The organism is Zongyangia hominis (assembly GCF_014385095.1).
GTDB classification, from domain to species: Bacteria; Bacillota; Clostridia; order Oscillospirales; family Ruminococcaceae; genus Zongyangia; species Zongyangia hominis.
In genome coordinates, this window is the sequence record NZ_JACRTC010000001.1 from 288,358 (window position 1) to 346,028 (window position 57,671).

At 54.6% G+C, this 57,671-nt stretch carries 45 protein-coding genes, 1 tRNA gene and 1 riboswitch (2 of these 47 only partly in view); of the genes, 27 read left to right on the forward strand and 19 right to left on the reverse strand.

All coding sequences use genetic code 11. The features are described 5' to 3' along the window. A protein-coding gene (locus tag H8709_RS01245; RefSeq protein WP_262396556.1) for an aspartate kinase crosses the window boundary here: on the forward strand, nt 1–603 show its 3' end. Its footprint begins 606 nt before the window's first position; only the last 603 of its 1,209 coding nucleotides appear in the window; its start codon lies off the left edge, out of view; the stop codon is at nt 601–603. Here the strand turns inward: H8709_RS01245 and H8709_RS01250 are convergent. Beyond that, nucleotides 590–847: a hypothetical protein gene (locus H8709_RS01250; protein WP_262396557.1), complete on the reverse strand. Its 258-nt coding sequence runs from the start codon at nt 845–847 to the stop codon at nt 590–592. The two genes, H8709_RS01245 and H8709_RS01250, sit on opposite strands and share 14 nt — an antisense overlap. Nucleotides 848–867: 20 nt before the next feature. On the opposite strand from H8709_RS01250, the gene H8709_RS01255 reads away from it, so the two are divergent. The 5 genes from H8709_RS01255 to H8709_RS01275 all read left to right on the forward strand — a co-directional run bounded on the left by H8709_RS01255 (nt 868) and on the right by H8709_RS01275 (nt 7,497). Further along, nucleotides 868–2,376 (forward strand): FGGY-family carbohydrate kinase, encoded by a 1,509-nt coding sequence (locus H8709_RS01255; protein ID WP_262396558.1) that lies wholly within the window; start codon nt 868–870, stop codon nt 2,374–2,376. Nucleotides 2,377–2,401: 25 nt separating this feature from the next. Beyond that, entirely contained in the window at nt 2,402–3,895 is a 1,494-nt protein-coding gene (locus H8709_RS01260; protein WP_262396559.1) for an FGGY-family carbohydrate kinase, read from the forward strand. Nucleotides 3,896–3,921: 26 nt separating this feature from the next. After that, entirely contained in the window at nt 3,922–5,418 is a 1,497-nt protein-coding gene (locus H8709_RS01265; RefSeq protein ID WP_262396560.1) for an FGGY-family carbohydrate kinase, read from the forward strand. A gap of 231 nt (nt 5,419–5,649) precedes the next feature. Further along, the gene (locus H8709_RS01270; protein WP_262396561.1) at nt 5,650–6,531 is read left to right on the forward strand and encodes a class II fructose-bisphosphate aldolase; all 882 of its coding nucleotides are present in this window, start codon (nt 5,650–5,652) and stop codon (nt 6,529–6,531) included. A 96-nt stretch (nt 6,532–6,627) separates the two neighbouring features. After that, on the forward strand, nt 6,628–7,497 hold the full coding sequence (locus H8709_RS01275; protein WP_262396562.1) for a class II fructose-bisphosphate aldolase: 870 nt from the start codon (nt 6,628–6,630) through the stop codon (nt 7,495–7,497). Between the two features lie 53 nt (nt 7,498–7,550). On the opposite strand, the gene H8709_RS01280 is transcribed toward H8709_RS01275, so the two are convergent. Beyond that, nucleotides 7,551–8,603 (reverse strand): aldose 1-epimerase family protein, encoded by a 1,053-nt coding sequence (locus H8709_RS01280; protein WP_262396563.1) that lies wholly within the window; start codon nt 8,601–8,603, stop codon nt 7,551–7,553. Nucleotides 8,604–9,240: 637 nt separating this feature from the next. Between H8709_RS01280 and H8709_RS01285 the strand changes: the two genes are divergently transcribed. The 11 genes from H8709_RS01285 to H8709_RS01335 all read left to right on the forward strand — a co-directional run bounded on the left by H8709_RS01285 (nt 9,241) and on the right by H8709_RS01335 (nt 21,999). After that, nucleotides 9,241–11,130, forward strand: coding sequence for a polysaccharide biosynthesis protein (locus H8709_RS01285; protein ID WP_262396564.1), 1,890 nt, complete (start codon nt 9,241–9,243; stop codon nt 11,128–11,130). 39 nt (nt 11,131–11,169) lie between these two features. Continuing rightward, nucleotides 11,170–12,474 (forward strand): nucleotide sugar dehydrogenase, encoded by a 1,305-nt coding sequence (locus H8709_RS01290; RefSeq protein WP_262396565.1) that lies wholly within the window; start codon nt 11,170–11,172, stop codon nt 12,472–12,474. 24 nt (nt 12,475–12,498) lie between these two features. Continuing rightward, nucleotides 12,499–13,233, forward strand: coding sequence for an acyltransferase (locus tag H8709_RS01295; protein ID WP_262396566.1), 735 nt, complete (start codon nt 12,499–12,501; stop codon nt 13,231–13,233). Nucleotides 13,234–13,373: 140 nt separating this feature from the next. Beyond that, entirely contained in the window at nt 13,374–14,462 is a 1,089-nt protein-coding gene (locus H8709_RS01300; RefSeq protein ID WP_262396567.1) for a Gfo/Idh/MocA family protein, read from the forward strand. Between the two features lie 5 nt (nt 14,463–14,467). Next, nucleotides 14,468–15,745 carry a lipopolysaccharide biosynthesis protein gene (locus H8709_RS01305; RefSeq protein WP_262396568.1) on the forward strand — a complete coding sequence of 426 codons (1,278 nt, stop codon included), beginning with the start codon at nt 14,468–14,470 and terminating at the stop codon, nt 15,743–15,745. 21 nt (nt 15,746–15,766) lie between these two features. Continuing rightward, entirely contained in the window at nt 15,767–16,852 is a 1,086-nt protein-coding gene (locus tag H8709_RS01310; RefSeq protein ID WP_262396569.1) for a glycosyltransferase, read from the forward strand. Between the two features lie 31 nt (nt 16,853–16,883). Further along, nucleotides 16,884–18,104, forward strand: coding sequence for a glycosyltransferase family 4 protein (locus H8709_RS01315; RefSeq protein WP_262396570.1), 1,221 nt, complete (start codon nt 16,884–16,886; stop codon nt 18,102–18,104). A gap of 100 nt (nt 18,105–18,204) precedes the next feature. Further along, nucleotides 18,205–19,377 carry a DegT/DnrJ/EryC1/StrS family aminotransferase gene (locus H8709_RS01320; protein ID WP_262396571.1) on the forward strand — a complete coding sequence of 391 codons (1,173 nt, stop codon included), beginning with the start codon at nt 18,205–18,207 and terminating at the stop codon, nt 19,375–19,377. Further along, nucleotides 19,367–20,026: a sugar transferase gene (locus H8709_RS01325; protein WP_262396572.1), complete on the forward strand. Its 660-nt coding sequence runs from the start codon at nt 19,367–19,369 to the stop codon at nt 20,024–20,026. The genes H8709_RS01320 and H8709_RS01325 overlap by 11 nt, the downstream gene beginning before the upstream one ends. A 13-nt stretch (nt 20,027–20,039) precedes the next feature. After that, complete coding sequence (locus H8709_RS01330; protein WP_262396573.1) at nt 20,040–21,161, forward strand: DegT/DnrJ/EryC1/StrS family aminotransferase; 1,122 nt, start codon at nt 20,040–20,042, stop codon at nt 21,159–21,161. A gap of 28 nt (nt 21,162–21,189) precedes the next feature. Further along, complete coding sequence (locus H8709_RS01335) at nt 21,190–21,999, forward strand: type III pantothenate kinase (RefSeq protein ID WP_262396574.1); 810 nt, start codon at nt 21,190–21,192, stop codon at nt 21,997–21,999. A gap of 201 nt (nt 22,000–22,200) precedes the next feature. On the opposite strand, the gene H8709_RS01340 is transcribed toward H8709_RS01335, so the two are convergent. After that, nucleotides 22,201–22,554, reverse strand: a complete 354-nt coding sequence (locus H8709_RS01340; protein WP_262396575.1) for a sodium ion-translocating decarboxylase subunit beta — start codon at nt 22,552–22,554, stop codon at nt 22,201–22,203. Here H8709_RS01340 and H8709_RS01345 point away from each other — a divergent pair. From H8709_RS01345 to H8709_RS01355, 3 genes are all read left to right on the forward strand, one after another. After that, nucleotides 22,553–22,768, forward strand: a complete 216-nt coding sequence (locus H8709_RS01345) for a hypothetical protein (protein WP_262396576.1) — start codon at nt 22,553–22,555, stop codon at nt 22,766–22,768. The genes H8709_RS01340 and H8709_RS01345 overlap by 2 nt on opposite strands. Continuing rightward, a riboswitch (THF riboswitch) is annotated at nt 22,733–22,829 on the forward strand. Its footprint overlaps the gene before it by 36 nt. Nucleotides 22,830–22,894: 65 nt before the next feature. After that, nucleotides 22,895–23,476 carry a folate family ECF transporter S component gene (locus H8709_RS01350; protein WP_262396577.1) on the forward strand — a complete coding sequence of 194 codons (582 nt, stop codon included), beginning with the start codon at nt 22,895–22,897 and terminating at the stop codon, nt 23,474–23,476. 329 nt (nt 23,477–23,805) lie between these two features. Continuing rightward, entirely contained in the window at nt 23,806–24,462 is a 657-nt protein-coding gene (locus H8709_RS01355; RefSeq protein ID WP_262396578.1) for an HAD hydrolase-like protein, read from the forward strand. Nucleotides 24,463–24,523: 61 nt separating this feature from the next. Here H8709_RS01355 and H8709_RS01360 read toward each other — a convergent pair whose 3' ends face one another. Beyond that, nucleotides 24,524–24,706, reverse strand: a complete 183-nt coding sequence (locus H8709_RS01360; RefSeq protein ID WP_262396579.1) for a hypothetical protein — start codon at nt 24,704–24,706, stop codon at nt 24,524–24,526. Nucleotides 24,707–24,920: 214 nt separating this feature from the next. Between H8709_RS01360 and H8709_RS01365 the strand changes: the two genes are divergently transcribed. The 5 genes from H8709_RS01365 to H8709_RS01385 all read left to right on the forward strand — a co-directional run bounded on the left by H8709_RS01365 (nt 24,921) and on the right by H8709_RS01385 (nt 35,584). Further along, nucleotides 24,921–25,466 (forward strand): NADH peroxidase, encoded by a 546-nt coding sequence (locus H8709_RS01365; protein ID WP_262396580.1) that lies wholly within the window; start codon nt 24,921–24,923, stop codon nt 25,464–25,466. A 334-nt stretch (nt 25,467–25,800) separates the two neighbouring features. Beyond that, complete coding sequence (locus tag H8709_RS01370; RefSeq protein ID WP_262396581.1) at nt 25,801–30,048, forward strand: PAS domain-containing hybrid sensor histidine kinase/response regulator; 4,248 nt, start codon at nt 25,801–25,803, stop codon at nt 30,046–30,048. 30 nt (nt 30,049–30,078) lie between these two features. Next, nucleotides 30,079–30,444 (forward strand): Hpt domain-containing protein, encoded by a 366-nt coding sequence (locus H8709_RS01375; protein ID WP_262396582.1) that lies wholly within the window; start codon nt 30,079–30,081, stop codon nt 30,442–30,444. Between the two features lie 14 nt (nt 30,445–30,458). Further along, the gene (locus H8709_RS01380) at nt 30,459–34,487 is read left to right on the forward strand and encodes a response regulator (protein ID WP_262396583.1); all 4,029 of its coding nucleotides are present in this window, start codon (nt 30,459–30,461) and stop codon (nt 34,485–34,487) included. After that, nucleotides 34,484–35,584 (forward strand): HD-GYP domain-containing protein, encoded by a 1,101-nt coding sequence (locus tag H8709_RS01385; protein WP_262396584.1) that lies wholly within the window; start codon nt 34,484–34,486, stop codon nt 35,582–35,584. Before H8709_RS01380 ends, H8709_RS01385 begins: the two co-directional genes overlap by 4 nt. 75 nt (nt 35,585–35,659) lie before the next feature. Here the strand turns inward: H8709_RS01385 and H8709_RS01390 are convergent, their stop codons facing one another. From H8709_RS01390 to H8709_RS01435, 10 genes are all read right to left on the reverse strand, one after another. Further along, the gene (locus tag H8709_RS01390; protein ID WP_262396585.1) at nt 35,660–38,743 is read right to left on the reverse strand and encodes an efflux RND transporter permease subunit; all 3,084 of its coding nucleotides are present in this window, start codon (nt 38,741–38,743) and stop codon (nt 35,660–35,662) included. Then, complete coding sequence (locus H8709_RS01395) at nt 38,740–40,347, reverse strand: efflux RND transporter periplasmic adaptor subunit (RefSeq protein ID WP_262396586.1); 1,608 nt, start codon at nt 40,345–40,347, stop codon at nt 38,740–38,742. The genes H8709_RS01390 and H8709_RS01395 overlap by 4 nt, the downstream gene beginning before the upstream one ends. A gap of 19 nt (nt 40,348–40,366) precedes the next feature. Then, complete coding sequence (locus tag H8709_RS01400; protein ID WP_262396587.1) at nt 40,367–40,783, reverse strand: MarR family winged helix-turn-helix transcriptional regulator; 417 nt, start codon at nt 40,781–40,783, stop codon at nt 40,367–40,369. Between the two features lie 258 nt (nt 40,784–41,041). Continuing rightward, nucleotides 41,042–42,169 carry an FtsX-like permease family protein gene (locus H8709_RS01405; RefSeq protein WP_262396588.1) on the reverse strand — a complete coding sequence of 376 codons (1,128 nt, stop codon included), beginning with the start codon at nt 42,167–42,169 and terminating at the stop codon, nt 41,042–41,044. After that, on the reverse strand, nt 42,136–42,504 hold the full coding sequence (locus H8709_RS01410; RefSeq protein ID WP_262396589.1) for a hypothetical protein: 369 nt from the start codon (nt 42,502–42,504) through the stop codon (nt 42,136–42,138). The genes H8709_RS01405 and H8709_RS01410 overlap by 34 nt, the downstream gene beginning before the upstream one ends. A 15-nt stretch (nt 42,505–42,519) precedes the next feature. Then, nucleotides 42,520–42,771, reverse strand: coding sequence for a hypothetical protein (locus H8709_RS01415; RefSeq protein WP_262396590.1), 252 nt, complete (start codon nt 42,769–42,771; stop codon nt 42,520–42,522). A 13-nt stretch (nt 42,772–42,784) separates the two neighbouring features. After that, complete coding sequence (locus H8709_RS01420) at nt 42,785–43,834, reverse strand: hypothetical protein (RefSeq protein ID WP_262396591.1); 1,050 nt, start codon at nt 43,832–43,834, stop codon at nt 42,785–42,787. A gap of 15 nt (nt 43,835–43,849) precedes the next feature. Further along, a complete protein-coding gene (locus H8709_RS01425; protein WP_262396592.1) occupies nt 43,850–44,230 on the reverse strand; it encodes a hypothetical protein in 381 nt (126 codons plus the stop codon). Continuing rightward, entirely contained in the window at nt 44,184–45,818 is a 1,635-nt protein-coding gene (locus H8709_RS01430; RefSeq protein ID WP_262396593.1) for an ABC transporter ATP-binding protein, read from the reverse strand. The genes H8709_RS01425 and H8709_RS01430 overlap by 47 nt, the downstream gene beginning before the upstream one ends. 346 nt (nt 45,819–46,164) lie before the next feature. Then, nucleotides 46,165–46,257: transfer RNA gene (locus tag H8709_RS01435), tRNA-Ser, on the reverse strand. A 290-nt stretch (nt 46,258–46,547) separates the two neighbouring features. Between H8709_RS01435 and H8709_RS01440 the strand changes: the two genes are divergently transcribed. After that, nucleotides 46,548–47,300 (forward strand): SDR family NAD(P)-dependent oxidoreductase, encoded by a 753-nt coding sequence (locus H8709_RS01440; protein WP_262396594.1) that lies wholly within the window; start codon nt 46,548–46,550, stop codon nt 47,298–47,300. 112 nt (nt 47,301–47,412) lie between these two features. On the opposite strand, the gene H8709_RS01445 is transcribed toward H8709_RS01440, so the two are convergent. The 3 genes from H8709_RS01445 to H8709_RS01455 form a co-directional block, all read right to left on the reverse strand. After that, on the reverse strand, nt 47,413–48,423 hold the full coding sequence (locus tag H8709_RS01445) for an aldo/keto reductase (protein WP_262396595.1): 1,011 nt from the start codon (nt 48,421–48,423) through the stop codon (nt 47,413–47,415). A gap of 29 nt (nt 48,424–48,452) precedes the next feature. After that, nucleotides 48,453–50,645, reverse strand: coding sequence for a bifunctional diguanylate cyclase/phosphodiesterase (locus H8709_RS01450; protein ID WP_262396596.1), 2,193 nt, complete (start codon nt 50,643–50,645; stop codon nt 48,453–48,455). Between the two features lie 239 nt (nt 50,646–50,884). Continuing rightward, nucleotides 50,885–52,261 carry a citrate/2-methylcitrate synthase gene (locus H8709_RS01455; protein ID WP_262396597.1) on the reverse strand — a complete coding sequence of 459 codons (1,377 nt, stop codon included), beginning with the start codon at nt 52,259–52,261 and terminating at the stop codon, nt 50,885–50,887. A gap of 437 nt (nt 52,262–52,698) precedes the next feature. On the opposite strand from H8709_RS01455, the gene H8709_RS01460 reads away from it, so the two are divergent. Continuing rightward, entirely contained in the window at nt 52,699–55,404 is a 2,706-nt protein-coding gene (locus H8709_RS01460) for a diguanylate cyclase domain-containing protein (protein ID WP_262396598.1), read from the forward strand. Between the two features lie 125 nt (nt 55,405–55,529). Here H8709_RS01460 and H8709_RS11855 read toward each other — a convergent pair whose 3' ends face one another. Together H8709_RS11855 and H8709_RS01470 are read right to left on the reverse strand one after the other, a co-directional pair. Continuing rightward, entirely contained in the window at nt 55,530–56,837 is a 1,308-nt protein-coding gene (locus H8709_RS11855) for a collagen-like protein (protein WP_449354259.1), read from the reverse strand. A 269-nt stretch (nt 56,838–57,106) separates the two neighbouring features. Continuing rightward, nucleotides 57,107–57,671, reverse strand: partial view of a collagen-like protein gene (locus tag H8709_RS01470; RefSeq protein WP_449354174.1) — the 3' end only. Its footprint extends 941 nt past the window's final position; 565 of the gene's 1,506 nt are visible here — the last part of the coding sequence; its start codon lies beyond the right edge, outside the window — the gene reads right to left on this strand; its stop codon occupies nt 57,107–57,109.

The following is a 57,671-nucleotide window of genomic DNA, read 5'->3' on the forward strand; positions in this document are numbered from 1 at the left end:
CTGGCCTCTTTAGGCGCACAGGTGCTCCACAACCGCTCGGTGGAAATGGCGAAAAAGTACAATGTGAATTTAGAGGTCCGTTCCAGCCTTGTGAAAAAACCGGGAACGATTGTGAAGGAGGTTGTCAGTGTGGAAAAGATGTTGATCAGAGGGGTAGCGAGGGACAACGATGTGGCCCGCATTTCGGTGGTGGGACTGCCGGATAAGCCGGGTATCGCGTTTAAGGTGTTCTCCCTGCTGGCCGGAAAGAAGATCAATGTGGACATCATCCTCCAGTCCATCGGCCGCCATGGCACCAAGGATATCAGCTTTACCACCTCTCGTTCCCACAAGCAGGCCGCCCTTGACACCCTGCACGAGCATATGCAGAGTATCGGCGCCGAGGACATCATCTGCGAGGAGAACATCTCCAAAATCTCCCTAGTGGGCGCCGGCATGCAGTCGAACCCCGGCGTGGCCTCCAAGATGTTCGAGGCGCTGGGAGAGGCGAACATCAATATCCAGATGATTTCCACCAGCGAAATTAAAATTTCCATCCTCATCGATATCAACGATTCGGAGAAGGCCTTGAACGTCATCCACGACGCCTTTATCCACGACTAATCAATTTAACTACATAAGCACAGGGGCGCTCTAAAAAGCGCCCCTGTTTTTTTGGCCCTGGGAACGGGGGCGACAGCACTGATTTTTTGTGATTTTTCTCCGTCAAAAAAGAAAGGTGGACTTGTTTCTCTTTGGCGTTAAAGCTGGCAATTTCCACAAAAATATCGGGATGTCTTTTACTTTTTATAAACATCATTGCATTACATTTCGCTGGGATATATAATATGAGCAGGATTCGCATCATACAACTAAGGGGGTATATCCATGGCATTGGCGGGACTCGATATAGGAACAAGCGGCTGTAAATTTTCGATCATGGACGAGGCTGGTCAAATTTTCGGCACGGCGTATCATCCGTATGAGGCTGTGCGGGAAGGCGGATGCCATGAGCTGGACGGGAATGTCCTGTGGGAAGCGGCGCAGTGGGTCATCAAGGAGGCCGCCTCCCAGTGCCCCGGCGTGCTGGTGGAAGCCTTCGCAGTGAGCACCTTGGGGGAAAGCGCGTTCCCCTTTGATAAAGATGAAAACATCATTGGCCGCGGCGCCTTGGTCACCGACACGCGGGGGATGAAGGAGTGCGGCGAAATCTCTGAAAAGTTGGGCGGGCCCGAACGGATGGTGGAGATGACCAGCATGGTGCCCCGCTGTACCGTGACCATCGGCAAGGTGCTGTGGATCAAACGCCACACCGACATCTATGAGCGGGCCACCAAGTTCCTTCTCACCGAGGACATGATGATCTACCTGCTCACCGGCAAGCGGGGGATGAGCTATTCCACGGCGGCGAGGACCATGGCCTTTGATAACCGCACCAAACAGTGGTCCAAAGAGGTGTTCGACGCCGCGGGCATCGACATGAACCTCTTTTCTCCGGTCTACCCCAGCGGCACCGTCATCGGCACGGTCAAGCCGGAGCTGGCCAAAGAGTTGGGCCTTTCCCCCGAAACGAAAGTCTGCACCGGTGGCATGGACCAGGCCTGCTGCGCCATCGGCTCCGGCCTCTTTAAGCCCGGCATCTGCCTGGACGTCACCGGGACCTGTCAGTGCAATGTGGTCTATACCGAGAAGTTCATGGACCCGCGGCCTGTGGTGGAAAATGTCTTTAACGTCATCCCCGACGCCCTGGACGGCGGCCACTATATCTTTGACGGCGCTCCCTCGGGCGGCGTGCTGCTCCAGTGGTTCCGGGATAACCTGGATAAGTTCGACAAACAGCTGGCCAAGGACCAGCAGACGGATTTCTATAAGATGATGGACGCCAAGGTGAAGGAGGGCCCCTCAGGCCTGCTTATCACCCCCGATTTTTCCGGCATGCTCCGCCCGGACCGGACCGACCGGCAGGCGGTCTTCCTGGGCGTCTCGTTAGAGACAAAACCCGTCGACATCTACAGGGGGCTCATGGAGGGCCTGGCCTTCCGCCAGCGGATGATGTTCGAGGTCTTTGAGGAAAATGGCGTGCCCATCAACGAGGTCCACGCCACCGGCGGCGGTTCCAAGAGCCCGGTTTGGATGCAGCTCAAGGCGGACATCACCGGGCGCAAGTACACCTCCATCAAGACAAGCGAGGCGGGAACGGTGGGCTGCGCGCTCTTAGCGGGCCTTGCCCTGGGCAAATTCCCCAGTCTGCGGGAGGGGGCCAAAAACTTTGTGCGCCTGGGCAAGACCTATACCCCCAACCCCGAGATGCAGGCGGCCTACGAGAAATACTACCAGCGTTTCCGCAAGATCGGTCCCATGGTGGACGAAATTTTGCGGGACGAGATTGACAAATAGAGCACAAAAAAGGAGGACGATTCCCATGGCATTAGCGGGACTCGATATCGGCACCAGCGGCTGCAAATTTACCATCCTCGACGAGGAGAGCAATGTATTGGGCAAGGACTACTGCGCCTATGAGGCCAAGCGGGAGGGCGGCTTTCACGAGCTCGACTGCAACGACATCTGGGCGGCGGTCAAACAGGTCATCCGAAACGCCACGGCCCAGTGCCCTGAAGAAACGGTGGAGGCCTTCGCCGTCACCACCCTGGGGGAGACGGTGGCGCTGTTAGACAAAGAGGATAAAGTGCTGGGCGGCGGCATACTCTATACCGACAGCCGCGGCCAGGAGGAATGTCTGGAACTGGTGCGGCGGATGGGCGGGGAGCGCAGGCTCACCGAGATTACCGGCACCGTGCCCCGGGCTATGTACACCTTATGTAAGCTGATGTGGGTGAAAAAGCACAGCGACATGGTGGAAAAAGCGGACAAAATCCTCTTGATGGAGGACTTTGCCACCTATATGCTCACCGGGAACCGCCTTGTGGCCTATTCCTCGGCCATGCGCACCCTGGGGCTGGACGTACATACCATGACCTGGTCCGACGAGGTGATGGCGGCGGCCGGGGTTGATCCCGGCAAGTTTTCCACCCCGGTTCCCGCGGGCACCATCGTGGGAAAGGTCAAGCCAGAGCTAGCGAAAGAGCTGGGTCTCTCCCCCGACACGGTGGTCTGCACCGGCGGCCACGACCAGTGCTGCTGCGCGCTGGGGGCCGGTGTGGTGGAAGACCACGTCTGCATGGAGGGCACCGGCACCACCCAGAACAGCACCTTCTTTTCCAGTGAGCGGCTGCCCATGGACTTCATGATCAAGAATTATTTCAGCTTTGTTCCCGACGCCCTGCCTGACGCCCAGCTCTACTTCTGGGGCATCGGCGCGGGCGGCGCCATGCTGCAGTGGTTCCGCGACAACCTGGGTCGGATGGAGAAAGAGGTCGCAAAGGAGCAGGGGAAAGACGTCTATCAGATGCTCGACGCCATGGTGAAGGAGGAGCCCACGGGTCTGCTCATCACCCCCTATTTTGCCGACACCGGCGCCATGGAGGGGCCGGGCCAGCGGGCGTCCTTCTGGGGCATGTCCCTGGAAACCAAGCCCATCGACATCTATAAGGCCCTGATGGAGGGCCTTGCCTTTGAAATCCGGCAGTTTTTCGAGCTGCTCGAGAGCGCCGGCATCGACATCCGCCACGTCCACGCGTCGGGCGGCGGCGCCAAAAGCCGGGTCTGGCTGCAGATCAAGGCGGATGTGACGGGGCGCAAGTTCCAGGCGCTTAAAAACAGCGAGACAGGGACGGTGGCTTGCGTCATGCTTTCCAGCGTGGCATTGGGCAAGCACAAGGATCTCAAGGAAGCGGCGAAAAACTATGTCAAGCTCGGCCATGTCTACGAGCCTGACCCCCGCCGCCACGCCATCTACGACGGGCTCTATGAAAAATACAAGAGAATCAGCGGCGTCGTGGACACCATCATGAAATAAAGGGAGAAGAAAGGCGGAATATCGAGATGGCAATTGCAGGACTGGACGTAGGCACCAGCGGGTGCAAATTCACGATCATCAACGACGCGGGGGAGGTGTGCGGCACCGACTACTGCGCTTATGAGGCCATCCGGGAGGGGGGCTATCACGAGCTGGACGGCCACGACATCTGGAACGCGGTCAAGCAGGTCATCCGCAACGCGGCGGCCCAGTGTCCCGAGGAGACCATCGAGGCCTTCGGCGTGGACTCCTTGGGCGAGATGACCATCCCCATGGACAAGGACGACAACATGATCGGCCGGGGCATCATATACACCGACTGGCGCGGGGAAGAGGAAATGAACGAGCTCACCGAGAAGATGGGGGGCAAGGCCCGGATCATGGAGATCACCGGCGTCGCGCCGGCCACCTTCTTTACCGTGTGCAAAGTGATGTGGCTCAAGCGCCACACCGATATCTACGACCGGGCGGACAAACTGCCTCTCATCGAGGACTTCATCATCTACCTGCTCACCGGCAAGCGGATGATCAGCTATTCCCTAGCCGCCCGCACCATGGCGCTGGATATCCGGACCCTCACATGGTCCCAGGAGATCTGCGACGCGGCGGGCATCGACCCGAGAAAGTTTTCCACGCCGGTGCCGTCGGGCACCATTGTGGGCCCGGTCAAACCGGAGCTTGCAAAAGAGCTGGGACTTTCCCCCGAGACGCGGGTGTGCACCGGCGGTCATGACCAGGCCTGCTGCGCCGTGGGGTCCGGCGTGCTGCGCCCGGGGATTTGCTGCGACGTCACCGGGACCATTCATGTCTCCACCATGTATGTGGAGAAATTCGAGCCCGACGACTTCCTGCTCAACAATACCATCCCCACCGTGCCCCACGCGGTCAAAGGCGCTTACTATTCCTACACCGAGACGGCCACCGGCGGCGTGCTGCTCCAGTGGTTTAGGGACACCATCGCCCGCTACGAATACGAGCTGGCGAAAAAAGAGGGGAAGGACATCTACTACGAGCTGGACAAACAGGTGAGGGACGCCCCCAGCGGCCTGCTTATCACCCCCCACTTTGCCGGAACGGGGACGCCCGATCACAATCCCCACGCCCGGGCGGCCATCCTCAACGTCTCGCTGGAGACCAAGCCCATCGACATCTACAAGGGACTGATGGAGGGGCTTGCCTACGAGATGCGCACCTTCTACGACCTGCTGGAAGGGGAGGGCATCCGCATCGACGAGTTCAGAGCCGGCGGAGGCGGGGCCAAGAGCCCGGTCTGGCTGCAAATCAAGGCGGACATCACCGGAAAGTCCTTTACCGCGCTCAAAAACGCCGAGGCGGGCACGGTGGGGTGCATCATGCTCACCGGTGTGGCGCTGGGAAAATACAAAGATCTCAGCGAGGCGGCCGACCGCTTAATTCGACTTGGTAAGACCTACGTACCAAACCCAGAGAAGTCAAAAATCTATGATGAATACTATGAAAAATACAAGAGGATGTACGCAGGAGTTAAAGAAATCATGAAATAAGTACGTACAACTTTGTTGAAAGAGCATGAAAATTAAGAAGTAAGTCTGTGCAGTTGTTATATCAGAACTTTATAAAATGTTATTGCGCTCATCCGGCAAAAAGGGTATAATGAACGTGGATTCAGACAGTAAGCGGCCTGGTTCCACAGTAGATATATCTCACTGAACATTCATGCTTAACCCCATTGCAGACGAAATTATTTTAAAATTTTAAAATAAGGAGTAATGAAAATGTTAGTTAATTTTGCAGACATATTGAAAGACGCCGAAAAAGGCAATTATGCCGTCGGTGGCTTCAATACTCCGACTCTGGAAACGCTGAAAGCGGTTATCGACGCGGCCCAGGAGATGAACTCCCCGGTCATGATCAACCATGCGGAGGGCGACCAGTGCGTTGTTGACATCGACGTCATCGGGCCTCTGATGATCGAGTATGCCAAAAAGGCCACCGTTCCCGTCGCCGTCCATGTGGACCACGGCCTGACCGATGACTTCGTTCTGCGCGCTGTCAGAGCGGGATTCACCTCCATCATGTATGATATGTCTGCCTATGACTTTGAAACTAACGTGGAAAAGACTTCTAAATTCGTCAAAATCGCCCACAGCATGGGCGTTTCTGTCGAGGCCATGATCAACGAGATGCCCGCCAACATGCCCGGCAAAGGCATGACCATCGGCTGGAACACCGAGAGAACCGACGATATCCCCTTAAGCGAGTTCTTCACCAGACCTGGCGAGGCCGGTGAATTCTGCGAGAGAACCGGCGTTGACGCGCTGACCGTTTCCTTCGGCACCGTCCACGGCAAATATGTTGCCAAACCGGTTCTGGATATCCAGAGACTCACCGAGATCAAAGCCAAGACCCCCAACACCTCCCTTGTCATGCACGGTGGTTCCGGCGTTGACGCCAATCAGGTAAGAGACGCCATCAGCCACGGTGTGAAAAAGATCAACTACTACACCGCGATGACCACCGCCCCCGCCCCCGAAATCCTCAAGACCATCGAGGGCAGCAAAGATCCCATCTACTTTGAAAACATCGCGCAGATGGGCTACGAAATCATGAAAGAGAAATGCATGGAAGCCATCAAGGTCTTCTTGAATAAAGACTAGTTCTTCCCTCGCTGATTTTGTATTGTACATGGGCGCCGCATCGGGCGGCTGCCGGAAACACGTGATCTGAATACTTACGACAAGGAGAAATGAAAGATGTTAGTTACTTTGGCTGAAATCTTCAAAGACGCCAAAAAAGGCAATTATGCCGTTGGCGCATTCAATACACCGACCTTTGAGGCTGTGCGCGCCGTCATCGCCGCCGCTGAGGAAATGAACTGCCCGGTCATCCTGGACCATGCGGAAGGCCACGAGTGGTTTACCAAGATCGAGGACATCGGCCCGGTCATGCTCGAGTATGCAAAGAAAGCAAAAGTTCCCGTCTGCTGCCATCTGGACCACGGCGTTTCTCCCTCCATGCTGTGGAGAGCCGTCCGAGTGGGCTTCCCCTCCGTCATGTATGACTGCTCTGTCATGCCTTACGAGGAGAACATCGCTAATGTCAAAGAGTTTGTTGCCCTGGCGCACAAAATGGGCATGACGGTGGAAGCGGAGCTTGGCAAAATGCCCAACAAAGAGGCCGGCACCGTCGACGCTGACGGCAGCGTGGTGGAGTACAAGCCCGAAGACCTGTATACCGATCCTTCCGAGGCGGCCCGCTTCTGCGAGGAGACGAAGTGCGACGCGCTGGCCATCTCCTTCGGCACCGTTCACGGCTTCTACAGAACCAAACCGAAACTGGATACCAATGTAGTGGCCGAAGTGCAGAAGGTCATTCCTGAGAATGTGGGCCTTGTTATGCACGGCGGTTCCGGCGTCAGTCCGGAGGGCTTCAAGTCCGCTATCAACAACGGCATCCGGAAGATCAACTACTACACCTACATGGCGACCGCTCCTTCCAAACACATCGCCGAGCATATTAAGAACGCCGACGACCTGGTTGGTTTCCAGATCATTTCCAACCTGGGCATCAAATACATGCAGGAAAACGCAATGGAAGCAATGAAAGTTTTCATGAACAAGTAAGTGCAAAGATAAAAGGGGCCGTCCCGATGGGACGGCCCCTTTTGTTATTGCTTTTATTTGAGGGAAGATTGGAAAGCCTTGACCGCTTCCAGGTCTTTCTCCCCGTCGATAACCTCATAAATCAGGGTATTGCGAACCTTTTCGCCGGGCTGGAGGTATTTGATATTGCCGTCGGCTTTGGCTTTGGCGCGGGTATCGATTTCGCAGTTGCAGGGCTCGAGGCCCAGGGCGTAACAGCCGGAAGCCGGGTTCTTCCACTGGACCAGATGGTCGAGGACCTTCTTATTAAAGCGAACCGAGAGCCCCATGCCGATGTCGTCGTTATAGACCCCCACCATGGTGTTGCCGTCGGCGTCGGTCTTTAGATCGTGGTAGTAGCAGCGCTCCTCAATGCCGTCGATGGGCGCCTCAAAGGTGCTCCAACTCTCGAGGGCCTGGGCGGCAAAGTCGGTGCGGGGGCGCACATTGGCGCTGGGGATGAGGAGCTGCGCGTTCTCCGAAAGGAGGGGATAGCCGAAGTTGCAGTGATAAAGCAGCATAAAGGGGGAGGCGGTGAAGCCCGCGTTTTGGAAGGTATCGGAAATGGTGATGGTTTTCCCGCCATAGGCCGCCCGGATTTCCCGGGTCATTACGAGGTTTTTGAGCCCCTGCTTGGCTTCCCGCATCCGGCCTTTCATGACGACGGTGGGGTTGCCGGCGGCATCCTCGTCCACCCAGACCCCATAATCCTCCGCCGGGGTGTGGGAGAGCCTGCCGTGGAGACCTAGGATTTCGCTGTCGTTTTCACTGGGGCTGCCAATGTTGGAAAGCCCGCAGGTGCTCAGACTGCCGGCGGTAAAGCCATACAAAAAGTCCAGATCCCGCTCTAGGAAATAGGCGGGGGATACGACGCCCACCGGGCCGATATAGCTCAAATTGCGCCCGCGGTAGGAGAGATAATAGGGGTCCATACAGCGGTCGGCGAACACGGTAAACTCCAAACCGGTGTCCATTTTGACACTGGTTGCCTTGACTCCGTCCATCCGTCCGCCGCACAGACGGTAGGTGCGCACATCGAATAACTGGCTCATATGGCCGAGATACTTCTTTTTTTCCTGAAAACTCATAGATGACACCTGCTTTCTCCTGATTGAGATGCTCAAACTCGTGGTATCCGGTTGATGCTTCTTTCATTCTACCACAAACAACAGCGGTCGGACTAAGAAATCGAAAGAATGGTGTAAAATTTTTAGATAGTTTTTTGCTGTTCCCTACAAAGGGGCAAAATAGGCGCGATGGGGAGAATTTGGATGGATAAGGTGGGAAAAGCAGGGAAAACCCGAGAAAAATTCAGAAAATATACACACCTTTGGGATAAGAATCCGCTAAAATTCTAATTATAGAAATAAGAAGAAAATGTTTTGCAGGATGCGAAGCCGGGAAATGCACCTGTCGGTGAGAGCAAACGAGGAAATCGGAGCCATTTGTCAATAGCGTCAATATTTTTGGATGTACCGGAAACGAATTGTGAGGATTCACGATAAATGTCTGATTTTTTTGTAAATATGCTCTAATTAATTGACAGAAAAGCGTGGTAAACGTATAATGATGGTATGATTTGCTAAAGGCTGCGCTCCCATATTTTTCTGAAAATGGCGATGTTTGTCGGGACAAAGGTGTGTCCAGGACAGATATTGCCTCGTTTATTGCATGAGGAGAAATTGAGGCTTGCATTGCGGCAAGGACCTTACTGCGGAGGTTAGAATGAAGAAAGCAAGCAGAATTTTTTATATAGCTTCCCTTGTCATCTGGGATTTTCTCTGTACCTGGTTTTCGGTGCAGATCGGCTTTAAACTGAAATTTGGTTTTTTCCGCGCCATCCCCAAGTATTATTTGAATAACCAAGGAAGCTATATCCTTTTTTGCGCCTTGGTCATTATCGGACTCAATATTATTTTTCGCTGTTATAATTCCATCTGGCGTCACGCGGGGCTTTCCGAGGTCATCCGGCTGGTCTGTTCCTCCTTCCTCTTCGGTGTGATCGCCATCTCCACCGACCGCATCCTGCGCCAGGGCATCCCATTTGAAGTGATGCTGCTCATCACCGGGCTCATATTCCTGACCATGCTGCTGGGCCGGTTTTCGGTGGCCGTGGTCAACTTTACGAAGAATAAGCTGCGCAGCGTGCGCAAGAAAAAGCAGATGCGCCATGTCCTCATCTACGGCGCGGGGGAGCTGGGCGCATATCTGCACAAAAAGCTCTATGACCACCCCGAGGACGGCATGCGGGTGGTTGCCTTTTTGGATGACAAGAAAGAGCTGCACGGGTGTAAGGTGTCCGGCATCCGGGTCTACGGCGGCTTCGACGAGCTGCCCGAAATCCTGGACGATCTGGCGGTGGACGAGGTCATTGTGGCCATCGCCAACGCCGACAAGGACTTCCTCAAGCAGCTCATCCGGGTCTGCAAGTCCCGCAAGTGCGTCATCCGGCGCTTTGGCACCATCGACAATTTAGAAGAGCGGGTGGAGAACGCCCGGCTCAACACCATCAATTTGGAGGAGCTGCTCCGCCGGGACAGCGTCCATCTCAATATGAAGGCGGTCAAGAACTTTGTCCAGGACAAAGTGGTCCTGGTCACCGGCGGCTGTGGCTCCATCGGCTCGGAAATTTGCCGCCAGGTGCTGCGCTACGGCGCTAAGAGGCTCATCGTCTTCGACATCAATGAAAACGGCCTCTTCGCCTTTGACAACGAGCTCAAGGAGGTCTACGACCAGTCGCGCTACTCCATCCGTCTGGGCTCGGTGCGGGACCGCAAGCGGATGGACGAAATCTTCAAGGAATTTGAGCCGCAGCTTGTGTTCCACGCGGCGGCCCACAAGCATGTGCCGATGATGGAATTAAACCCCAAGGAAGCCATTAAAAACAACGTCTTCGGCACCATCAACGTAGCCCAGATCGCCATCAATCATCAGGCGGAAAAGTTTATCCTCATCTCCACCGACAAGGCGGTCAACCCCACCAACATCATGGGCGCCTCCAAGCGCATCGCCGAGATGGTGATTCAAATGATGGACAAGGTGTCCGACGAGACCGACTTTGCCGCGGTGCGCTTCGGCAATGTCTTAGGCTCCAACGGCAGCGTGGTGCCCTTCTTCCAAAAGCAGATCGAGGAGGGGGGACCGGTCACCGTCACCCATCCCGAGATGCGCCGCTACTTCATGACCATTCCGGAGGCGGTCCAGCTGGTGCTGGAAGCCGGAGCCATGGCCCAGGGCGGGGAAATCTTCGTGCTGGATATGGGGGAGCCGGTGCTCATCTACGACCTGGCCTGCGACATGATCCGCCTGTCGGGCCTGGAGCCGGAAAAGGATATCCAGATTGTCTTCACGGGGCTCAGACCCGGCGAAAAGCTCTTTGAGGAAATCAGCCTCGCGGAGGAAAACACCACGAAGACCTCCAACAATAAAATTTATATCAATAAGCCGGTGGACAACGACTTTAACTGGTTTGCCCAGAATGTCAAGCATCTGGAGGAAACCCTCACCCTGCCGGGGATGGACGAAATGTTCGACTCGGTCAAGGATATCGTATCCACCTTTGAGCACAATGATAATGTCAAGGAAATTTACGGCAATGAATCGGCAGACCGATAAAATTCACCGCCTGTTTGGGCGGTTTGGAGGAATGTACTGATGTACGCAAAGTTAATGGAGAAAATCGAAAACAGAACCGCCGTTCTGGGCGTTGTGGGCCTCGGTTATGTAGGCCTGCCGCTGGCCGTGGAGAAGGCCAAGGCCGGGTATACGGTCAAGGGCTTCGACGTCCAGACCAAGAAGGTGGACATGGTCAACGCGGGGCTCAACTACATCGGCGACGTTGTGGACAGCGACCTGAAAAAGATCGTGGACGAGGGCAAGCTGACGGCTTATGCTGATTTCTCCCACATCCGGGACTGCGACTGCGTGGCCATCTGTGTGCCGACCCCGCTGGACAAATACTATCAGCCGGACATTTCCTATGTGGAGTCCTCCGCCAAGGCGGTGGCCCAGTACGCAAAGCCCGGCATGCTGGTGGTCTTAGAGAGCACCACTTACCCCGGCACCACCGAGGAAGTCATCCAGCCCCTGTTTGAGGAAAAGGGCTATGTGGTGGGCAAGGACGTGTTCCTGGCCTTCTCCCCCGAGCGGGTGGACCCGGGCAACAAGGAGTTTAAGACCAAGAACACCCCGAAGGTGGTGGGCGGCGTCACGCCCGAGTGCACTAAGCTTGCGGCGAAACTCTACGGCAACGTGCTCGACAGCGACATCTTTGAAGCCTCCAGCCCCAAGGTGGCGGAGATGGAAAAGATCTTGGAAAACACCTTCCGCAACATCAATATCGCTTTGGCCAACGAGATGGCCATCCTCTGCAAGCGGATGAACATCCCGGTCTGGGAGGTCATCGACGCGGCCAAGACCAAGCCCTACGGCTTTATGGCCTTCTATCCCGGTCCCGGCCTCGGCGGCCACTGCATCCCCATCGACCCGTTTTATCTGACCTGGAAGGCCAGAGGCTATGACTACCACACCCGCCTGATCGAGATTGCCGGCGAAATCAACAACAACATGCCCGAGTATGTGATCGAGCGCATCAGCCACATGCTCAACCGGGACAAAAAGAGCATCAACGGCTCCAAAATCCTGCTGCTGGGCGTGGCCTATAAACCGGACATCGACGACCTGCGGGAATCCCCGGCGCTCAAGGTCATCGAGCATCTCGAGAAGTTCGGAGCGGAGCTTGTGATCAACGAGCCTTTTGTGAAGGACTTTTCCCACAACGGCAAGCAGTACCACTCCGAAGAGCTCACCGACGCACTCATTGAGGACGCCGACATCGTGGTGGTGCTCACCAACCACTCCTGCTACGACGCGAAACACATCGTGGACAAGGCGAAGATGGTCTTCGACACCCGCAATCTGACGAAAGGCATCGAGGCGGAGCATCTGGAGCGACTCTAATCCACAAAGATAGGGGCAAGGCTTATGATCAGCGAGAAGGCGCGGATCGCATCGGACGCCGTGATCGGCGCGTATGCCGTCATTGAGGACGGCGTCGTCGTCGGCGAGGGATGTCAAATCGGGCACCACGTGGTGCTTCGCCGGGACACCCGCATCGGCAGCCATGTGCGCATCGACGACTTTGCCTGCATCGGGAAAGCGCCGATGAAGGCGGCCAACAGCGCCACCACCGGCGACCGGGAGCTCCCGGCGGCGGAAATCGGCGACGGCGCCATCATCGGGACCCATGCGGTCATCTACCGGGGGGCCAAGCTGGGTGAAAAGTGTCTGGCGGCAGATCAGGCCACCATCCGGGAGGATGTGACCGTGGGGGAGCGCACCATCATCGGCCGGGGCGTAACGGTGGAAAACTTCTGTCAAATCGGCGCCAACACCAAGATCGAGTCCAACGCCTACATCACCGCTTACAGCCATATCGGCGACCGGTGCTTCATCGCCCCGGGGGTCACCACTTCCAACGACAATTACGCGGGGCGTACCCGGGAGCGTTTTGCTCATTTTAAGGGCGTGACGGTGGAAAAAGGCGGCCGCATCGGCGCGGGCAGCGTTATCCTGCCGGGCGTTACCATCGGGGAGGACGCCCTGGTGGCCGCGGGCAGTGTGGTGACCAAGGACGTGTCGCCGCGGATGGTGGCCCTGGGCTCTCCGGCACGGGAAATCCGCCCGGTCCCGGAGGAGCAGCTGCTCGAAAACCAATAAATTCAATCAGCCGCAGTTTTAGAAGGTCGTTAAAAGCTGCGGCTTTGTTGCATGATAAAAAAGAGGGCGGACGCTCCGCCCATCCTGAAAAGCGGGGCCGAAGACGGTTCCCAGCCTCAAAGAACCGGAGGGTAATAGAGATGATAGAAACAGTAAAATACGCGCTTATCGGCTGTGGGCGGATTTCTCCCAACCACATAGCGGCGGTGCTAAATAACGATCACATCGAGCTTGCGGCAGTGTGCGACGTGGCCGAAGAAAACATGGAACACCTGCTATCCCAGTTTGATTTGGCGGACAAAGGGATTGCCCGCTACACCGACTACCGCACCATGCTCCGGGAAGTGAAGCCGGATTTGGTGGCCATCGCCACCGAGAGCGGCAAGCATGGAAAGATCGCCCTCGACTGCATCGAAGCCGGCTGCAATCTGATTATCGAAAAGCCCATCGCGCTTTCTTTGGACGAGGCGGACGCCATCATCGAAGCGGCTGAAAAAAAGGGCGTTATCGTCTGCGCCTGCCATCAAAACCGCTTTAATAAGTCCATCCAAAAAATCAGGGAGGCGGTGGACGAGGGCCGGTTCGGCAAGATGTTCCACGGCGCCGCCCACATCCGCTGGAACCGCTCCCAGCCCTATTACGACCAGGCCAAATGGCGGGGCACTTGGGAACAGGACGGCGGCGCGCTGATGAACCAGTGCATCCACAATATCGATCTGCTGCGCTGGATGATGGGGGACGAGGTCACCGAGGTCATGGCCTACACCGACCGCCTCAACCACGACTACATCGAGGCGGAGGATTTGGGGCTGGCCATCGTCCGGTTTAAAAACGGCAGCTACGGCCTCATCGAAGGCACCACCAACATCTTCCCCCACAACTTAGAGGAGACCCTCTATCTCTTCGGCGAGCACGGGACCGTTAAGGCCGGAGGGAAAAGCGTCAACATCATCGAGGAGTGGAATTTCGCCGATGAACAGGGCGACGTGGAGGCCATCAAGCGCGAGTGCGGGGAGAATCCTCCCAACGTCTACGGCTTTGGCCACACGCCCCTTTACGCCGATGTGATTGAGGCGGTGCGCACCGGCAGGAAGCCCTATGTGGATGCCCGGGCGGGACGCCGGGCGCTGGAACTGGTCCTCGCCATCTATCTTTCCGCCAAAGAGGGGAAAGCGGTCAAGCTCCCCCTGACCCATTGCAGCACTTTAGATTTTAAAGGCAGGTTTTAATCGCCATGAAACTACGGGAACGCTTATTGGGCATGTTCAAAAATGATTTTGTCAAAAATGTGCTGATTCTGGTCAGCGGTTCCACCATCGCACAGTTTTTGCCGGTCATCTTGTCCCCGCTGCTCGGGCGTCTGTACACACCCAGCGACTTCGGCGTGTACACCCTGTTCACCTCCACGGTAAACATTCTGGGCCAGCTGGTGGGGCTCAAATATGACTTTGCCATCGTGGTGTCCGATTTGGACGAAAAGGCAAACGGACTCTTCTTTTTGAGCATGTCGCTGACGGTGGGAATCTCCGCCGCCATGATCTTGGCGTTCCCTTTTGCTACCCCCATCGACCGGCTGCTGGGGGGCGACGGACATATCGGCTGGATTTTCTGCCTGCCGCTGGCGGCGCTGATGACCGGCATGTACAGCTCCCTTAATTACTACAATGTGCGGCTCAAACAGTATAAGGCCATCACCAACGCCAATATTATCAAGACGGTGGTTCAATCCATTTTACAGCTGGGCTTTGCCCTCCTGCACTGGGGCGCCATGGGGCTCATCTTGGGCCAGATGATCTCCTTTGTGGCCGGTAATACCCGGATGATTCACAACCTGAGGGGCAAGGTCCACCGTAAAGATCTCAACCGCCACCTGATGGGGAAGGTGGGGAGAGAGTACAGTAACTATCCCAAGTTCACCCTGCCCGGCTCCTTGGCCAACACCATGACCTATAATGTCATATCCTATTTCCTGTCCGCCCTTTACAGCACCTCCCAATTGGGCTACTACTCCATGATCAACCGGGTGCTGGGCTCGCCTTTGTCGCTAGTAGGCAACGCGGTGGGGCAGGTCTTTGTCAAGCAGGCGGCGGACGAGAAGAACAGCTCCGGAAATTTAGCCCATACTTTCAACAATATTTCCAAGCTGCTCATGGTTCTGTCCGTGCCCCTCTTTGCCATCCTGTTTATCTTTGCTGAACCCATCATCACCATCTTCCTGGGCCCCCAATGGGCGCCGGCCGCCGAATATGTGCGGATTCTCACCCCCATGTTCCTGGTGCGCTTTATCGTATCCCCCATCTCCAACAGCGCCCTTGTCATGGGTAAGCAGAAGATGACCATGATCTGGCAGTTCGGCCTGCTGCTCTTCGCGCTGGTTCCCACCGGCGTGGCGGCGCTGTGGGATTTGACGGTGAAAAACTATCTGCTGATTTTGTCCATTTCCCTGGCCATCGCCTACTTTGTCTTTTATGTCTACTGCCATGAGGTAGTCAAGGAATACCAAAACCAATGACCCAACGACGGAGATGATTTGATGAAAATTGCACTGATCGCGCCGGCCAATTCCATCCATACCGTGAAGTGGGCCAACGCCTTTGTCAGTCGGGGCCACAAGGTCCGGCTCTATTCGCTGCCAAGCCACGCAAACCAGCACGAAATCATCGACGAGCGGGTCCAAATCGTCTATCTTAAGACCGGCGGTTTTAAGGGCTATCTGCTGGGCGGCGGGGAGCTCAGACGGGACATCGGGCGCTTTGCGCCCGACGTCGTCAACGCCCACTACGCCAGCGGCTACGGCACCCTGGCGCGGATGGCGAAGGTCCACCCGCTGCTGTTGTCGGTGTGGGGGAGCGACGTTTATGATTTTCCGCTCAAAAGCCCCCTCCACAAGGCCATGATCTGGAAAAACATCCAAAACTCCGACCAGCTCGCCTCCACCAGCCACGTGATGGCGGCCCAGGTGAAGAAGCTCTATCCCCAGTATAGAAAGGAGATCGCCGTCACGCCCTTTGGGGTGGACACGGCGCGCTTTTCCAAGAGGGAAGTGGAGAAAGAATGTTTCACCGTGGGCACGGTCAAGCTCCTCAAGGAAAAATATGGGCTGACCTACTTGGTGCGCGGCTTTGCCGATTTTGTCAAAAAGCTCCCGGAAGGGGAGCGTGCCCAACTCCTTCTCTATGGCGGCGGGGAACAGGAGGGAGAACTGCGGGAACTGATTCATACCCTGGGCCTTGACGGGATGGCTACCCTCTGCGGGGCCATCCCCAACATGGAGGTTCCCCAGGCCATCAGTGGCATGGATGTTTTCTGCGTCCCGAGCGTCCTCAATTCCGAGAGCTTCGGCGTCTCGGCGGTGGAGGCCATGGCCTGCGAGGTACCGGTCATCGCCTCCGATGTGGACGGCTTCACCGAGACGGTGGAGGACGGGGTCACCGGCTTTTTAGTGCCGCGTAGGGACGCCGGCGCCATCGCCGAGCGGCTCTGGCAGCTGTATACCGATTGGGAACTCCGCCAAAAGATGAGCCGGGCGGGCCGGGAGCGGGTGGAGCGCCTCTATAACTGGGAAGACAATGTGAGTACCATGGAGACAATACTCAAGGAGACCGCCAAACTAAAATAAGAGCGGCAATGGGACGTTGGGGAGAGACGATATGAGGATACTGTTAATCAATCATTACGCGGGTTCGGAGCGCTACGGCATGGAGTTCAGGCCCTACTACCTGGCCCGGGAGTGGGCCAAAGCGGGGCATGACGCCACGGTGCTGGCCGCCACCTTCTCCCACCTGCGAAAGAAAAACCCCCAGGTGGAGCGGGACTTTAGCGAGGAGGAAATTGCTCCCGGCGCCCGGTTTTGCTGGGTGAAGACCCCGGCCTATCACAGCAACGGCCCCATGCGGATGCTCAACATGACCCTCTTTTACCAAAAGGTCAAGCGCCGCGCCCGTTTTCTGGCGGAAAAATACCGCCCGGACGCGGTCATCGCGTCATCCACCTACCCCATGGACATCTATCTGGCCCAGCGGATTGCCCAAATTTCCGGCGGCCGCTTCTACTTTGAAATTCACGACCTGTGGCCCCTGTCCCCGGTGGTCCTCTACCACATTTCCGAGAAAAACCCGATGATTCGTTTGCTTCAGCGGGCGGAGGACTTCGCCTTCGGACACGCCGATAAGGTGCTCTCCGTCCTGCCCCAGGCCGACGCTCACATCCGGGAGCGGGGCTTTGACGAGAAGAAGTTTGTCTATGTTCCCAACGGCGTCGTTTTGGACGGGGAAGAGGTGGATATAACCGCCACGCCCCAGTACGCGGCCATCCGGGCGGAAAAGGAAAAGGGGCAGTTTCTCTGCATGTATCTGGGCGGATTTGCCAAAGCTAATGCATTGGAAGACTTTGTGGCGTGCGCCAAGGAGCTGGACGAGGGGGTCACTTTAGTCATGATCGGCGGCGGACTTCTCAAAGAGCAGTTTGCCCGGCAGATCAAAGAGGAGAACCTTTCCAATATCCTGCTTCTCGACCCGGTGGAAAAGCGCCAGGTGGGCGATTTTCTCCGGCTGGCGGACTGCCTCTATATCGGGGCCAAGCGGTGCGAGCTCTACCGCTACGGCGTGGCCATGAATAAGATTTTCGACTACATGCTCTCCGCCCGGCCGGTGATTTGCGGGGTGGAGGCCTCCAACGACCCGGTGGGGGAGGCCGGCTGCGGCGTGACCATCGAGGCAGAGTCCCCCCAAGCCATCGCACGGGCCATCGAAAAGCTCCGCGCCCTGCCAAGGGAGGAGCTCGACGCCATGGGGAGAAGGGGCCGGGACTATGTGGCCGCCCATCACGACTATGAAAAATTGGCGCAGCGATTTATCGACGCTATTCAATAAAGACTGACACCCTGCCAAGACTCCGCGCGGGCAGAGCGATAGAAAAAAGAGACCAGATCGGGTCTGAGAGCCGGAGCGCGGCGGCGGAATGGAGTGAAAGATGGAAATACGCAAAGATTTTTTGCCTTATGGTTTTCCGTTCATCACGGAGAAGGAGGTCCAGGCGGTTTCGGACGTCATCCGGTCCGGCTGGTGGTCCAAGGGCCCGAAAACCATGGAATTTGAAAAGAAGTTCGCGGAATATGTGGGAGCTAAGCACGCCATCGCCCTCAATTCCTGCACGGCGGCGCTGCATCTGGCGCTGGAAGCCAAGGGCATCGGCGCGGGGGACGAGGTGATCACCACCCCCATGTCCTTCACTTCCACCTCCAATACCATCCTCCACACCGGCGCGACTCCGGTCTTCGCCGATATCGACGAGGACACCGGGCTCATCGACCCCAAAGAGATCGAGAAGAAAATCACCCCGCGCACCAAAGCCATTGTGCCGGTCCACTACGCCGGACAGGCCTGCGATCTGGACGCCATCCACGCCATCGCCGAAAAGCACGGCCTCTTTGTCTCGGAGGACGCGGCCCACGCCGTCTCCACCACCTACAAGGGCCAGCGCATCGGGGGAGGGGAGCAGTGCCAGGCGGCCTCCTTTAGCTTCTACGCCACCAAGAACCTGGCCACCGGCGAGGGCGGCATGCTGACCACCAACGACGACGCGCTGGCGGAAAAGGCCCGGGTGCTCAGTCTCCACGGCATGGACCGCAACGCGTGGAACCGCTATCAAAAGGGCGGGAGCTGGCACTACGACGTGGTGTCTCCCGGCTTTAAGTACAACATGACCGACATCGCGGCGGCGCTGGGCCTCTGCCAGCTGGAACTGCTGCCCGAGATGCAAGCTACCCGGGCGCGCTATGCCGCCATCTACGACGAGGCGTTTGCCGGGCTGGACGCCATTGTGCTCCAGAGCCAGGTCCCCTATGGGGAAAACGCCCGACACCTCTATTACATCCGTGTCCAGGAGGACAAGCTCACCATCGGACGGGACCAGTTCATCGAGGAGCTGGGACGATACAATATCGGCACCAGCGTCCACTTTATTCCTATTCATCTGCATCCCTACTACCGGGAGCATTTGGGAACCAAGGAAGGGGATTTCCCCCATGCGGAGCACTTTTACAGCCAGATTATTTCGCTGCCGCTCTATCCATCAATGACGGAGGAAGATGTCAAATATGTTGCTATGGCCGTGGGAGAAATTGCCGAAAAATATGCAAAATGAGAGCGTCCGCCCCTATTATGAGAGTCTAAAAAAGAAGACGGCGCACCTGGTTTGTAAGCGTGTCATCGACATCTTCTTTTCCATCCTCTTCATCATTCCGCTGCTGCCGATCTATCTCTTGGTGGCGCTGGCGGTCAAGCTCGATTCCAAAGGGCCGGTGCTCTTTCGGCAGGAGCGCGTCAAGCAGTTCGGCAAGCCCTTTTTTATTCTCAAATACCGCACCATGGTGGTGGATGCCCAGAAGATCGGCGCCCAGGTGACGGCCAAAAACGACAGCCGCGTCACCCGAGTGGGACGCTTTCTTAGAGCCAGTCGTATCGATGAAATCCCCCAACTGTTCAATGTCCTCAAAGGGGACATGACCTTCGTGGGGACCCGTCCCGAGGTGCCCCGCTATGTGCTCCATTACTCCGACGAGATGAGGGCAACCCTATTGTTGCCGCCGGGGGTGACGGGGACGGCCAGCATCGCCTACCGCAATGAAAATAAGCTCCTCGAAGAAAACGAGGACCCGGAGCGGACCTATATCGAAAAGATTCTGCCGGAAAAGATGGCCTATAACCTGGACTATCTGAAAAAGGTATCGGTCAAATATGATTTTATCGTCATGGGGCGCACAGTCAAATGCGTTTTTGAAAAGGACGAATAGGAGGGGTCAAGGAATGCAGTTTATCGATTTAAAGACACAGTATGCCCGCAACAAGGAGAAGATCGACAAGGCGGTGCTGGACGTGATGGGGGACGGCCGCTACATCATGGGGCCCCAGGTCAAAGAGCTAGAAGAAAGACTGGCGAAGTTTGTGGGCGTCAAGCACTGCATCTCCTGTTCCAATGGCACCGACGCCATGACCATTCCGCTCATGGCCATGGGTATCGGGGAGGGGGACGCGGTCTTCACCACCGCCTTTACCTTCTTTGCCACGGCGGAAGTCATCGCATTGCGGGGCGCGGTCCCCGTCTTTGTGGACATCGACCCGGACACCTTTAATATTGACCCGGCCGCGTTGGAGGCGGCCATTGAGCGCACCCTGAAAGAGGGAAAGCTCACCCCCAAAGCCATCATCGCGGTGGACCTGTTCGGACTGCCCGCCGATTACTTCCGGCTGCGGGCTATCTCGAAAAAATATGGCTTGGTCCTCATCGAAGACGGGGCCCAGGGCTTTGGCGGCGAGATCATCGGCAAGAAAGCGTGCAGCTTCGGCGACGTGGCCACTACCTCTTTCTTCCCGGCCAAGCCTTTAGGCTGCTACGGCGACGGCGGCGCCATCTTTTTAAACGACGACGAACTGGCCGGCAAATGCGAGTCCATCCGCGTCCACGGCAAGGGCAGCGAAAAGTACGACAATGTCCGCATCGGTTTAAACGCGAGACTCGACACCATCCAGGCGGCGATTCTCTCCTGCAAGCTGGACATCTTCCCCGAGGAGATCGAAAGCCGTCAGCGGGTGGCCCGGCTTTATACCGAGCGCCTCCGGGATGTAGTCAAGACGCCGGTCATCCCCAAGGGATACCGGAGCGTCTATGCCCAGTACACCGTCATGCTGCCCGAGGGAACCGACCGGAGCGCCGTCATGGCGAAAATGAAGGAGCGGGGCGTCCCCACCTTTGTCTATTATCCAAAGCCTATGCATTTGCAGGGCGCTTTCTCCGCCCTCGGCCACAAGGAGGGGGACTTCCCTCACGCGGAGGCCGCCAGCGCGCGGGTGCTCTCTCTTCCCATGCACCCCTATTTGGAGGAAGCGGAGATCGAGCAGATTGCGAATGCCCTCAGGGAGAGCCTGTAATATACTTGTGACAAACGGGGGAATCATCATGAAAAAGGGACTGCTGCTGGCCATCGACATCGGCAACACCAACATGGAGTTCGGCATCATCGAAGAGGGGAAGCTCAAGGCAAATTTCCGCCTGGGCACCAACCGGGACGTGACCTCCGACGAGGTGGGCCTGTTGGTGGCGCAGTTTTTCGCCATCCAAGGCATCGAGCGCACGGCCATCAAAGACATCATCATCACGTCCGTCGTGCCCCAGGTGATGTACTCCATCTCCAACATGATCAAGAAATACTTTGGCGGCAAGGTGCCGCTGATTGTGGGGGACAATATCCCTTTCCCCATCAAAAACCTCTACGACAACCCCAAGGAGGTGGGCGCCGACCGCTTGGTGGCCGCCATCGCCGCCTACCGCAAGTACGGCGGCCCGGCCATCGTGGTGGACTTCGGCACCGCCACCACCTTTGACGCGGTAGACGCCGACGGGGCCTACTTAGGCGGCTCCATCTACCCGGGCATCAAGATTTCCATGGACGCCCTGTTCCAAAAGGCGGCCAAGCTGCCCCGTGTGGAGCTAGTGGACCCGGGCACCGTCATCGGGCGCAACACCGTGCAGAGCATGCAGGCGGGCGCGGTCTACGGCTATGTGGGCGCGGTCAAGAACATTGTGGGGCTCATGCGGGTGCATCTGGGGGAGAAGACCCGGGTCATCGCCACCGGCGGCCTCTCCAAGATGATCGGGCGGCAGTCGGGCCTCTTTGACTATATCGACAAGGCGCTGACGCTGGACGGCCTTGCCATGATCTATGACATGTACATGGAGGAAAAAGAGGGGAACAAGGAGCTGGAATAGAAGAGGGGCGCCTCCTGGGCCCCTTGTATAGAGTAGCTTTCAAATAGACGCCATAGGACGGCTATTATAGTGCAAGAGGGGTATGCAAAGCGCGAACCCAGCGCACACCCATAGGGGAAGCAATTAAAAACAGCCGGTGGAATTTTCCACCGGCTGTTTAGTTTAGCATATGTTGCGGGGCCAGCTTTCAAACGGTCAGACTTAGTCCTTGCCCAGCTTGGAGAGGATGGAGACGGAGGAAAGCAGGAGCCCCACGAGGCACAGACAGCGCAACACGGCAGCAATGGCGTTAAAACTAAAGAAATTGCCCAGCATCTCTTTGAGTTTACGCTTTGATACGCCAAGAGGCAGTACATAGGAGTTGGAGACGGTCTCATCCCCGCTCTTGTTGGCCACATAGATGGCGGTGGGGCCGTCTTCGCCGCCGATGATGCCCACATGTCCCAGCTTGTTTTCCTTACCGAACACATGGCGTTTGCTGAGCCCAGCTGTCAGAAAGCCGCAAATCGAGGCAAAAAGCAAGCCTTTATCTTCCATTGGAATTTTTTCTTTCATGAGACAAACCTCCATCTTCATCAAAATCCTGTCTTTTATTTTAACAGAGATGTGGGGAAAGGACAACCGGAGGGCAGGAGATTCCCGATTTTTTTGCAAATTCCTCGGGGGAGACTTGAATTTTTACAAAAATATGCTATCATTAAAAACAGCTCTTCCAGGAGAGATGAAAATTAAAAGCAGAGTAGAAGCCCGTGCGTTAAGTGCTGTCTGAACGGGGAGTTGTCAGACGGACGAAAAGGATTCTTGCGGTACGAGCTTCGCATCCCGCTGCTGCATCCAAAGAGATTCCCCTCTTTTCATGTAGCAAAACACTGTTACATGAAAGGAGGTTTGTTTTTTGCAGGAGAATACGAAATTGATGGCCGGAGAGCTGCATAGCCTTTCCCACAGGATGAAGGACGCGGTCCAGGAGCTAAAAAATGTGCGTTCCCTGGCCGGCGCTTCCATGCTCTCGGCGCTGGGCGTCGTCATTCACGCCGTCACCACGGTGGTCGCTAGTCTGACGCAGATTGTCAGCTTTGCCTTTTTGACCGTCGGCGTCTCGGGGCTGCTTTATGGCCCGGTAGTCACCGGTTGCATCGGCGCTATCACCGATATCCTCAAGTACATTGTCAAGCCCAACGGCGGTTTTTTTCCCGGCTTTACCTTGAGCGAATTTATCCTGGGCTTTATCTTTGGCCTTTTCTTCTACCAGCGCAAAGTGACGCTGGCCCGGGTCTTCGCCGCCAAGCTGACCACGACGCTGGTGATCAATCTGACGCTGACGCCGCTGTGGCTTTCCATGATGTACGGCAACGCTTTCATCGTCCTGGTGTCAGGGCGAATTGTCAAAAACCTGATTATGCTCCCCATTGAAACAGGACTGCTCTATTTCCTTCTGAAAAAAGTGCAGGAAATCGTACAACAGAAGACCTCTTAACAAAAAGCCCCCAGCTTGCGCTGGGGGCTTTTTTGGGGGGAGGCCGCCCGCTTTGACGCACGAAAAGGACCCGCAACACAGGAAAGAAGCTGGAAAAGGACCAGTTGCGCTATATACTCCGCCGTAGGTGGAAAAATTGGAAGGGCATGGCAATGATTTTCTAAGAAATGTGCACAAAGTATAAATTTGAGACCGGTTTCCTATGCAATATAGCTTGTTTCTGTGGCTGTTACATGGTAGAATAAAGACGCAAAGATGGAAAGCTAGGATAAGTGAGGATATCCGCGCTGAGAATAGACGAGAGACTTTAAGAAAGTAGGAAATGCGGCATGAAATACGATTTGGTACTTTTTGATCTGGACGGCACCATGCTCGACACCGGTAACGGCATTTGCGAATGCGCCTGGTCGGTGCTGGATGAACTGGGGATGCCCCGTCCTGACCGGGAACAGATGCGGCGGTTTGTCGGTCCTCCGCTGGAGATTACCTTTCCCACGGTTGCGGGGACCGATCCGGAAACAACGGTCAAAGCCGCGGCTATGTACCGGCAGCGCTATGACGAATACGCTGAGCGGGGCTGTGTGCCCTATGACGGAATTTTGGATGCGCTGCACTTCGTCCACTCCGTGTCTGCCAAGACAGGTACGGCTACCCTGAAAAAGGAGTTTCACGCCAGACGGATGCTCAAGCACTATCATCTGGCCGAGCACCTGGACTTTATCGCCGGCGTGGATGACGCGGGCGAGCGCGCCACCAAGGAGTTGGTGGTGGCCCATGCCATGAGGGGCCTCGGCGTCAGCGACCCTGGAAAAGTGGTTCTGATTGGGGACACCGAGTATGACGCCAGGGGAGCCATGGCAGCCGGCATCGATTTTATCGGCGTGACCTATGGATATGGCTTTGCAAGCAAAGAAGAGATTGCCGCGTTTCCCCATGTCTATGCCGCGGACACGGTGGCGGAAGTCATTGCATATCTAAAAAAATAAAGAAAAAAACAAAGGGCAGAGAAGAATGTTTTCTTCTCTGCCTTTTGTTTTTATTCAAAAGTTACCGATAGTTTTCCTGGTTGTTCTCCTGGTTGTTTTTGCGATTCTCGAACTGGTTCTGGTTCTGCTTGTTCTGAGAATTCTGATTCTGACGGTTCTGGGACTGGTTCTGCTGCTGGTTGTTCTGGGACTGGTTGTTGTTCTGGTTGTTCTGGGACTGGTTCTGGTTGTTGTTTCTTGCCATGATTTCTCACCTCACTTTGCTTTCTTATTATTTCCCCAGGCCACGTCCTTATACAGTTTGACGCGAATTGAGGGAAGAAGATCCTGGAAAAAATTTTTGAAAAAAATTGTAGAAAACTATTGACTTAAATATACCAATATGGTATATTTAAGTCACTCCAAGAGAGAGTGAAAAATGAACTTAAATTTGATGACAACGACAGGAGGATTCCCTTATGAAAAAGTTTGTTTGCAGCGTTTGTGGTTATGTTCACACTGGCGATAGCGCCCCTGAGTTTTGCCCGCAGTGTAAAGCGCCCGCTTCCAAATTCAAAGAGCAGGCTGATGGCACCATGAAATGGGCGGCTGAACATGTGATCGGTGTGGCCGAGGGCGTAGACGCCGAAATCCTGGAAGGGCTGAGAATGAATTTTACTGGCGAATGCACCGAGGTCGGCATGTATCTGGCCATGGCCCGGCAGGCAGACCGCGAAGGCTATCCTGAAGTTGCCGAGTGCTACAAAAGAGCCGCTTTTGAAGAGGCGGAACACGCCGCCAAATTTGCTGAGCTGCTGGGCGAAGTGGTTACAAACTCCACCAAAAAGAATTTGGAGCTGAGAGTTGCCGCTGAGAACGGCGCATGCGCCGGCAAGATGGACATCGCGAAAAAGGCCAAAGAGCTGGGCCTGGATGCCATCCACGACACCGTCCACGAAATGGCCAAGGATGAAGCCCGTCACGGCCAGGCGTTTGCTGGACTGCTGGGCAGATACTTTCAGTAATTCCGAATGTTTTCTCCTTACATAACCAATTCCCATAGATCATAACTCAATAGAAAAGCACAGGCGAAGATTTCCTTTTAAGTTCATTTTCGCCTGTGCTTTTTCTATTGTCCCCTATCTCGCTAAAAAACTTCATGTTTTTGTACAAATCTTTCGGATATGTGACGAAACTTCTTGCTTTTTTGTGTGAAAACAACTAAAATAAAAAGTAGAATATATAGCTGTGAAACCTAGATTAAATGACGGAGGCGGATTTCTTCAAAGAAAGTCCGCCTTTTTTTATGCAAAGCGTTGATAGTGCGACACCAGCGCCGTTGGGAAGGAGGAAAGGTCAATGGGAAACAAGAAAAACTGGCAGCCCGTCCTGGACCTTTTGCTGGAGATGGTTTATGTCATTCGGCGGGATGACGATGAAATCCTGTATTGTAATCGCCGAGCAGAGGAAATGGTTCCCGCAGCAAAGGTGGGAACACACTGTGCAGCGCTGTGGCCTGCCATCCGGGACCTTCTGGATCAAATGGCCGGTAGGGAGAGCCTGACAACTGTCCTTTCCATCGCTCCCTTTGGGATGGTGGAGGCCGCAGTTACAGCCATCCAATGGGAAGGCCGGCCGGCTTTATTGCTGGCCCTATCGCCCGAGAAGGCTTCGCGGCAGCTGGAGAAACGTATGGCCTCGGTGATGGGGCGGATTTATCCGCTCATTATCCATGTCAATTTGAGCCGGAACACCTATACCTTCCTCGAATACGAGCGCTTTGACGCTAAAGAGGCGCCCCTATCCGGATCCTTTGATGACTTGGTCGCCCTGGGGGCCAGCAGTATGCACCCGGATTTCCGGGAAAAATTTTGCGAGACCTTTTCCCGGGAAAAGTTGCTGCAAGCCTATCGCGAGGGGAAAGAGCGGGTGTATCTCGCTCACCGGCAGCTGGGCCATGACGGCAATTACCACTGGACTGATACGGATGTCCATTTTACCGGTGAAAGTGATAACGGCGACGTGTGGGAAATTACCTTAAGCCGCAATATCGACGAAGAGAAGGACCAGGAAGCACGGCTCATCAACTCTTTGGAGCTTATCTGCCAGAATACGGGCAGTATCTCCTGCCGCTTTCTGGTGACAGAAAACGAGGTCAAGGTCCTGGAAAGAACGCGGGAATGCATGGCCCTTTTGTGCGAGAACGCCCCCTACCGTTTGCACAACCACGAGGATATGCAGCGGTGTATTCTTCGGTTGCAGGAAGCCTCCCGCAGAAGGGAAGACGTCCACTGGACGTTTTCCTGCTGGAAAGGGGAGGAACCGGCCTGGCTGGATTTCCGGGCCTACTGCATCGGCAAACAGAAGGACGGGCTAATCTATTTTGGAAATTATACCGACATCACCTCCCAGGTGCTGCAAAAACAGACGCTGGAGCGCGAGCAGTTAAAATACCGCGTTGCGGTGGAAAACTCCAGCGATGCTTTGTTTGAATACATAGCGGATACCGATACGCTTCATCTCTATTGGAATTCCATAGTGCAGGGAAAAGCTCCCAAACAAGAGTATCCCCATTTTTGTGGGAAAGTCCTCGATAGCGGCATGGTATATGCGGAGGATGTGCCTTTGCTCTTGAGAGCGCTGCAACACAGCGGCAGCCAACAGATGGAGGTGAGAATCCGACCGGATGAGGACACGCCTTACGCATGGTATGCCTGCCAGACCACATCGGTGGGGGAAGAGGGCAAGCGAAAGCGTCTCATTGGCACACTGCGCAACATTGAACAGAGTAAAAAAACCGAAGAAGAAAGATTCTACTGGGAAAAGCTCTGCAATTTTGCCGTCAGCCAGGATTATATCACGCTGTTGACCATCGACACCGAAACCGGACGGTATCGGATGCATTTCCGAAAAGACGTGCCATGTGTTCAGAAACTGAAAAAAGAGGGAGATTACGATAGCACCATCCGGGCAGTCATTGCCGGTGGGCTTCCGCTCCATCAGCAGAAGGAAGCGGAGAAAATGTTTTCCCTTTCCCACCTGAACCAGTGGTTGCGGGATGGAAAACAGGAACACAATCTTTACTACCAGTTTTTGCAGGAGGACGGCTCCCGTCACTGGGAGAGCTGCTCCTTCTCTTACCTGGCGGGGGACACCCATACCATATTGTTCGCGGTGCGGGACATTGAGGAAGCGCGTAGCGCGAGGCTCAAAGAAAATATTGCCGAACAGACGCTGGAACTTGCCATGCAGCAGATTTACGTGGGCCTTTTCCGGTATAATACGGTCACGGGCAAAATTGATTTTCTTCGGGCACGCGACCATCTCAATGGCACCGACTTAAAAACGTTTGACCAATATGTGGCCCGCTGCATCGCCCCGGAAGACCGGGAACAGGTGGTCACAGCCCTCTCTTCTGCACATTTGCGGGAAGCCTTTGCCGCAGGGAAAGAGGCGGTGACGGTGGAATACCGCCGCCTGTGGAAAGGGGAGTCCTACCGCTGGGTTTCCACCACCATTATGCGTCCCCAGGAGGATCACGACCGGGAGAACCTCTACGGCCTCATTATGGATATCGACGAGCGAAAACGGGCTGAGGAGCGCCAGCAGGATTTCTTCGCCAGCGTTGCCACCCTGTTTGAGGAATGCTCCATCGTGGACGTGGACCACGATACCTACATTCTCCAAAAGGTCAAAGATACCCAGAAGGTGATCGCCGCGCAGGGGGCCTTTGACGTTTCCAACGCCGCTTATGCCGAGGCCATGATTCACCCCGACGACCGCAAACGTTTTCGAAAGTATTTTTCTCTCCAGGGGCTGCGGGAACAGCTGGACGCCGGACACGACCGGATTGTACAGGAGATGCGCCGTTTGGGCGAGGACGGTCAATATCACTGGGTGGAGATGACCGGCATTCGCACCACCGGCCAGGAGGGCCGGGGCCGCCGGGTGGTCTGTACCTTCCGGGATATCCATGAGATCAAGGAGGCGCGGGAGCGCCAACAGTTGGACGGGGAACGGTTTGCCATTATGGTGCGCAGCCTGTATGTCCGCATTTTTGAAGCGAATATCAGCCGCAACGAGTGTTTTAGTTTTATCGAGGAAAACGGGGCGCTGGTGCGCAACCGCAATCCCTTCCCGTTGGAGGAGTACGTCAGAAAAATCAGCGGCATCGTCTGCCCGGAATTTCGGGACGCCTATTTGGCCCATTTCCTCCCCGAACAGATATTGCGGGCCTATCAAGCGGGAAAGCGGGACATCTATTACGAACATCAGCGGAAAGAGCCCTCCGGTTCCCGCCGCTGGTATTCCACCCAGGTGCAGTTCCTTCCCCCCGACGACGAGGGGGATGTGCGGATGATGATGTATCTGCGGGATATAGACGCCGCCCGCCGGGAAGAGGAAGAAAAGCGGCGCACCCTCCAGGACGCGCTGGCCATGGCGGAACAAGCCAATCTCGCCAAAAGCGAATTCCTTTCCCGGATGAGCCACGATATCCGTACCCCCTTAAACGCCATCATCGGGATGACCGAGATCGCGGCAGCCAATATCGGAGATGATCGGAAGGTGACGGAGTGCATCGAAAAGGCCAAGGTTTCAGGCCAATTCCTGCTCCACTTGATCAATGATATTTTGGATATGAGCAAAATTGAAAGCGGCAAAATGGTGCTCAACGAAGAGACCATTTATTTCAGCAAGTTTCTGACGCACGTCACCACCATGATCAAACCGCAGGTTCTTGCGAAGGACCAAGAGCTAAAGGTCGTCGTGGATCCCCAGATGGAAGCGGAGTATAAAGGAGATGAGCTGCGGCTCAACCAGATTTTGATGAACCTGTTGGGCAATGCGGTCAAATATACCCCCAGCGGCGGACATATTGTGCTGCGCACGGGTCCTGCCGACATAGACGGTACGTCCGGTATTTACTTCCAGGTGGAAGATGACGGCATCGGGATGCCGGAAGAATTCTTAAAGCGGCTTTATGACCCCTTTGAGCAGGCAGGCACTCCCATGGACAAGGTGCAGGAGGGCAGCGGTCTGGGACTATCCATTACCCGCAACCTGGTTCGGCTGATGGGGGGACAGATTGACGTAAAAAGTGAACTGGGGAAGGGAAGCTGTTTTACCGTCAAGCTGCCCCTCCTTTCCAGCGGGGCGGATCAGTTTGGCCAGATGTTGGTAGAAAAAAAAGCGGCGGTTGCCAAACAGCGCCAATTCCATGGGGAAAGGATACTACTGGTGGAGGATAATGATCTTAACCGGGAGATCGCCAAGACCCTCCTGGAAATGCGCGGCATCTGCGTGGAAACAGCCGAAAACGGTAAAGAGGCGGTGGAGCTATTCTCCTCCCAGCCCGAAAACTATTATCGGGCCATATTGATGGACATTCGTATGCCGGTGATGGATGGGCTGGAAGCGACCAGTGCCATTCGTGGATTGGACCGACCCGACGCCGTGCGGATTCCCATTATGGCCATGAGCGCCAACGCGTTCAAAGAAGAAGTCAGCAACGCCCGAAGGGTGGGGATGACGGACTATTTGACCAAACCCATCGAAGTGGACACATTGTTTGAGAGACTGTCACTGTATATACAGGACAATGAATAAAGTGAGAGAAATATAAAAGAGGGACCAAACATGACATGGGAAGAACGGCTGAACAGCCTTGGCATTGCCGTGGAGGCAACGTTGGAAAGATACGGCGGCGATGAAGATATGCTGCTGCGGTTTTTAAAGATGTTTTCTGAGGATGGTACGCTGGCGCTATTAAAGGATGCGGTTAAGTCCCACAATCAATCGGCCATGGAGCGTACGGCTCACGCCCTCAAAGGCATTACGGCCAATTTGGGGATGGAAGAGCTGAGCGCCATGTATCAATGCATGGTGAAAATGATCCGCCAGGGGGATACCGGCGACATGGAAGCGCTCTTTGCCCAGATTTGTGAGGAACACCAAAAGATGGTGCGCGGTATTCGTGAGCTGAAAGAATTATCGGTAGGCTGATAGGGGGATAAATGATGAAAACGGCCCAGGTGGAGCAAGTGATCTACGCATTTTTCCACAACTATCTGGAATTGCGGGACATGGAAAAGGCGGCATCCTATCTGTGCGAGGAGATACAGTGGATTGGAACGGGAGAAGATGAAATTGCGCGCGGCAAAGAGGAAGCAGTGGCGGTCCTGCGCAAGGAAAAGACGGAAAATCCAGACGGGTACCGCATCCATCTGTATGACCTTTCGATCTCAGGGGACGAGAGGATGGCTTCGGTCATGGGAGCGGCGGACGTCACCTCCCAAACAGAACCGCGCGAAAGGGTGGCACTGCGGGTCACCGCCTCCTGCATTCGGCAGGATGACGGCTGGAAGATCTTATCCCTGCACGCCTACTTCGCTGCTGCCGGCCGGGAAGGCGGGGAGTATTTTCCCGCACGCAATGGAATCAAAAATCTGCGGGAATTTGAAAAGCGGGTTTCGCTCCAATCCATCGAGCTGCTTAACCGGAGCATTCCCGGCGGCATGATGGGCGGTTATATTGAGGAAGGATTCCCCCTTTACTATATCAACGACCGCATGCTGTCCTATCTGGGTTATACCTATGAGGAATTTGTCCGGGACATCGACGGCCATGTCATCAACTGCATGCACCCGGAGGACGCCCCCCGCATCGACGCCATTGTGGGGGAGGCTTTGTCCCGGGGGCGGGAGTATGAGGTCCAATACCGCATGCGCAAAAAGGACGGCAGTTATATTTGGGTCAACGACATCGGCAAGAAGGTCTACGACGAAGACGGCCGGGCCGTATGTATCAGCACCGTCCGGGACATCACCCGGGAGGTGGAGGCGGAACAAGGTCTGGCAATGAAGGAGGAACAGTTCCGGATTGCCGCCATGCAAGCGGGGAGCTTCGTTTTCCTATTTGACCCGGCTACCCGCTCGATCCATATCACGGAGGAAATTGCAGAACGTTACCATGTCAAAGCCAAATATACCGGCGTACCCGATGATGCGGTGGAAACCGGTATAGTCGCTCCGGAAAGTGTGGCGGAGTACCGGCGTATTTATCAGGAGATCATCGAAGGCGCTGGCGAGTCCCAAGGCTTAGTCTCTATGCTGCATCCGCTCAGCGGAAAAACGGTGACCACCGAACTGCATCTGCTGGCGGTGAAGGATACGTCGGGAAAGACAGTGCGGGCGGTTGGCATCGGCAAGGATATTTCGGCATATTTGGAGACAGAGTCCCGGAATCAAGAGATTGCCCGGCAGAAAAAGAGATATGACCACCTGTTTCAGTCCGTGCTCTGCGGAATTGTCCAGTACAAGCTGGATGCCAGCGGCGGCGTGGTCTATAAAGACGCCAACCAGGAAGCCATCCGCATTTTTGGGTATACCCCGGAAGAATTTTGGAAGAAGGACGACTGGAACCTGCCCAGCCTCATTATGGAGGAGGATCGGGAGCGGGTCTTATCCAGTGCGCGGAGTTTGATCAATGTGGGGGACAAAGGCGCCTATGAATACCGGTTGCGGAAAAAGGACGGCAGCGCCTGCTGGATTATCGGCAGTGCGGAGGTCATCTTGGATATAGACAATGAAAAGATCATCCAGAGCGTATTTTTGGACATCAACGACAAAAAGAAAGCCGAGATTGAAAACCGGAAGCTCTTTGAACAGATCGCGGCCAGCAACGAGCTGCTCAATATTTCACTGGAAAACACCACCAGCCGGGAATTTTATTATTATCCGCAGGACCGCACCATCACCGTACCAGAGCGCACTTGCGCCTATTACGGATGTAAGGCGCAGTATGAAAATATGCCCTCTGGTTTTGCCGATGAGGTGGTGGACGAAAAATACCGGGAGCAGTTTTGCCGGATGTATCATGAAATCGACAATGGGAAAACATGGGCAAGCTGTGAATTCCAGCTCATCAACGGCCAGTGGTGCCGCGTGGTCCTTTCGGTCGTTGTCCAGGACACCCGCCAGCTTCCCACCGTGGTGGTGGGGATTGTGGAAGACATCACCAAGGAAAAGCATGTGGAGCTGGAAAATATCGAGCTGCAGGCCATCTATGACTTCGCCATGAATCATGATTATGAATACCTGTGTATGGTCAACATCCCCGAGCACAAGTATGCCATCCGTTTCTCCGACCCGTCCAGCTTCCTTGAATTTCCGGCATCCGGGGACTTTGGGGCGCAAAAGGAGCTGTTTATCAGCCATATGGTCTGTCCAGAGGACCGGGAACGCTATGCAGAGAGCCTTTCCCTAGAAAATATGGTCCATCGTTTGGACAGTGGAGAAGAAATGTTCCAAGTCTACTACCGCTCCAATGCGCCGCAGCTGCGGCACAAGGAGTGCAGAATCTGTTATTTTAACGGCTCAAAAAATACCATTCTCATCACCATGCGGGATATCCATGACATGGTGGTGCGGGAGGAAGAGAGCAAGCAGGCCCTTCGGGACGCTTACGAGGCGGCCAACAAGGCAAATCTCGCCAAAAGCGAATTCCTATCAAGGATGAGCCATGACATCCGTACCCCCATGAACGCCATTGTGGGGATGACGGCCATCGCCGCCACTCACCTGGACGACCAAGAGAAAATGATGGATTGCCTGTCCAAAATCACGGTGTCCAGCAAGCATCTACTGGGACTCATCAACGATGTGTTAGATATGTCCAAGATCGAAAGCGGGAAAATAGAGCTGAGCGAGTCGGAGTTTCATTTGGCGGACTTGGTGCAGAGCTGTCTGACCATTGTCCGGCCCTCCGCCACCAGCCGGCAGCACCGGTTTGACGTCCACATCAAGCATGTGGAGCACGAGGACGTCATCGGCGACCCCATGCGGATGCAGCAAATTTTCGTTAACCTTCTGTCAAATGCCGTCAAGTACACGCCGGAGGGTGGGAAAATTCTCTTCACCATCCGTGAGCTGCCTGCGGATATCAAGGGCTTCGGCTGCTATGAATTTGTGGTGGAAGACAACGGCGTGGGCATTGAAAAAGCTTTCCAGGAGCGGATGTTCCAGCCCTTCGAGCGGGCGGATGACGCCAGGACAAGCGGAATCCAGGGCACCGGCCTGGGACTGACCATCACCCGCAACATTGTACAGATGATGTATGGCAATATCCAGGTGGAAAGTGAGCCGGGGAAGGGGTCCCGTTTTACCGTAGTCGTCAATCTGCGGCTGCAGCACAAACAGGACCATCAGCTCGATCAGCTGGCTGATCTGCCGGTGCTGGTGGCCGACGACGATCCCCTGTCATGCGAGAACGCGGCGGAGACACTCCGGGAGCTGGGGATGCGCTGCGACTGGGTGCTCACCGGTGCGGACGCCGTCAAAAAGACGGTGGAGGCCCACAAGCGGAAAGAGGACTATTTTGCCGTCATTCTGGATTGGCAAATGCCGGACGTAAGCGGTGTGGAAGTCACCCGCCGGATTCGCGCCCAGGTGGGACCGGATATCCCCATCGTCATTATTTCGTCCTACGACTGGTCGGAAATTGAACGGGAAGCGCGCAATGCGGGCGCTGTCGCCTTTATATCAAAACCCTTGTTTAAATCCAAAATGTCCATGGTGTTTCAAAAGCTCATCGGCGGCGCACAGACAGAGGAAGATCGGGGCATTACCGAACTATCCCAGATGTGTTTAGAAGGCAGCCATCTGCTGCTAGTAGAGGACAATCTTCTCAACATGGAGATTGCCGCGGAGATTATTGGGCAAACTGGGGCCCAGATTGACAAAGCCATCGACGGCAAAGAGGCGGTGGAACGCTTTGAGGCGTCGAAGGAAGGATACTACGATCTGATTCTCATGGATATCCAGATGCCGCTGATGAACGGCTATGAGGCCACTAGGGCCATCCGTGCGTTGGACAGGACCGATGCCATGACCATACCGGTGGTGGCGATGACGGCCGACGCCTTTGCCAACGACGTCAAGAAGTGCCGGGAGGCCGGCATGGACGGACACATATCCAAGCCCATTGACATGGCGGAACTTTCCGCCGTACTTCGCAAATGGCTGCCCAACGGAGGAATGGAACAATGATGGAAACGCTGATACAAACAAGGGAATCGGCGGCAAGCTTGCCGTGCGGACGGCAAGCGCTGCTAATCGCAGATGATGTGGAACTCAACCGTTTTATTCTTGCACAGGCTTTCAGCGAGGAATATGATATCATTGAAGCGGAGAATGGGCAGGAAGCCTGGGAAAAGTTTCTTAGGTACCGCCCCCGCATCGCGGCGGTGCTTTTAGACATCGTCATGCCGGTCATGGACGGCTTTGGCATGCTCGAAGAGATGGCCCGGCACCATATGACGGAGAATGTGCCCGTCTTTCTCGTCACCTCGGAGACCGGCGACGAGCAGCTTGGCCGGGGATTTCAGTTGGGGGTCGTGGACATTATCGTAAAGCCCTTTAATCCCTCCTTTATCCGGCGGCGGCTGGGCAACATCCTGGAACTGTACCGCCACCGGCTTCACTTACAGGAGGTAGTGGCCGCGCAGGAAGAAAAACTCAGGCAGACCAACAGCTCCATCATCGATACCCTGAGTACCGCCATCGAATTCCGGGACTGCGAGTCAGGGGAACACGTACGCCGTATCCGTGGCGTCACAGCGGTGCTGCTCCAGCGCATTGCAGAAGAGAACCCGGAATATCATCTGACCGAAGGGCAGATCGCCCTCATCTCCGACGCGGCGGCCATGCATGATGTGGGTAAAATTTCTATCCCTGACCATATCCTCAATAAGCCTGGGCGTTTGACGGCGGAGGAGTTTACCGTCATGAAGACCCATGCGGTCAAAGGATGCGATCTGCTCGACAGCGTGGAATATCTGAGGGACAGCGAGATTTATACATACTGCTACGATATTTGCCGGCATCATCACGAGCGCTGGGACGGGGGCGGATACCCCGACGGCCTCAAAGGCGACGAAATCACCATTTGGTCCCAGGCGGTGAGCTTGGCCGACGTCTACGACGCGCTGGTCAGCCGCCGGATCTACAAACCGCCATACACCCATGCCGAGGCGGTCGAAATGATTCTAGGCGGGGAATGCGGCGCCTTCAATCCTAAGATGCTCACCTGTTTTGCCGAGGCAGCGGACGACATTCATGCGATTTTCTATGCACAGACCATATAACAGCTAAAGGGGGTTACGGGCCCCTAGACACAAAAAAGGCAGCCGCTTTGTGCGGCTGCCTTTAGTTCGTTTCCGTTAAATTTCCGTCATGGGGCCCTGCTGCCCGGGGATGGCGATGGGGCCGGCAGCGCCGGGGGCCAGGGGCTTATATTTTTCCTTCTTGGCAAAGAGAAGGTAGAGGACAGGGATGAGGACCAGGGTGAGCAGGGTGGAGCTCGTTAGTCCGCCGATGATGACATAGGCCATGGACTGCATCATCTCCACGTCGCCGCCGATTCCCAGCGCCATGGGCAGCAGGGAAAGGACGGTGGTCAGGGTGGTCATCAAAATGGGGCGCAGACGGGTAGAGCCCGCCTTGATGAGCGCCTCGTGAATTTCCATGCCGTCCTCGGTTCTCAGGATCTTGGTGTAGTCCACCAGCACGATGGCGTTGTTGACCACGATGCCCACCAGCTCCACAAAGCCGATGAGGGAGGGCATGCTGATGGCGGCTCCGCTGATGAGGAGCCCTAAGAAGGCACCGATCATGGAGAAGGGCACCGAGAGCATGACGATGAGAGAATTGCGAATGGATTCAAACTCCACCGCCATGACCATGAAGACCAGCAGCACCGCTGTGGCCAGCGCGCCGTAGAGGCCGTTAAACTCCTCCTGCATGGTTTCGATATCGCCGCCCATAAACTGGCTGACGCCGTCGGGCAGTTCCAGCTTGGAGACGGCGGAGGTAATTTCGCTGGAGAGCTTGGTGGAAGCCTGGGAGGAGGGCTGGCCGGTGATGGTGACGATGTACTGATTATTGTACCGCTGGACCACCTGGGGGCTGTTGGAATAGCGGATGCTGGCCACGTCCATCAGCGGCACCTGCTTCCCGGTCTGGGAGAGGAGCACCACGCCTGACAGATCCGAGACATCCTCATAGCGCCCTTCGGGGTATTCCACCCAAACCTCGTATTCTTTGGAGTTCTGTCGGATGGTGGTGGCCTCCTTGCCCTGCATGATGCTGGAGACAGTGGAAACCACCTGGGCGGGCATGAACCCTGCGGCGGTGGATTTGACCGGATCGACGATGATCTCCGCCTGGGGATTGCCGTCGGAGAGACTGCTCGAGACCGCGACGATGTCCGGGTTTCCGCTCATCAGGTCCTTGACCTGCTGGGAGGCGGCTTCCAGCTGCTCTTGGTCCTTGCCGATGAGGTTGACTTCCACATCGGAGTTGCCGCCCAAAGTCATGGCGCTCATCTGGGACACCTTGACGTCGCAGCCGGTCAGGTTCTTGGTCTTTTCCCGCAGGACGTCGGCGACCTCATAGGTCTCCATCTCCCGATCGCCCTTGAGGTAGACGCTAAAGGAGGCGCTGCCCCCCGACGAGGAGGAGAACATGGAGCCGCCGGTGGTCACTGAATAGTTTTCCACATCGGGCTGGGCGTTGATCTCCTGCTCGATTTTTTGAATGGTTTTATCCAGTTCCGTGAGCTTGAGTCCCGGCTTTGCCTCCACCGAGATGGAGATGACGCCCTGGTCCATCTCCGGCATCAGTTCCATGCCGATAAGGGGGATGAGGGCGATGGAGAACACAAGCAGGCCCACCGCCGCCAGGACAACCAGTTTCTTGTGGTCAAAGGACTTGCGGATGAGACGCCCGTATCCGGCCTCCACCCGGGAGAGCCACCGGGTGATGACGGTGTCCTTCTTTTCCACTGGCTTGAGCTTATAAAAGAGCAGGGGAACGAGAGTCAGGGAAGAGATTAAGGAAGCGATGAGGGCGAACATGATGGTAAAGCCCGCCTGGGAGAAAATCTGTCCCGAAAGCCCCTTCATGACCGAGATGGGGAGGAAGACCACGATGGTGGTGATGGTGGAAGCGATGACCGAGGTGGCCACCAGCTTGGCGCCCACAATGGCCGATTCCCGGAAGGAGCGCTGTTCGTCCCGGCTCCTAAAGCAGCTTTCCAGCACCACGATGGAGTTATCCACCATCATGCCCACGCCCACCACCAGGCCGCCCAGGGAGACCAGGTTGAGGCTCATGCCCCACAGGTTCATCAGCACCAGGGTGGCCAGCACCGACAGCGGCATGGAAGTGGCGACGATCAGGGAGGCCTTGATGTCGCCCAGGAAGAAGAAGAGGACCAGCACCGAAATCACGCAGCCCAAAAGCAGGGCGTTGACGACGCTGTTGATGGAGGATTTGATGTTTTCTCCCGTATCGCTGATAACGTTCATCTCTACGCCGATGTTCTGGTCATTGAGCTTCTGCATGGTCTGGGTGACGCCCTCGGTGACGTCCAGTGTGCTGGCGCTCTGCCGCTTTTTGACGCCGATGGTGATGTTTTCCTCTCCGTTGTAGCGGCTGATGGAGCCGGAGGACTTGGTGGCCTCGGAGATATCGGCGATGTCGCTGAGATGGATGATGTCGCCGGTGCGCAGGGTGATGGGGATGGAGCGCAGGGCCTCCACGGTGTTGTATTCCACGCCGCCCCGGAGAATCAGGGACTGGTCTCCGTGTCCGATGTCGCCGGCGGGGATGGAGAAGTTGGAGGCGGAGATGACCGAGACCACGCTGCTCATATCTAGGTTATACTGGCTCAGGGACTCCTCCCGCAGCTGCACCCGGATATAGTCGGTCTGGCCGCCGGAGACGTCCACCGACGCGACGCCCGTGAGTTTTTCGAGCTCCGGGACTACCTCGTCCTCCACCAGATGCAGGACGTTGGCGTCGCCGGTGGCCTTGGCGGACAGGGTGATGGTGTCCACCATGTCCATGCTCAGCTCAAAGATGACTGGCGTCGTGGCCGTGTCCGGCAGGGAGTTGACGTACATGTTGAGCTTTTCCTGCAAATCCATATGGGCCAAATCCATATTGGTGCCGTATTCCAGTTCCAGCATGACCATGGAGACGTTTTCCTGGGAGGTGGACTGGATATTTTTCAGTCCGCTCACCGTGCCCACGGCGGCCTCGATCTTGCTGGTAACCAGGTCCTCCACCTCCTCCGGCCCAGCGCCGGGGTAGACGGTGTTGATGATGAACATGGGAAACTCCATGGGCGGTGTCAGCTCCATGGGGGTGTTAAAAATGGCGCTGACGCCGAAGATCACCAGGGCCAGTACGCAGATGAGGACCGCCACCGGACGTTTGAGGGAGATTTTTGTCAGATTCATTGCTCACCCTCCGCGGACTTCACCGTCACCTGGACGCCGTCCTTGAGGTTGGGGTGCCAGGTGGAAATGAGCTGTGCGTCCTTGGGGACACCGGCCAGCACCTGAATGTTTTCCTCGTTGGAGATGCCGGTGGTGATGAAGGTTTTCACAGCGATGCCGTTGGAGAGAAGATAGACATAGGGCTCGTTATTTTCATAATAGACCGCGCTCAGGGGCACCATCAGGGCATTCTTGGCTTTGGAGGTGGCGGCGGTCAGCTTGACGGAAAGACCGGTGAGCAGGGAAGCACCGTCCCCTTCGATGCGGGCTTTAACCGGGAACAGGCCGCTCTGCGCGTCGACCATGGAGGCCACTTCTACGATGACGCCCTGATAGGTCTTGCCGCCGGCTTCCACGGTGACGGCATCCCCGGCATCCATTCCTTGTACTGCGGCGGCAGAGGCGTTAAAGGTCACCACCATGATCTCCTTGTTGGAGATGACGTAGGAGGGCGCCTGGGTGGAGACCATGCCCAGAGGCTTGACATTTTTCTGTTCAATGACGCCGTCGATGGGGGCGTAGACCTTGGTGTAGCCGAGCTGCTTTTCCGCAGCTTCATAGGAGGCCTTTGCCTGCTCGAGCGCGGCGGCGGCGCTCTCCTTGGTCTCGGGGACCGCCTTCTCCATGGTGATGTCGTAGCTTTTGGAGGCGGTGTCCAGGGAGAGGGAGGCGGCGTCCAGTGCCTGCTCTAGCTTCTTGACATTGACGTCGAACCCGTCAGACGCCTGCTGATAGGCTTCCTCGGCGGCTTTTTGGGCCTCGAGGGCCTTTTGATAGGCGGTTTGCGTGGCATCAATGCCCTCTCTGACGGCGCAGATCTGTTCCCAGAGCTTGCAGGCAGCCTCATAATCGCTGGAGGGCTCGGAATCGGAGCCACTTTCATCGGGGGCGGAAGTATCCGGCAAAGTGGGGGGCTCGTCGGGGTCGTATCCCATGGCTATGTAGGCTTCCAGCGCCGTATTCAAAGTGGATTCAAGCTTTTGCAGCTCGCTCTTGGTCTGGGCGACGGCGGTGGCCGTCTGCTTTTTGGCGTCCGCCAGCTTGGAGAGTTGGGAGCCTGCCTGATCGTTGAGGTCGTCCAGACCGCTCAGCGCGTTATTATAGGCAAGCTTTGCCTGATCGTAGCCCGACTGGCTCTGTAAAATGGTGGCGTCGAGTCCACTGCCCAAGGTGCGGTTGACGTTGGCTACCGCCACATCGTAGGAGGCTTTGGAGATATTAAACTGTAAAAGCGCATCCTCCGGGTTGATTTCGAAAAGCAAGTCCCCCTTCTTGACGGTGTCGCCCACTTCAAAATAGGTGGCCAGCACTTCGCCGGTTGCTTTGGGGAAGATGTTGACCGACTCGTCGGGCGCCACCTTGCCGATAAAATCGGTAGAGAGGGAGATGTCCCCGGTGGAGACCTTTTGGGTTTCTACCAGTACTTGGGTGTTATCCACCACCTCCGCCGGCTTTTGTCCCACGAGGCGCAACACGATTGCGCCACCGATCACCAGCACGACGGCGGCCGCCGCAATCCAGAGCATGCGCTTGGTATTTCTAGGCTTCTTCTTATCTTGTTCCATGGTCGTCTACCTCCGTTTGTTAAGAATGAGCTTGATCGTTTGGTTGGATGGATAGCAGTTTGTCCAGCTTGGTGAGGCCGCGGACGATGTCCTCCCGGTCTTCTTTTGTCGCCGTCTGATAGAGGGGGAAATATTCCTCCCGCATGGTCTGTACCATGCGGTCCGCCATCTGATGCGCTTTATCGGTCAGGGTAATTTTGACAATGCGCTGGTCGTTGGTGTCCCGTTTGCGCTGGAGCATGCCGTTATTTTCCAGCCGCCGGCAGATGGCGGATAAATTGCTGTTGGTCATATTGAGCTCCTTGGCAAGGTCGGTGATCTTGAGGTTTTCATTGAGATAGAGTTCTCCCAGGACCATGGCCTGGACGCCGGTCACTCCGAATTCGGCAAAGAAACCGTCGATCATATTTTTGAGCTTGAGGTGGATGCTTCGCATCAATTGGCAGATGGATGCCTCAGGAGTATACATCTTTTCAATCCTTTCATGTCTCAATATTTTATGCATGAAATAAAACCAATCATAAATATACCATAGGCATTTTGTAAATACAATGGATGAAATGTGAATGGAGGAAAAATGATCGTCCGGTTTTGGGAGAGAAATTGTATATTATGACCGAGATTGAGGGGACTGAAAAGGGAGGAATACCATGAGGTATTCCTCCCTTTATATGTACGACGTAGATAGCCAACGTTATTCCATGAGGGAAAGCACCTCTCTAGGCTTCCTCCGGAGAATGGGTATTCCTGCCAGATAAATTGATCCTGCTAATATCGCGAGTCCTAGGCCCGCCACGATCAGCATTTCTTTTTCTCCCACAATTACTTGGAAATCCTCCGGTTCCTGGGCAGGAACATCAAGAATAATATGTAATGGAGAAGTTTCCATTTTGGGTAGGCTTAATTCCTTTTGTTCCGGTTGGGCAATTTCCAGCGCTGCATTTCCAATGGGACCGGCCGCCACCTTGGATACGCCCCAAGCACCTCCAAAGGAGATCACCGCCACCAGCAGAAGCTCCACTAGGAGCTGTCCCAGAATTTTTGCTTTGCCGATACCGATGGACTGATAGATGCCAAGCTCACGTTTCCTGCTCTGAACCCCTAGCTTGACGATGAGGTAGAGAAGAAAGAGGCAGGCGATGAGCAGGATTAGAATCAAAATGGTAGAGAGGGTGCTCATGGTGGAAAGGGGCTCGACCGAGGAGCGGTAAGCGGCATCGTCTTTGGTGATGCGGTAGTAGTACCAGTTGACGTCGATTTGTTGGACGCGCTGAATAACAGCATCCAGTTCTGCTGGATCTTCAACAAAAAATTCGATAATACCATAGCCTTCATATCCCATATAGTATTCATTCCAGTTTTGTCGAATTTCCTTTCCTGCTGCCTTGTCGATGAAAATGAAATTTTCAGGAAAAAGTTGTTCAACCGTATACTCAGATGCATCCAACCGACTGTGAATGGTGAAAAGCCCTACGATTTCAAAGGGAATGGGCTCTCCATGGGTTGTATCGTGGTCACCATTCTTGACAATATCATTGCACTCGGCTGAAAAGGTATCTCCAATTTTGAGCCCATTGAGCTTAGCCAGTTCATCTGAGATGACCGCCTTGTGGTCGTCACCTGGCTGGATCTGTCGTCCTTCCACAATTTCAAAAGCGCCTGTCCGGAAGTATTCTTGCAACTCCCCCTTATTAACAGAATAAAATGGAAGCACATTTATCCAATATTTATCCCGATCGAGTTCATCCTTTGTCCCGATAAATCCGGCAACAAGACCAGGTTTTGTTTTTAGATCTTTACAATATAAGTCATATGAATCCACAACAGAATACTCTTTGACCCCCTCCACCGCCATGACCTTTGGAGGAATTCTTCATCAATAGCGGGTCCGGTATAAACAAAAGAAGTATGTGTTCTATTCTCATCCTCCCATTCCTGTGTCTTCCACAGATTGGAGTCCTCTTGGTCCGCAAAGATGGAGAGCTTAAAGCTGCCGCCCAGGCTGGCTCTCAGTTGGGCCGCGGAACGCTCGGCTCCGTTTCGCACGGCCAGGGCGATGAGGATGAGGGTGAAGATCAAAAAGAGCATCAAGAAGAGCAGGATGGTCTTTCCCTTTTTCCGCGTGTCATAGAGAAATGCGCGACGCAGTAGATTCATTAGGACCCTCCTCTCTCATTCTCCCCACCGCTCGCAGATGGCCCCGGCGAGCCCTCGCACGGTGAACACTGTGTAGTCGTGGTCCTCGAGCACCCGCGCCACGGGAAGTTTGGTTTTTTGCTCCAGAGCGTCGAAGACATAAAGCCAGTCTACCAGGGGAATAGGGATGGCCCCGCTGAGCAGGTGGGTGTCTTTGTCCTCCACCAGGTTGCCGGTCCTCTCCTGGATGGCTGCCAAGATCATAGTTTCTGCCTCTTCTCTTTTCACAGTGATTCCCTCCTTAGATTGCGGCCGCGTTTCCTTCCAGCGCCCGGACGATGGCCCGGATGCCAGCTTTCATCTGCGCGTCGTCACTGATATGCAGTACGGGATAGGGGGCGGCGCTGTCGACCCGCTGATGCTTTACGATATAGTCGTCGTCAAGGTGATAAAATTCAAATTCCTGTTCGCTCTCCGCTGGAGAAACCGCTTGTCTGGCGATGCAAAATCCATAAAGCGGCGCGTTAAACTTAAATCTGCAGCAATTCCTTAGCTTTTCCTGGGTGGCTGGGTCCATGGGTTGACCAAAGTAGACATTGAGAATACCGATGTCGATGGCTGCCGCCGAGGAAAGCAAGAGGGCGAGCTCAGAAAAATGATTGTATCCGAACCGGCCGAAGGGCATGATGCCGCCGGGCAGTTCCAAGAGGAGTGCGTCAGGCTTCTCCGCTTGGCAAAGCTCGTAAAAATAGCGGTTGCATTTGAGCACCTTGTCGGAGAAGGAAAGATCGTTTTCCCATAAAAAGTCAGGTGGAGAATACATCCCATAGAGAGGACCAGTGGTGTTGGCGCAGATACCAAGGGGATGATAACCCGCTTCTGCAACTCCCTGCTTCAGATAGAGCATGGTTTCCAGTTTGCTGCAATGGGACCCCATACCCATCACCCCGATGACCGGCACGGGAATGTCTTTAAGGGGTTCCCCATAAATTCCGGTGGCGGGGAAGACCTTTTCAATAGGTGTGAACTGACCGGCGTCAAGCTCTAAAGATTGTGCCAAAGCATTACTGCACAGAATTTCCACGCCCTGTTCCAGCGCTCTTTCGGCGCACGCCTTGTATTTGCTGGTCAGAGCGCCATTTTCGTTGTCCATCAGGATAAGAACATCCTCCGAAGAGATGGCCGCGATGTCGTCGGTGATGGTCACCGGAGCGCCGCTTCTTTTTTTGGCGGCCGCCACTCCCTCGCGAAAGGTGACTACTGTGCCGATCGTGTATTCGTTAAGGAGCGAGTGGTGGCGGAGCATCACTTCCACATCGGGTGTATAGGAAAATACTGCCATGGATTTCATTTAGCCTTCCTCCCTTCACTGCGCTTCCACGTAACCGAATTCCCGAAGAACGCAGGTTTCGTAAAAGTCCTCGATCACCTGATATTTCTTTTCCGCGCAGCCGCAGCGCAGGTTGCACTGTTGGGTCACCTGTAGAGTCAACTGTCCCATGCGGTAGTTGGCCAGGTGCTCCAGAATGTCGGTGGAGGGGTGGCGCATGCCCATCACGGCGTTGGGAGCGAACATACCGGAAGTGGCACGGTATTTGGCAATGGCCGCGCTCTCCTCCGGATCGAGCTCCCCGCGCTCCACCTGGCGGAGCTGTTCATACTCCTCGGGCGTGACCCTGCAAAGTACATTGGCATGCCGGTCATAGACATACTTCGCTCCCGGCGTCTGAAAGGTTTTGATAATCACATTGGCGGCCAGGTTGTCCCTCCTTTTTGATGTCGGCTATTTTGCCATCCTGCAGTTCGATTACCTGATCCATCCCATCAAGTACTCCGAGATGATGGGTGACGATCAATACTAAGTCAAATGCCTCCGTTTCTTTAATAAAGTTATCGAAGTTAGCGCTCGATTCGATATCATAGCTGGAAGTCGGTTCGTCGAGAATGAGGATTTTGGCTTTCCGATGTAGCGCCCGCAGCAGAGCGATCTTTTGGCGCTCTCCACCGGAGAGCTTGGTGCCGTCATTTCCAACCGGTGTATCAAATTCCTCCTGCCACCGGCCGATAAAGTCGGAACAGAAGGAGATTTCTGTTTCCTCCCCCAAAGGATTGTCGTCTAAACAGACATTTTCACGGATCGTGCCGTTAAATAGGTGGATGCCTTGAGTGACGACATTGAAGAGCCTTCGATACGCCTCAATTTCATAGTTTTGGATAGGAACGCCATTCAATAAGATTTGGCCCGAGGTCGGTTCATAAAGGCGGAGTATCAAATTGATGAGCGTACTTTTTCCACTGCCGTTTTCTCCGATGACAGCTATTTTTTCGCCGCGGTGAAGAGAAAAGGAGATATCCTGCAAAATTCTTTTTCCACCGAGCTCCAAACTCACATGGGAAAATTCGATACAACCCGCCCCGTCGGCAGGAAGCTGCCCACTCGTTTCCTCCTCCATTTGAAAGAAAGCCTTCAAGCTGTCCACATTGGGAGTGATCTGCCGAAGGATATATTTGAGTTGGAGGAGGATGGTGACGGGAAGAAGGAGATAGGAGGCAAAGGAGAGAAAGGAGATGAGACCTCCCAGTGTTAGGCTTCCACCGAGAATGAGATAGGCTCCCACTATATATAATCCGGTAAAGACCACCTGCTCCACACTGGTGCTGAGGCTGTTGTTTTTTGTTTGCAGAAGTTGCTGTTTTTTGCTCGCATGGTTTATTTCTGAGACAAGCTCAGAGTATTCCTGCACTTTTTTCTCGTGGAGTCCCCAGAGTTTGATGTCTATAATACCTTGGACTACGTCGTCCAGCCAACGGTGGTAGGCCTTGTTTTGATCCCGTACCTCCCGACTCAAACGCTCCGCCCGTTTGGATAGAAAAGAATTGAGCAAGTATTTTATTGGAATTAGAGCTGTCACACAAAGTGCCAGCCGCCAGTCTAAAAGGTATAGGCCAATGCCGACGCCAACAATTTCAAAGGCCAATATGAATACAGTGAGGAACTGATTTTGTGCAATGGTTAAAATGGCACCAATATCAAAGAAAGCGTCACTAATGATTTTATAAATGCCATGTTCCTTGTAATATGTGGACTTGATTTTCATACCGTGGGAAATAGCCTTGACCTGCAGCTTTTTGCCAATATCGTTGCTGATAGTAATTTCCACTTTTTTCTGCAGGTATTCTATCAGCTGCTTGGAAACATAGAACAATATGAGTAACAATGCACAATAGACAACATGTGGAATTTGTAGAGGTACCAGACCCTTATCAATCATGGACTGGCTGATAAAAGGAGTGATGGAAGCCAGTGCTGATATGAGCAGAGCAAGCAGCATCATACTAATAATTTGAGGCACATATGTCCGGAAAAGTTTCAACAGTTCCCGCAACTTCATGATGCATCACCATATTTCGTTAATTTTTAGTATTTGTAACCAAATTTTATCAAAAAATAAACAATTATTTAACTGTTTAGTATCAGAATAATTTAAAAAATAGCATATGTCAAGCATAATAACGAACAATTATATGCTATAAAATTGTATTTTTTGACAAACAACTACATTGTTTTACAACAAATATAAGACTGCTTCGTGGGTAAAATCAATGATCAGTTATTTTAATTTAGGGAATCTTGGAGAATGAAGAAAGCCCGCATAAACAAATAGTTTATGCGGGCTTTCTTGGCGGAGAAGGAGGGATTCGAACCCTCGAAGCGCTATTAACGCTTACACGATTTCCAGTCGTGCGCCATAAACCAAGCTAGGCGACTTCTCCATCTATTCAGTTTGACACATTCATGGAGCAATAACATCTCACATGACGCTTAATTATTATACGACAGATAGCGCGATTTGTCAACCAGAAATTTCATAAATTTTTGACAGCTACATTGAAGGGAAGAGAGGGAAAATTTATTACTGTTTTCTTATTTTTCCGTCTGGTTCGCAAAAAATACGCTATAATAAGAGTAAGGAAATTAGCCGTAAGTATCGGGCGCCAAGAAGGCAAGTTCGAATATTTGCGCAAAATATCTGAAAAAAGTGTTCAAAAGGCGGTGTTATTATATGAAAGCGCTCATCACTGGAGCAAGCTCGGGATTGGGCCGGGACCTAGCGCGGTTGTTGGCAGCACGGGGGTATGACCTCATCTTGGTGGCCCGGCGTCGTGACCGCCTGGAACAGTTACAAGAAGAGTTGCATTGCCAGGTGGAAATTGTCTGCCTGGATCTCGCTAAAAAGAGCAACTGCTTTGCCCTCTATGAACAGGTCAAACATGAGCCCATCCATATTCTAATCAACAATGCTGGTTTTGGCCTCTTCGGTGCCTTTGATCGCACCAATCTGGATACTGAGCTCGCCATGATTCATACGAATATCCGGGCAGTCCATATCCTGACCAAATTGTTTTTGCAGGACTTTATCCGAAGGGATGCCGGCTATATCCTGAATGTATCCTCTTCGGCTGCTTTTCAGCCCGGTCCGCTGATGGCCTGTTACTATGCCAGCAAAGCCTATGTTTTGCGCCTGACCCTGGCCATCCGGGAAGAGCTTCGGCATCGCCATAGCCGCGTGTATATCGGCGCACTCTGCCCCGGACCCTTTGACACGGAGTTTAATGAGCGGGCCCATGTCCAGTTCGCCATTCCAGGCCTCAAAAGCAAGGAGGTGGCAGCCTATGCCCTCCAGCAGATGTTTCGCAGAAAGGGCGTTATCATTCCAGGAACACTGATGAAGGTTTCCAAATTTTCCACCCGATTGGCTCCTGATGCAATAATCACCCGCATCGCCTACCATATCCAAAGACGGAAAAAGGGTTAGCCACATCACAAACACCCCCAGCCAGTTGGCCGGGGGTGTTTTACAAAATCGAAACTGTAAAGCGACCAAAACCACATCGTGCAGATCTTGACCCTACACAATCATCCACGATTTATTTCAGGAAGGTACGGTAATCCTCTAGATTTTCCCGCAAAAGAGCGGGGGTATCCAGCCCATAGGGGCAGTGGTCGGAGCAATGGTTGCAGTGGATGCAGTTTTCAATGCGCTCCATCTTCGCCTGCCATTCCTCGGCCAGATAGGGGGCGGAGGGCATGCGGCGCAACAGCAGGGACATCCGAGCGCTCATCGGGATTTCAATCTGGGCCGGACAGGGCAGGCAGTAACCGCATCCGCGGCAGAAGTTGCCCGATAGCTCCTGCTTCTCTTTGGCGATGAGGGCCGCGATTTCCTCGTCCATGACAGGCGGCTCCTTGACAAACTGGAGAAACTCATCCAGCTCGCACTCCCGCTGTACTCCCCAGATAGGGAGTACGTGGTCATACTGCCCCAAGAAAGCGGCAGCGGCCCGGGCGTTGGTGATGAGACCGCCGGAGAGGGCTTTCATGGCGATAAAACCAATTTCCCGCTCCTTGCATAGGTTGACAATTTCCAAATCCTTCTCCGTGGCAAGATAGCAAAAGGGAAATTGTAGGGTATCGTAGAGCCCTGATATAATGGCCTCCTTGGCCACATGCAGACGATGGTTGGTGATACCGATGAAGCGGATTTTACCCTGCTTTTTGGCTTCCAACGCCGCCTCGTAAAGACCGGTGCCATCGCCCGGCTTGGGACAGAAATCGGGATTGTGAAACTGGTACAGGTCGATATAATCCGTCTTCATCAGTTTGAGACCCGTCTCTAGATCCTTCCAAAAGCCTTCGGCGTTTTTGGCGGGGGTCTTGGAGGCGAGGTAAAGGTGGGAGCGGACATCGCTCAGGGAATAGCCGATCTTTTCCTCGCTGTCCGTATAGCTGCGGGCGGTGTCGAAGAAGGTGATACCGCCCTCGTAGGCCTTTCGCAGCAATTTTTTCGCCTCATCAAAAGTGACGCGCTGAATCGGCAGGGCGCCGAATCCATTTTTGTCCACGGTGATTCCTGTTTTGCCTAAAGTGACCTTTGACATATGGTTCGCCTCCATTTCTATGGTACCATTTACTGCGGCGGGTCGGACGAATGCTGTTCTTTGCGTATGAGAGCCTCGAAATCTTCCAGCGGCATGGGACGGGCCAAATAATAACCCTGGGCAATGTCGCACTGGATGCTTTTGAGGAAAGAGAGCTGGGAGGCGGTTTCCACACCCTCCGCGACCACCTTGATGCCCAGGCTGCGCATGAGCGCCACCACTGAGGTGACGATGTGGCGGCTGCGCCCGTCATTGTCGGTCTCTTCAAAAAAGGCGCGGTCCAGTTTGAGGACGTCCACCGGAATGTCTTTGAGCATATTGAGAGAAGAATAACCGGTGCCAAAATCGTCCATAGAGAGCAGGAATCCGGAGCGGTGGAGCTGATGAAGCAAATGGATCAGTAGCTCCACATTGTCAAAGACTACGCTTTCGGTCAGCTCAAATTCCAGTAGGTTGGCGGGTACCTCGTATTTTTTGAGGATGGCGACAAACTCTTCCAGGAAATTGGGGTTGTGCAGATGCAACCGGGAGATATTGACCGATACCGGCAGAGGGGAAAGCCCCTCGTCCAACCAGCGGCGGATGGTTTGGCAGACCGACTCGAAGACATAGAGATCCACTTCGACAATAAACCCATTCTTTTCAAAGAGGGGGACGAAGTCGCCGGGGGGGATGAGGCCCCGTTCCGGATGATTCCAGCGGACCAGCGCCTCAGAACCGGCCAATTTGAGGGAATTGATGTAATATTTCGGCTGGTAATAGACGACGAATTCGTGGTGCTGCATGGCGGCCGTCATTTCGTTTTCCAGATTTTTTTCCTTAATCATTTGCTGGCGCAGCTCTTCATTATAAAAGGCAAAGGAAGTCTGGTGGAAGCCCTTTTTGCTTTTCTGGGCAATGCTGGCGCGGTCAAGCATGGCCACAATGTCCAGCAACTCGTCCGTGGTGCGATAGATGCCGAAGGTCAGCAGCAGGGTAAAGGGCGCCACGCCTTCATGCTCTTGTGCGCAGATTTTTTCGCAGAGACGATATAGGCGCACGAGAAGCGAATCGTCGTCCTGGTAGTGGAGCATCAGGACGAAATGGTCGTTGGTGCTCCGGGCGCACAGCTCTCCCGGCTCCATATGGGTGGAGAGGACATGGGCGATATGCCGCAGTGTACGGTTTCCCTCGGAGTAGCCGAAGACGTCGTTAATGTATTTGAATTTATCCACATCAAACTGGATGACTGCATAGGGTTCATGGGCCTTATCGAGAAGTTTTTGCGCATCCAGCCGGAATTTCGCCAGGTTGCGGATACCGGTAACCGGGTCACTGTAAGCGAGGTTGGCCAGACGCGCACGGCTGCGGGATTCGTTGCGGATGTTGACAAGGAACAGCAGGATAAAGGCCACAACGATACAGCCGCACATAATCATGGTATAGTTCATAATGCCGGAAGTTTTGGAGGAAACCACCGATTGAGGCGTCACAAAAAAGACGTACCAGTCGTTGATATCCACCGGGTTATAGCAGATGTATTTTTCTTCTCTCCCTGTCTTTACCAGCCGGAATCCGTTTTCTCCGCTCTGCATATCATTTACCACATCGCCGAAGGGATTTTCGCTTTCCTGTGCGCCGCGGTAAAATTCCAGGACGTTTTGATACCCCCGAGGCGCCCCCGAGGAGCAGAGCATGATATCCCCTTGTGTATTGGCTACATAAGCATAGCCCTGGCCGCCGAAGAAGGTGACGGATAGGGTTTGCTCGTAAGTTTCAATGCGATGGGTGGCAAAGAGAACAGCGACAATTCGGCCGTCATGATAGATGGGGGAAGCGCAGACGTTGATTTGCCCGCCGCCGATTTTGTCAATGAGCGTATCGGAAACGATGTCTTTTCCCTGGAGCGCCTGGTTAAAGTACTCCCGGTCTCCCAAATAAAAGGTTTGATCATCGGTAGTGTAGGCGGTGCCGTCCCTGACGATGATACCCATCCGTTTTAATCCGTTATATTTATTGACATTTCTCAGATGATCGAGGGCGCTTTCCAGATCAAAATCCTGTTGGTCGCCGATGTAGTTGGCAAGGTCCCGCATGCTCTGCATCTCAGCGGTAATCTGTTTGTGGAGAAAGGTGGCGGCCTGCCTGGAAATTTCGTTGAGATAGGTGTGGGCTTCCTCCTCAAAGGTGCGGTCGAGCTGCTGCGTATAATTGACGATGACCATGATGATGAGAACTATCATGAGGAAAAGCGCGATAAAGGGAACAAAAGTTTTTCGAAGAAATTTTTCCGTCACGATGTTCCCTCCCTCTGCCAAATTGGTGGTAATACGCCTAAAGTCTCTTCCATTATAGGCGAAATACAAAATTTATACAATATCTAACTGAAATTCTTCCTCGGAATCGCCTTTTCTCGCTACATAACTACAAAAACAGCGCTTCGCAAAAACGAAGCGCTGAGAAGGAAGGGGAAGACATTCGTTTAAATACGGTCGTCCAATTTGACATAGGGCTTGTGCTCAGCCACATTGCGGTAGGCCGGGCGGATGATTTTGCCGGCATTGATGAGTTCCTCAATGCGGTGCGCGCTCCAACCGGAGATGCGGGCGATGGCAAAGATGGGGGTATAGAGTTCCAGCGGCAGGTTGAGCATGCTGTAAACGAAACCGCTGTAAAAGTCGATATTGGCGCTGACGCCTTTGTAGATCTTGCGCTCCTCGGCAATGATCTGGGGGGCGAGACGTTCCACCAGGGAATAGAGGGCGAATTCTTCGGTCAGGCCCTTTTCTTCCGACAGGCTCTTGACGAATTTTTTGAAGATGTTGGCGCGGGGGTCGGAGAGGGAGTAGACGGCGTGTCCCATGCCATAGATCAGGCCCGCCTTATCGAAAGCCTCCTTGTGCAGCAGCGCGCGCAGATAGTTGCCGACTTCTTCTTCGTCGTGCCAGTCTTTGACGGTTTTCTTCATATCGTCGAACATCTGCACCACCTTGATGTTGGCGCCGCCGTGTTTGGGCCCCTTCAGGGAGCCGATGGCCGCGGCAATGGTGGAGTAGGTGTCGGTGCCGGAGGAGGAGACCACGTGGGTGGTGAAGGTGGAGTTGTTGCCGCCGCCGTGTTCGGCATGGAGCACCAGGGCCACATCCAGAATGCGGGCTTCCAACTCGGTGTAGCTGCTGTCCGGGCGCAGAATGTATAAGATGTTTTCCGCCACCGAAAGGTCGGGCTGCGGAATATGGATATAAAGGCTGTTGCCGTCGTGATAATGGCTGTAAGCCTGATAGCCATAAACGGAGAGCAGCGGAAAGAGGGCGATAAGTTGCAGGCACTGGCGCATGACGTTGGGAATGCTGGTGTCGTTGGCCTTGGTGTCATAGGAATACAGGGTGAGCACGCTGCGCGCCAAGGTGTTCATCATGTCGGAGCTGGGCGCCTTCATGATGATGTCGCGGACAAAACTGGTGGGGAGGGTGCGGTAATTGGAGAGCAGGGTGCGAAAGTTTTGAAGCTCCTGGCGGCTGGGTAGCTGGCCGAAGAGCAAGAGATAAGTGGTTTCCTCAAAACCAAAGCGCTTTTCTTTGATAAAACCCGCGACAATGTCGTCGATATCCACGCCGCGGTAGTAGAGTTTACCCTCGCAGGGGACCTTTTCTCCATCCACAATTTTGGTGGATTTAACTTCCGAAATTTCAGTCAGTCCGGTGAGGACGCCGTTGCCGTTGAGATCCCGCAATCCGCGGTTGACCTTATACTGAACATAAAGCTCCGGAGGGATATAACTGTTCTTTAAACAAAGATCAGTAAGTGCCTGAACCTCTGGTGTGATTTCGGAGAAACGGTTTTCGGTAGAGCTGACCATTTTTCAAAACCCCTTTTCTATTAAAATCTTCCTTACGAAACAAAATAAAAATTTGCCGGAGCCATGAAGGCGAAAAATGCTGTGGCAAACAAAGCAAAATACTAATTTTTGCCTCATTATACCATAAAGTTTTTAAGAAACTATGTCTGTTTACAATTTAGTGTAGAAAAGTATGACGCTTATTTAAGGTAAAAAGAGGAAATAATATAGAAGTTTTGCATAAAAATCCTCCCAAAAACGAGAAAAACCAACAAGGAATGTGAAGGATTTATGTCGGAAGAAGAAAAAAGAAACTCTGAAACTGAATAGGAGTTGGCACTGATATGCCCCCGGGGCGCGTCCATTGTCCCTCGATGAAAATTCTATTCCATTTCCTCTCATTATAAGGTATAATAGTACAGTCTTGTGAATGGGATAGAAAGTAGGTGGGGCATCGGATGGAAGAAAAGATACTGCGCCTGGTGGAACAATTACAGCAGCTCTATTTTGAGGACCGGAACCTACAGGAGGTGCTTCTCTACTTTGATGAGAACATTTCCTGGTTTGGTATGGGTCCGGCGGAGGTATGCTTCGGTCGAGAGGAAGCAGCCCGGTTGTTTCAGTCGGAACAGGAAAAATTCTCCGGAAGTTTTACGGTGCTCGATCATTGGTACGAGGTGACTGCTACCGCGGCATCGTTTTATATGGTGCGGGGCCAAGTGAAAATCATGGAAAATGGTTCTCACCTGGCCGTGGCTCCCTTTGAGGTGCGCCTTTCCATCCTTTGCCGGGTGCAGGGCGAGGACATTCGCTTGGTCCATGTCCATATGTCCGTTCCCAGTAGTGAACAGGAGGAGGGGGAGTTTTTCCCCACCCACTTGGAGGAAAGCAGTAAAAACGCGCTGCGCCACCTGGTCGACGAGCAGTCGGCCAAGCTGGCGGAACGTAGCACTGATTTGCAGGTGCTCACCCGTAATCTTCCCGGCGGCGTTTTCCGCTGCCGGTTTGACGACATGCTGAGCATCCAGGACCTGTCAGACGGATTCCTCCATATGTTTGGCTACACCCGGGAAGAAGTCTTTCTTCGTTTTCACGATAGCTTCTGGGAAATGATCCACCCCGACGACCGTGATTTTGCTCTGTCGGACGCTAAACACCAGTTGGAGACAGGCGACACCAAGGAGCTGGAATATCGCGTACTCTGCCGGGACGGCAGCTATATGTGGGTCATGGACAGAGGCCAGCTCGTCCGGTCGCAGGAGGGGGGAGACTCCTTTTATTGTATTCTCATTGATATCAATAAGCGCAAGGAAGCCCAGGAACAGCTGCGCTTGAGTTTGGAGCGGCATCAGATCATCATGGCCCAGACCAACGAAATTATCTTTGAGTGGGATATCCGCAGTGATTCCCTCCTGTTCTCCTCCAACTGGGAGAAGAAATTTACTCACCAGCCTCTCCAAGAAAATGTCAGTGAAAATCTGGATGTCAGTTCCCATATCCATCCGGATGACCAAAAGAATTTCCGGCAGTTGATGGCACATGTGCGGCAGGGCATCCCCTATGACGAAACGGAGATGCGGCTGCTCTCTAAAGAGGAGGAATATGCCTGGCACCGTTGCCGGATCACCACCCAGTTCGACGCGCAGGGTTATCCGGTCAAAGGGGTGGGCGTCCTCATCAACATCGACGAGGAAAAGCGGCGCTCTCAAAAACTGCTGGAACGGGCCCAGCGCGACGCGCTGACCAAGCTCTATAATAAAGGAACCTGCCATTCGCTGATGGAGGACGCCTTGAAGCACCTGGACGCGGAGGAATGCGCCGCCATGCTCATTGTGGATGTGGACGATTTTAAATGCGTCAACGATACCATGGGCCATCTTTATGGGGATGCCTTTTTGATGGAAGTGGCTGCCGCCATTCAAAAGCTGTTTCGCGGTTCGGACATTGTGGGCCGCATCGGTGGGGACGAGTTTATGGTATTTATGAACCACATCTCCGACGCGGAAATCGCCTGCAAAAAGGCAAAAGAGATGATCGAGGCTTTCCAGGACATCTGCCGGAAGGAAAAGGACGGCCTGCAAGTGTCTTGCAGCGTGGGCATCGCCATGGCGCCCGAGCATGGGAAAAGCTACCTGGATTTGTTTCGCCATGCCGATTTTGCTCTGTACCAGGCGAAAAAAGAAGGGAAAAACCGATACGAGTTGTTTGACCAAAGGAAGATGGAGGGTTCCTCCGACGGAATCCCCATGCAGATGGTCACGGCTATCAGCGAAAAAATTGATTCCAACGAGAAAAACGGCGTCAGTGGACAACTGGTGGAATATGTCTTGCGCATCCTTTATAAATCCATCGACATCGAGCGGGCGGTGGACTCCATTCTGGAAATTGTGGGGCGGCAGTATCAGGTCAGCCGCGCCTATATCTTTGAAAATTCAGAGGATGACACCTACTGTACCAATACCTTTGAGTGGTGCAATGACGGCGTTACCCCGGAGATTGGCAATCTCAAAAGGGTTTCTTATGTAGACGATATGGCAGGCGTCTATGAAGATAACTTTGATGAAAACGGTATCTTTTATTGCCGCGATATCACCGACCTGCCCCGGCAGCAGTATGAGATCCTGGAGCCTCAGGGCATCAAGTCCATGCTTCAGTGCGCCATCCGCGACAACGGCCGCTTCAAGGGCTTTGTGGGATTTGACGAGTGCAATGTCAATCGCCTCTGGACCCAGGAACAAATCGACGCGCTGAGCTTTATTTCTGAAATTCTCAGCACCTTTTTGCTCAAAATGCGGGTACAGGACCGGATGAGCCGGACGACGCGCTCCTTGCAGGAGGTGCTCGACAACCAAAACTCCTGGATCTATGTCATTGACCCCGAGACCTACGAGTTGCTTTATATCAACCGGAAGACCCTCTCCATCGCCCCGGCCGCCAAGAAAGGCATGTTCTGCTATCAGTCGTTCTTTGGCAGGAAGGAGCCTTGCCAGAACTGTCCCGCCCGCGATCTGCGGCAGTCGGGCCAATCCAATTTTACCATGGAGGTCTTTAACCCGATTTTGCATGTCTGGTCTGCGGCGGATGCTTCCTCCATTACCTGGAAGGGCAAGGAAGCGACCCTCCTTTGCTGCCATGATATCACCCGGTATAAAGTGGAAAATTGAAACGTTAAAATTGAATAGAATTCATAACAGCCGCCGGAAAATTCCGGCGGCTGTTTGCGCATGTTTGAGTTTCATTTTGACCATGCCCAGCGGTGAGGCTGCGCAAAAAGCCGCAGAGAAACAGCTTACCCAATCTGATAGATGATGAGGGTGGCATTGGCCGACCCGTTGGTGTTACCGACCAAGGAAACCGTTTCGTTGGAGCAGACGCCGAGGTAGAGCTGATCGCCCGCCGCAAGGGAGGCGGCAAAGCTTGCCGTTACATTGGCGCCGTTGAGAATCATGGGACGGTTGGAGAGCGGCATCACGCTGTCAGGCTGTGCGCCATGGGGCTCCAAGACAGCCACACTGGCGTTGGCGTTGGCGCCGGCAGTGGGGGTGATGGAATAGGTGATGAAGAATAGGCCCTGCTTCTGGACGGTGATGGTGTGTCCATCCGCCTCCAAATTGACATAGTAGGGGGTATGAGCGGTCAGCTGGACCGGTGTGTATTTGCCTGTCGGGGCAAGGCACTGGGCGGTGGTGGATGCGAAATTGCAGGAAGCGGGATAGGGCATGGTTCCGGCAGGTCCTGTGGCACCAGTGGCGCCCGTTGCACCGGTTGCGCCCGTCGCACCTGTCGCGCCGGTAGCACCGCGGGGGATGGAGAAGTTGAGCAGTCCCTGGTTAGAATCGCCCACATCAGTGACGGCGGCGGAAGTGCCGGGCGCTGTGGTGGTTGTGCCATTGACCGCGATGTTGCGTCCCGCTACACCTGCAACGCCGGCGGGGCCGGTGGCACCAGTAGCGCCTGTCGCACCTGTCGCGCCTGTGGGACCCGTTGGACCTGTGGGACCCGTTGGACCTGTGGGACCAGTCGGGCCGGTAGGTCCTGTGGGGCCGGCAGGTCCAGTGGCTCCGGTCGCGCCGACAGTGCCCGCCGTACCGGTAGCGCCAGTGGCGCCGGTAGGCCCAGTGGGGCCGAGAAGGCCGGTGGCTCCGGTCGCGCCGACAACGCCTGGCGCACCTGTGGCGCCCGTGGGACCGGCAGGACCAGTTGCTCCACTGGGACCCGTCGGCCCGGTTGCACCGGTGGGACCGGTCGCTCCTCTGGGAATGGTGAAGTCGAGGATATGGTTATTTCCCACGGTAGTGTCTGTAACAGCGGCGGCTGTGCCAGGATTGCCGGTCGTGGTATTGCGGACGGTGAGGGAATCGGACGCGCCGGTGGGGCCTGTCGCACCCGTCGGGCCGGTAGGCCCTGTGGGCCCGGTTACGCCTGTGGCTCCCGTGGGCCCGGTTGCGCCAGTTGCACCGGAAGGTCCGGTTGCACCGACAGGGCCGACCGTACCAGTGACGCCGGTAGGTCCAGTGGCTCCCACCGGTCCTTGCGGACCAACGGGTCCCTGTGGGCCTTCAGGACCAGGCCAGCCCTGAATGCCGGTGGGTCCCATGGGGCCTACCGGTCCTCTCATTCCGGTGCAGCCTCTGGGCCCGGTAGGACCCTGGGGCCCGACAGGTCCTCTTGCTCCCATCGGCCCTCTTGGCCCCATGGGGCCGGTGGGCCCGGCACAGCAGCAATCAGCGCCAGAAGGACGGCAATTATTGTAGTTCATGGAATCTCATCCTTTGCATGGCAAATTTATGGGAAGATTCCCACAGCCCAGTATATGTAAAAAGATAGGGCGGCGCTACAAAAGCGCCGCCCTATCAAGAGTTTATGCTACATAGTTGTTCTGGTTGTTGCAGTTTCGTCACCCAAACGGACGACGGTCAAGGCAAGATCCTCAAACCGGAAGCCATCGTTATCAACAATGACCTCAAGGTAGACAGGAGCGTTGCTGACAGCAAAAGGAGCACTGAAAGAGATGGTTGCCATTTCGCAGGAGGCGGAGAAAGTATGGTGGGCAATGGCGCCAAGAACCGGAGTGTTCACCATATTTAAGCGGACCCCCACCGAGGCGGGAATAGCGGTTCCGGAAGCGGGCCGTACCGAGCTGTGGAAGGTGGCCTGGTAGATGCCGGGCTGATGGATCTCCACCCGGGACGAACCTGCATGATGGGTGATGGAATCGCCGGAAACCAGCGGCGTCTTATTAAAGACGAGCGCATCGCATGCGGCGGGCATCTGACAGCCGTAATCGACGATGGACAGTACGTCGGGAGTACAGCAGCCGCCCGCGTCACCGCGAGGGATGACAAAATTGAAGATGGCATCTTCATTCGTACCGGAGTTGGTCACTTCCGCCATGGTACCCGGTTCGCCGGTGATGACGGAACCCACCCGG

What these genes read in the sequence shown, in the direction of transcription:
- H8709_RS01310 (WP_262396569.1), top strand. Translation starts at nt 15,767, where the DNA reads ATGAAAATTGCACTGATCGCGCCGGCCAATTCCATCCATACCGTGAAG.
- H8709_RS01335 (WP_262396574.1), top strand. Translation starts at nt 21,190, where the DNA reads ATGAAAAAGGGACTGCTGCTGGCCATCGACATCGGCAACACCAACATG.
- H8709_RS01330 (WP_262396573.1), top strand. Translation starts at nt 20,040, where the DNA reads ATGCAGTTTATCGATTTAAAGACACAGTATGCCCGCAACAAGGAGAAG.
- H8709_RS01265 (WP_262396560.1), top strand. Translation starts at nt 3,922, where the DNA reads ATGGCAATTGCAGGACTGGACGTAGGCACCAGCGGGTGCAAATTCACG.
- H8709_RS11855 (WP_449354259.1), bottom strand. Translation starts at nt 56,837, where the DNA reads ATGGGACCCACCGGCATTCAGGGCTGGCCTGGTCCTGAAGGCCCACAG.
- H8709_RS01370 (WP_262396581.1), top strand. Translation starts at nt 25,801, where the DNA reads ATGGGAAACAAGAAAAACTGGCAGCCCGTCCTGGACCTTTTGCTGGAG.
- H8709_RS01395 (WP_262396586.1), bottom strand. Translation starts at nt 40,347, where the DNA reads ATGGAACAAGATAAGAAGAAGCCTAGAAATACCAAGCGCATGCTCTGG.
- H8709_RS01385 (WP_262396584.1), top strand. Translation starts at nt 34,484, where the DNA reads ATGATGGAAACGCTGATACAAACAAGGGAATCGGCGGCAAGCTTGCCG.
- H8709_RS01460 (WP_262396598.1), top strand. Translation starts at nt 52,699, where the DNA reads ATGGAAGAAAAGATACTGCGCCTGGTGGAACAATTACAGCAGCTCTAT.
- H8709_RS01440 (WP_262396594.1), top strand. Translation starts at nt 46,548, where the DNA reads ATGAAAGCGCTCATCACTGGAGCAAGCTCGGGATTGGGCCGGGACCTA.
- H8709_RS01450 (WP_262396596.1), bottom strand. Translation starts at nt 50,645, where the DNA reads ATGATAGTTCTCATCATCATGGTCATCGTCAATTATACGCAGCAGCTC.
- H8709_RS01315 (WP_262396570.1), top strand. Translation starts at nt 16,884, where the DNA reads ATGAGGATACTGTTAATCAATCATTACGCGGGTTCGGAGCGCTACGGC.
- H8709_RS01300 (WP_262396567.1), top strand. Translation starts at nt 13,374, where the DNA reads ATGATAGAAACAGTAAAATACGCGCTTATCGGCTGTGGGCGGATTTCT.
- H8709_RS01375 (WP_262396582.1), top strand. Translation starts at nt 30,079, where the DNA reads ATGACATGGGAAGAACGGCTGAACAGCCTTGGCATTGCCGTGGAGGCA.
- H8709_RS01250 (WP_262396557.1), bottom strand. Translation starts at nt 847, where the DNA reads ATGATGCGAATCCTGCTCATATTATATATCCCAGCGAAATGTAATGCA.
- H8709_RS01305 (WP_262396568.1), top strand. Translation starts at nt 14,468, where the DNA reads ATGAAACTACGGGAACGCTTATTGGGCATGTTCAAAAATGATTTTGTC.
- H8709_RS01355 (WP_262396578.1), top strand. Translation starts at nt 23,806, where the DNA reads ATGAAATACGATTTGGTACTTTTTGATCTGGACGGCACCATGCTCGAC.
- H8709_RS01275 (WP_262396562.1), top strand. Translation starts at nt 6,628, where the DNA reads ATGTTAGTTACTTTGGCTGAAATCTTCAAAGACGCCAAAAAAGGCAAT.
- H8709_RS01420 (WP_262396591.1), bottom strand. Translation starts at nt 43,834, where the DNA reads ATGAAATCCATGGCAGTATTTTCCTATACACCCGATGTGGAAGTGATG.
- H8709_RS01445 (WP_262396595.1), bottom strand. Translation starts at nt 48,423, where the DNA reads ATGTCAAAGGTCACTTTAGGCAAAACAGGAATCACCGTGGACAAAAAT.
- H8709_RS01290 (WP_262396565.1), top strand. Translation starts at nt 11,170, where the DNA reads ATGTACGCAAAGTTAATGGAGAAAATCGAAAACAGAACCGCCGTTCTG.
- H8709_RS01400 (WP_262396587.1), bottom strand. Translation starts at nt 40,783, where the DNA reads ATGCGAAGCATCCACCTCAAGCTCAAAAATATGATCGACGGTTTCTTT.
- H8709_RS01410 (WP_262396589.1), bottom strand. Translation starts at nt 42,504, where the DNA reads ATGAATCTACTGCGTCGCGCATTTCTCTATGACACGCGGAAAAAGGGA.
- H8709_RS01280 (WP_262396563.1), bottom strand. Translation starts at nt 8,603, where the DNA reads ATGAGTTTTCAGGAAAAAAAGAAGTATCTCGGCCATATGAGCCAGTTA.
- H8709_RS01285 (WP_262396564.1), top strand. Translation starts at nt 9,241, where the DNA reads ATGAAGAAAGCAAGCAGAATTTTTTATATAGCTTCCCTTGTCATCTGG.
- H8709_RS01270 (WP_262396561.1), top strand. Translation starts at nt 5,650, where the DNA reads ATGTTAGTTAATTTTGCAGACATATTGAAAGACGCCGAAAAAGGCAAT.
- H8709_RS01365 (WP_262396580.1), top strand. Translation starts at nt 24,921, where the DNA reads ATGAAAAAGTTTGTTTGCAGCGTTTGTGGTTATGTTCACACTGGCGAT.
- H8709_RS01325 (WP_262396572.1), top strand. Translation starts at nt 19,367, where the DNA reads ATGCAAAATGAGAGCGTCCGCCCCTATTATGAGAGTCTAAAAAAGAAG.
- H8709_RS01320 (WP_262396571.1), top strand. Translation starts at nt 18,205, where the DNA reads ATGGAAATACGCAAAGATTTTTTGCCTTATGGTTTTCCGTTCATCACG.
- H8709_RS01340 (WP_262396575.1), bottom strand. Translation starts at nt 22,554, where the DNA reads ATGAAAGAAAAAATTCCAATGGAAGATAAAGGCTTGCTTTTTGCCTCG.
- H8709_RS01345 (WP_262396576.1), top strand. Translation starts at nt 22,553, where the DNA reads ATGAGACAAACCTCCATCTTCATCAAAATCCTGTCTTTTATTTTAACA.
- H8709_RS01455 (WP_262396597.1), bottom strand. Translation starts at nt 52,261, where the DNA reads ATGGTCAGCTCTACCGAAAACCGTTTCTCCGAAATCACACCAGAGGTT.
- H8709_RS01430 (WP_262396593.1), bottom strand. Translation starts at nt 45,818, where the DNA reads ATGATGCTGCTTGCTCTGCTCATATCAGCACTGGCTTCCATCACTCCT.
- H8709_RS01380 (WP_262396583.1), top strand. Translation starts at nt 30,459, where the DNA reads ATGAAAACGGCCCAGGTGGAGCAAGTGATCTACGCATTTTTCCACAAC.
- H8709_RS01360 (WP_262396579.1), bottom strand. Translation starts at nt 24,706, where the DNA reads ATGGCAAGAAACAACAACCAGAACCAGTCCCAGAACAACCAGAACAAC.
- H8709_RS01255 (WP_262396558.1), top strand. Translation starts at nt 868, where the DNA reads ATGGCATTGGCGGGACTCGATATAGGAACAAGCGGCTGTAAATTTTCG.
- H8709_RS01390 (WP_262396585.1), bottom strand. Translation starts at nt 38,743, where the DNA reads ATGAATCTGACAAAAATCTCCCTCAAACGTCCGGTGGCGGTCCTCATC.
- H8709_RS01260 (WP_262396559.1), top strand. Translation starts at nt 2,402, where the DNA reads ATGGCATTAGCGGGACTCGATATCGGCACCAGCGGCTGCAAATTTACC.
- H8709_RS01295 (WP_262396566.1), top strand. Translation starts at nt 12,499, where the DNA reads ATGATCAGCGAGAAGGCGCGGATCGCATCGGACGCCGTGATCGGCGCG.